The sequence below is a fragment of the Rhizobium sp. BK251 genome (assembly GCF_004345245.1).
Lineage (GTDB): Bacteria > Pseudomonadota > Alphaproteobacteria > Rhizobiales > Rhizobiaceae > Rhizobium.
This window is the reverse complement of record NZ_SLUQ01000003.1, coordinates 343,395-400,139: the sequence shown is the minus strand read 5'-3', so window position 1 is coordinate 400,139 and position 56,745 is coordinate 343,395. Positions and strand designations below refer to the sequence as shown.

The following is a 56,745-nucleotide window of genomic DNA, read 5'->3' as shown; positions in this document are numbered from 1 at the left end:
CGAGCCGCGATGAACTCGGCAAGGCTGCCCGAGAGCCCGCAGAAGAGCGAGGACAGGGTGAAGATTGCAATCGAGCACAGAAAGACGTTACGCGCCCCGAACCGATCGCCGAGCCATCCGGAGAGCGGAATGAACGCGGCAGTCGTCAGCATGTAGACGGTGATGCCGATGCTCATTGCAACCGGCTGCACGCCGAAGCTCTGGGCCATCTGCGGCAGGGAAGTTGCGACGATCGTGCCGTCGAGGATCTGCATGAAGAAGGAGACCGCCACGACCAATGCGACGATACGGGCCTGGCGCCCGCTTTCGACGCCCTCCCGGTTTTCGGTCGTTTGAACTGTAGTCATGCAATTCCCGACAACACAGAAGCTCCGGCACCGACCGCCGGAACAAGGCGGCAGATGCCGTCAAAGAAGGTAACAAATACCGAAAGAGCTACCTCGCATCGAGGACGCGAGCTTACTCGTCCCCGACCTGCATACGCCGGTTGCAAGACACGGGAAAGCCCAACTTCTCGCACTTTCGACCAGTTATCGCGAGAAAACGCGCTGTTCGAACCGGGGCGCCACTCGGGGCTTTTTCTCAGCGATCGAAGAAGTGATCAAAGATCTGCGTCGCCGGATAGGCATAGAAGCCACGATCGACGAATCGATAGCGGTAGAGGCAATTGCGCAGGATCGAGTTGTACTGAAGGCTGTACGGGTTGGTCGATCCCCTGGACCAGTTCACATCGCTCGCCTCAGGCACGCAGCGGCGCAGTGCGCTGTCGAACCTTGGCAAAACATTCGGATTATTGGCGACGGGAACACCGTCATAGGTCACGTAGTTTGACGGGGATTCGGCCGCCGAAATGCAAAACAGGGCAAGAGCGGCACCCAGGGCAGCAAGCACGCGCATCAATCGTCTCCTCTTTGGGACACAGGAACTTTCCAGGAAGAAGTATGTCGACGATCTCCACCCGCCGAGCGGCCGGCAAGGGCGGCGATGTTTCGCCAGCGTTTTCTAGGAGTTTAGCTGACAACGCGATCTTTTCAATCGCCGATTGGCCACACGAATGCTTCGTGGCGTGAAGAGCAAGCGCCATGCCGGGTCGGCAATGAAATATGTGGGCTACATGGCCGGAACCGCGCGTACACGGAGCGGTGTCGAAGCGTCACCAACAGATCCAGCCCGTCTATTTCACCGCGCCAGCCACCCACCATCCACAGGTAGAACCGTGCCGTGAACATAGTCGGACGCCTGCGATGCCAGGAAGACTGCCGCACCACCCAGTTCTGCGGGCGTTCCCCATCGCCCGGCAGGAATGCGGGACAGGATGCCGGCGCTGCGCTCGGGATCCTCGCGGAGTGCTGTCGTGTTGTTGGTGACGAAATAGCCGGGCGCGATGGCGTTGACATTGATGCCCTTTGCCGCCCACTCGCAGGCAAGGAGGCGTGTCAGTCCGGCAAGCCCGCTCTTCGATGCCGTGTAGGACGGAATGCGGATGCCCCCCTGGAAGGATAGCAGCGAGGCAATGTTGATGATCTTGCCGCCTCCCCGCTCCAGCATATGCCGGGCGGCAGCCTGCGAAAGGAAGAACGTCGTCTTCAGGTTGACATCCATGACCGCGTCCCAATCTTCCTCGGTGAAGTCGATCGAGTCGGCGCGGCGAATGATGCCGGCATTGTTGACGAGGATGTCGAGCTTGCCAAACGTGGATATCGTCTCGGCGACGATATTCTTGACCGGCTCAATCGAACCGAGATCGGCTTTGATGACATGAAAGCCGGCGCCCGCTGCGCGAACGGCTGATTCCGTTTCATCCATCGACGAACGCCCGACGGCGACGATGGAGGCGCCGGCATTGGCCAATGCGATGGCTATAGCCTGGCCTATGCCCGTATTCGCGCCGGTAACGACCGCCACGCGCCCGGAAAGATTGAATATGTCGGTCATCGGCCGTTCACTTCAGAAATTCGGCGCGATGCGGCGTGAAGGTATCGATCAGCCGACCTCGCTCGAGAGCCTTGACGCCATGGACGAGGTTGGGCGGAACGATGAAGCTTCCGCCCTGCGGCAGCGTTTCGGTCTTGCCGTCGATTGTCACCTCGAAGCTACCTTCGGCGACATAGCTTGCCTGGATATGGGGATGCGAATGCAGCGCACCGACGGCACCCTTCTCAAAGGCGACTTCGACCATCATCATCTCCGGCAGGTAAGCCATGATGCGGCGGGTCACGCCCGGCTCCGGGCTCACCCACGCCGCTCCCTGCGGCGATACGAAAAGTTCGCTCGATGTCATGTTCCCCTCCTCACTTCAGATCTTCGATCGCGACGAGATCGACGTCGGTATAGTCGATATTGTCACCTGCCATCGCCCAGATGAATGTATAGCTCGACGTGCCGGCTCCGGAATGGATCGACCAGCCCGGCGAAAGGATCGCCTCTTCGTTTTTCACGATGAGGTGCCGCGTCTCATGCGGCTCTCCCATCAGATGAATGACGCGGGCCTTTTCCGGAAGATCAAAATAAAGATACGCCTCCATGCGCCGATCGTGAACGTGGCATGGCATGGTGTTCCAGATGGATCCTGGCGCGAGCGTCGTCATGCCGACGACAAGCTGGCAGGTCTTGGCCCCTTCCGGATGGATGAACTGGAAGATAGAGCGCTCATTGCTCGTTGCCTGTGACCCAAGATCGACACGCTTGGCGTCAGCGATACCGATGCGCTTTGCCGGATGGCGGAAATGCGCCGGCGCGCTCAGAAGATAGAATTTGGCGGGCTCCTCCGCCGAGAGGGATTCGAACATCACAGATGCGCCGAGCCCGGCATAGACCATGTCGCGCGTGCCGGCCGAGAACCGTTCGCCGTCGACGATCACGGTGCCGGCCCCACCGATATTCACCGCGATCAACTCGCGCCGCGCCAGCAGCATGTCGGTGCCGGCTGGCTTGATCGTCTCCAGTTCGACAGCGCGCGACGTCGGCATGGCGCCGCCAACAATCATGCGATCGTAGTTGGTGTAGTGAAGCTGGATGCGCCCCGGCACGAAGAGCGCTGGCAGCAGAAAATTGTCGCGCAGTTCCGTGGTGTTGAAGCTGGCTGCGGTCTTCGGATCGACGGCAAAACGGTTGGTATAATCGGTATGGCTCATCGGCCTCCCCTTAAATTGTGGCCCCTGCCCGGTACGGGTCGTCGAACGGGTCGACGGCGCCGGTGGCGATCGTCATTTGCGGTGCGGCTCGATCAGCCTTTCGAGCATCGCGACTTCCTCGGACGTCAGGTCGGTCAATGGCGGACGCACGGGACCGGTGTCGAATCCCTGGAGGCGCACGCCGGCCTTGACCGCAGAAACAGCATAGCCCTTGCAGCGGTTGCGTATCTCCATGAACGGGAAGAAGAATTCGCGCAAGATGCGGTTCGTCGTCTCTGTTTCACCAGCGCGCAAAGCCTTGTAGAACCTCTGCGCGAGCGCCGGGACGAAGTTGAAAACGGCAGAGGAATAGGTCGTGACGCCGGCGCCGAGATATGCGTCGGCGAAGAGTTCCGCGGTGGGCATGCCGCCAAGATAGGTCAGCCTGTCGCCTATCGTTGCCGTAATCTGGCGGACAAGCCCGATCTCACCCGATCCGTCCTTGAACCCGACAAGGTTGGGGCATGCATCACAGAGCCTTGCAAGGGTCCCGGCGGACAGGATCGCGTTGTCCCGGTTGTATACCATGACGCCGATGCCAACAGCATCGCAAACGGCCTTTACATGCGCATAGAGGCCGTTCTGGCTGGCATCGATCAGATATTGCGGCAGAAGCAGGATGCCGTCTGCGCCGGCCTCTTCGGCCGATTTTGCGATCGCGACCGCCATGTTCGTGCCGTATCCGCATCCCGAAACGATCGGCGTTTTGCCGGCGGCCGCCTTGGCGGCCCGAACCACCTCCGGGATCTCGGCTGGTGTCAGCGAAAAGAATTCGCCTGTGCCGCCGGCAGCAAAGAGGACGCTCGCATCAAAGCCGGCCAGCCAGCCGACATGCTCTTCGTAGACGCGCCGGTTGAAGCGATCGTCAGCGGTAAAGGGAGTGACTGGAAAAGAAAGCAGGCCGGCGCCGAGCGCAGCCTTCAATGCAACAGGGTCCATCGCCATGGGTACTCTCCGGACAAATGAGGTTCGATGACAGAGAACCTACCAGAGATATTATGACTGTCAACAACTCATCATACATTTACCGGAGTCGCGTCAGCCCCGCTTGATAAAATGCCGGTATCGCTGCTGGCTTCCTTTGAGATGGAGTCGCATCGCTTCGCGCGCCGCGCCCTCGTCCTGATCCGATATTGCACGGGCGATCCGGAGGTGCTCGGCCTGGATTTGCAGCAGATACTCCTCCGACGAACGCTCGTTGTCGCCATCGGCCAACAGGCCGCGCGGGATCATCTGCTTGCCGATCAGCTGCAGAAACTCGCGAAAACGCGGATTGCTCGTGGAATCTGCGATCGCGAGATGGAAGGCTCGATCCGCCTCGACCGTAGGCTTGCCATCGCCTTTCAGCCGATCGATTTCGTCATAGGACTCAAGAATCGCCTCCTCCTGTGCCGGAGAACGCCGGATGGCGGCCAGGCCAGCTGCCTCGATTTCGATCGCCGCCCGCAGCTCCAGCATTTCCAGAAGCGATGAAATCTTGTTGGGATCGGCGCTCCTGAAGCCGTCGTAGGGACCAGCCTGCGGCGCCAGGACGAACACCCCGACTCCGTGGCGTGCCTCCACCAGTCCGTCGGCGCGAAGCGAAGCAATCGCCTCGCGGATCACCGTGCGGCTGACATCATATTCCTGCGTCAGTCCGCCCTCTGTCGGAAGCCTGTCCCCGGGCTTCAATGTGCCGGATGAGATCGCCTCGCGCAGCCGGCGCGACACCATTTCAACCAGCGTTTCGCCGCTCTTTCGCTGCTCCGCGCCCACTCGCGCTCCGGACTGCTGAACCACACCACGCGCCATGCTTACCCCCGCTGCCTTGCGACCTAGACACTCTGAACGACGCCTGCCTGTCAAGGCAATTGCAGAAATCCTATTGACGGCAGCGCCTGAGTCATATTATGACATTATTGACGGTGTATTACAAGTCAATGTACGCCGCCCGTGATGAACGATGCCCAAGGGGCTGATGCCGAAGGCGCCGCTGGCGAAATCGACGTGAGGGGCTGCTCTGCGGAAAGCCCGACGGGCGCCGCGACGCCACCGCATTCTACACGACCGTCACGACACGCTACACGCCGGCACAGGGCGTTTGGCGCGGCGATCACACTCGAGATGGCCACGCCGAACGATCAGTGTCGGGCATTGACCGAAGCTGGAGGAGATTCAATTGAAAATTGTCGACGTTCACGTGCGTGTCTTCGCGCATACGACCTTTCGCCACGCCGATAGCGCCGGGCACGCGCATCCTGGTCCGGCACACAAGGTGAACCTCGCCTTGCTGACGATCGTCGCTGACGATGGAAGCGAAGGCTATTGCTTCGCACCGCCCGAGATCGTCCGCCAGCACGTGCTCGACAAGTTTATCAGGAAGGTGCTGATCGGCCAGGACGCGTTCGACCGTGAAAGGCTCTGGCAGGACCTCGCCCATTGGCAGCGCGGAAGTGCCGCGCAGTTGACCGATCGGACGCTTGCCATCGTAGACTGCGCCCTTTGGGATCTTGCCGGGCGGAAACTGAACATGCCCGTCCACAAGCTCATCGGAGGCTATCGCGACAAGGTGCCGGCCTATGGCTCGATCATGTGCGGCGACGAGCTCCAGGGAGGCCTCGCCACGCCCGAGGATTACGGGCGCTTTGCAGAAAAGCTCGTCAGGCGTGGTTACAAGGGGATCAAGCTCCATACATGGATGCCGCCGGTGTCTTGGGCTCCGGATGTGAAGATGGATCTGAAGGCGTGCGCTGCCGTTCGGGAAGCTGTCGGCCCGGACATTCACCTGATGATCGACGCCTTCCATTGGTACAGTCGCACCGAGGCGCTCGAACTCGGCAAAGGTTTGGAAAAGCTCGCTTTCGACTGGATCGAAGAGCCGATGGACGAACAGAGCTCGGCGTCCTACGCCTGGCTCGCCGCCAATCTCGACATTCCGGTTCTGGGGCCTGAAAGTGCCGGTGGCAAACACTTCAGCCGCGCCGAGTGGATCACCTCGGGCGCTTGCGACATCTTGCGGACCGGCGTGCACGACGTCGGCGGCATCAGCCCTGCGATGAAATCGATGCACCTCGCTGAATCATTTGGGATGAATTGCGAGATCCACGGCAACGGCGCCCCCAACCTCATCGTTGCCGCCTGCAGCAAGAATGCCAAATGGTACGAGCGCGGCTTGCTGCACCCCTTCCTGGAATATGACGATGGCTTCGAATACTTGAACGCGCTCGTCGATCCCATGGACGAGCAAGGCTATGTCCATCTCTCCGACAAGCCGGGTCTTGGCGAGGACATCAACTTCGACTTCGTCAACGCGAACCTGATCGCATAATGGATGACGGGGCTGGCGAAGCAAATGCGCTTCGTCAGCCCCGCAGCACCGCGCCGAGCCAGTCGATCGCTGCATCCTGTTCAGCGACCGGAAGACGGTGACCACCCTCCCAAATCCTTGTCGTCAGTTTTTGCTCCGCTCCGGCCGCGGCCCAAAGCTCGCACAGCCGCGCGAACGCATCCGCGACATCGGCCGGCGGGAAATGTGTGTCCTCGGACCCGCTGAGGAAATAGGCCGGCTTGGGCGCGGCAAGGCCGGCGAAATCGGGGTAGTCGAGCTTCCCGGCGATCTGCGGATGCAGCATGTAGAACGCGGATTGTCCGCGCAACTGATTGCCGCCGGTCTGCATAAGGCCCTTGAGCGTGCCCATCCAGCTCGCGGCAAAGAAGGCGCTGACATCACTTGAAAGTGCCGCGACCTGCCAGGCCCGATAGCCCCCGAAGGAAAAGCCGAAGCTCGCCACACGTTTGCTGTCGACCTGCGGAAGACTGGCGAGAAACCGCGCGGCGGCGACATCCTCCATGGCAACGACCGATGCAAGCGATACGCCGAATTGCATCAGGTTGGCGGCAAGTGCCTGCTGCGCCTCGTAGCCGTTACCGCAGCGGCTTCCCCAACCGAGGGCATCGACACACAGGACGACATAACCGAGGCGCGCCAGTTCCTCGCCGGGAAACCGTCCTCCGTAGAACCTCTGAGACCATGCGCGCGCCGCAGCATCCTTCGCATCATCCGCTGGCGGCGGGATCACCTTCTCCTTGCCGATATCGAAGGTTGCGCCGTGGTCGTGCAGGAGCAATACCGCCGGCGCCGGTGCCTGCCCATGCGGCTGGAGAAGGAAGGCCTGCGTGTTTTCGCCGTTTGAAAAACCCACGTCCAGACGGCTGGCATCATGGGAAGGGAGATGCCACCGTTCGACCGTCTTGACGCTATCCACGCTGCAGTTGCCTGCATCGATCAGCCGGGCGACTTGGACCAGCGTGTCTGAACGCCAGGCTTCAAACGACGACAGCGTAGGTTCAAAACCCAGGGAAAAACGTGATGCGTCGCGCAATCGTCTGGCGATGGCGGCCAGGTTGTCATGATCGATCATTGCCGTTCACCTGTCGCCTATCCGCAGCTGAATATTGGTGCGCCTGTCGAAATGGCTCCAGGTGAACCTCAAACCGCCTGATCGTATTCGACACTGGACCGGATCAATTCGCGCGCATAGGGGTCCGATGCCTCGCCAGTCGCCAGCACGGTGCGATCCATGATCTCAACGATGCGCCCATGCTGCATGACTGCAAGCCTCTCGCACATATGGTCGACTACCGCGAGGTCGTGGGAAACGAACAGGTAAGTCAAGCCTTTCCTTACCCTCAATTCGCTGAGGAGGTTCAGCACCTCGGCCTGAACCGAAACGTCCAGCGCCGAGGTCGGTTCGTCCAGCAGCAGTACCGATGGTTCGAGAATGAGAGCGCGCGCGATCGCCACGCGCTGCCGCTGCCCGCCGGACAGTTCGTGCGGATAACGCTGGAGGAAGTCCGGATTGAGCCCGACGTCGATCAACGCCTGCTCCATGCGCTCCTGGTGCATGTCCACGCGCTGGATGCGAAGAGGCTCCTGCAAGGCGGTTCGGATCGATTGACGCGGGTGGAGCGATCCATAGGGATCCTGGAAAACCATCTGTACGGCGCGGCAATATTCATGCGACGGCGTATCGCGCACGTTCCGCCCGTTGATCGCGATATTGCCGTCCCATGCGTTCAGGAGCCGGGCGACGCAGCGCAGGATCGTCGACTTGCCCGACCCGGATTCCCCTACAAGCCCGAAGGACTCGCCCTTTTCCACGCTGAACGTCACGCGATCGAGAATTGGCTTGCTGCGCGCGCCAAGTCCCAGCGATATGGAAACATTCTCAACTTGGATTGCCGTCATGGCGTGGCCTCCGTCGTCGCGACGCTGTTGGTCTGACCGCGGTTCAGCACCGGGAGCGGACCACGATTACCACCGATATGGGGCTGTGCGGCCAGCAATCCCCGTGTGTAAGGGTGCTCGGCGTTCTTGAGATCGCGCGCCTGCCTCTCCTCGACGAACTCCCCGGACCGCATGACGAGAACACGGTCGCAGAAGTTACGCACGAGATTCAGATCGTGGCTGATCATGATCAACCCGATACCCTTGCTGATCACCAGCTCGTCGAGGATCTTCAGGACCTGCATCCGAACGGTGACATCGAGCGCAGAGGTGGGTTCGTCTGCAATGATGATCTCCGGCTCGGGTATCAGCATCATTGCGATCATGATGCGCTGTCCCATCCCGCCCGAAACCTCATGGGGATAGAGGCCGAACACGCGCTCGGGATCACGAATCTGGACTGCCTCCAGCATCTCCAGGGTTCGCTGCTTCGCCGCTTTCGCCGAGGCATCGCTGTGCATGCGATAGGCCTCGGCAACCTGATCTCCGACGCGGTGGACGGGGTTCAATGAAAACTTGGGATCCTGAAGGATCATCGACATGCGGCGCCCACGCACGCGGAGCATGTCCTTCTCCCGACAGGTCAGCAGGTCCGTGCTGCCAAACTGCATCCGGTCCGCCGTGATCTTCGCCGTCGGCAACAGCTTCAGCAGTGCCCGGCCGACCGTCGACTTTCCCGATCCGGATTCACCGACGATACCCAGTCGCTCCCGGCCGAGCGAAAAGGAAATCCCCTTGACCACCGGGTTGTCGCCGCCCCGGCCACGGTAGCTCACATGCAGGTTGCGTATGTCGAGGAGGTTTTCCATCACATTCCTCACTTCTGCTTCGGATCGAGCGCGTCACGCAGACCGTCGCCCAACAGATTGAAGGCAAGGCTGACGAGCAAGATCGCTCCGCCGGGGAATGCCACCAGCCACCAGTTATCCAGCATGTAGCGTCGGCCGGTTGCGATCATCGCCCCCCACTCCGGCAAGGGCGGCTGTGCGCCCAGCCCGAGGAAGCCAAGGCCGGCCGCCGTGAGGATCACCGTTGCCATGCTCAGCGTGATGCGCACCAGCACCGAAGGCAGGCACATGGGCATGATGGACTTCACGATGATGCGCAGCGCCGAGGCGCCCTGCATGCGCGAGGCGGCGATATAGTCGGCTCCACGGAAGGTCAGCGTTTCCGCCCGCGCCAGTCGGGCAATCGGTGGCCAGGCGGTCAGCGCGATCGCGACGATCGCGTTCTCGAGGCCGGCGCCCAGTGCCGCCACGAAAGCAAGCGCCAGGATCAGGCTCGGGAACGACAGGAAAATATCAGTGATCCGCATCATCACCGTGTCGCACCAGCCACCGAAATATCCGGCCGTCGTCCCGACCAGCAGTCCGACCGGACCGACGATGACGGAGACGATCACAATGAAGGTCAGGCTGATCCGGGTTCCGTAGACGATGCGGCTGTAGATATCCCGCCCGAGCTCGTCCGTGCCGAACCAGTGCTGGCTGCTCGGCGGGCTCAGCGCATTGCCGAGGTCTATGACGTTCGGGTCGTGGCTGGCGAGGACCGGCGCAAGCAAGGCCGTCAGCAACAGAGCGACCACGACGATCAGTCCGAAAGCGGCAGTCGGGTTCGAGAGGAGCTCGCTCATGAGGGCGACAATGCGCCTTGCCGTCATGATCAGTGGTCCGGCGCGACGTTTGGTCGAAGCGAGATTGCCCATTTCAAGATGTCCCAGTGCCATGTCAGCGCGTCCTCGGATCGAAGATCTTGTAAAGTGCGTCCGAAAGGAGATTGAGCGCGATGAAGATGGTGCCGACCAGCAGCACGCAGGTCATCACCGCATTCATATCTCCAATGAGCATATTGTTCGTGATGTATTGCCCGAAGCCCGGCCAGGAAAAGACCGTCTCGATGAGGACGGCGCCCTCGAGAAGGCTGCCATAGGCAAGGGCGACGATGGTGATCAGCTGGACACGTATATTGGCGAAGGCATGGTGCCAGATCGTTCTGCTTTTCGAGAGGCCCTTGACCCGCGCCGTCGTGATGTACTCCTGCCCAAGCTGGTCGAGCATGAAGCTTCGAGTCATCCTCGTGATATAGGCCATCGACGAATAGCCGAGAATGCTGGCGGGAAGGATGAGATGGTTGAAGGCGTCGCCGAAAACCTCCCAATCTCCCGCTATCGCTGCGTCGATGAGCATGAACCCGGTGGTTTCCGGCACCATGCCGATATAGTAGTCCGAGATCCGGCCTCCACCGCCGACGAGCCCCAGCATCGCATAGAAAACGATCAGGCCGATCATGCCCGTCCAGAAGATGGGCATGGAGTGGCCGATCAGCGTCAGGAAACGAATGATGTGATCTGCCGGCCGGTTGCGGTTGATCGCGGCGAAGATGCCGAGCGGTATGCCGAATCCTGCACCGCCAAGTATGGCGAAGGTGGCAAGTTCGATCGTTGCCGGCATGACATGGGCGATATCGCTGATCACCGGCTGGCCCGTGCGGATGGAAACCCCGAAGTCGCCGTGCAGCACATCGCCGACATAGCGAATGAACTGGGTGTGGAGAGGCAGGTCGACACCGAGCCGTTGCGCAACCATCTCATATGTCGCGCGGTCAGCCTCCTCGCCCACGATCGCCCTTACAGGGTCCACCGGCATCAGGCGGCCGATGCAAAACGTCAGGACAAGCAGGCCGATCAGGGTCACAAGGATGGTGCCGATCTGCCGCACGAGAGCAAAGATGCGATCATGGCTCATTGCTGGGACTTCCACGTTCATTGAAGGGTCGATGCGACGGGCGTCGCCGTCGCATCGATTGGCTGCATCAGCGGTCCTTGGTGACCGTACGCAGTTGCGTTGACCAGGACGGGTTCAAGGCAAGCCCCTTGATGTCTGCGCGGACGCCGACCGTGTCAATCACTTCGGAAAAGGGCTGAATGGCCGGCACGAGATCCGCATAATAAGCCTGGATATCGCCGTAGAGCTTGGTCTGCACATTCTTGTCGCCCTCGACCTGCGCCGCATCCACCATCCCATTCAGCTTCTCGTCATAGAACGAGGTGCGCCAGCCTTGGAAGTTCGTCAGCTTCGCTTCATCCGAATTGTCGGGATTGTAGACGATGGCGCGCAGATTGGAGTCGGGGTGCGGTAGCTGGCCGCCGCCGCCGCGACCGACGATCAGCTCGAAATTCCGCTCGCGCATCGCACCGTAGATCTGGTCGCCCGACCCGGTTATGACCTCGGCACGGATGCCCGCCTGGGCAAGCGTCGCCTGCATCGCAGTCGCCAGATTGAGGAACGGCGCATCCGAAAGCGCGCGCAGCGTGGTCGAGAACCCGTCAGGATAACCCGCTTCAGCCAGCAGCGCCTTGGCCTTCTCGACGTCGAGATGGTAGCCGGCGTTCGGCAATGCGCCAAAGATGCCGCTTGGGATCGGCCGATCGCGAAGCTTGCCGAAATACGGTAGCACGGTCTTGTCGAGCCCCTCGTAGTCGATCAGATAGCGCAGCGCCTCGCGAACCTTGGGGTTCTTGAATTTCTCATCCTTCATCGACACGGCGAGATAATAGAATCCGCTGCCGCCGATCGTCTCGATGCTGACGTCCTTGTTCGCCTCGAGCGATTTGAGGTCGGCAGCCGACATCGAGAAGGCGATGTCGATGTCGCCCTTCTCCAGCATCAGGCGCTGGCTCTGCGACTCGGCCAGATGGCGCATGATGATGCGACGCATGGCGGGGGCGTCACCCCAGTAGTTGTCGTTTCGGTCGAGCACGACGCGTTCGTTCGAGCGCCACTCGCCCAGAACGAAAGGGCCGGATCCGGCGGAGTTGTTCGTCAGCCAGGCAGCTCCCTGGTCGCCGTCCTTTTCATGTTCCAGCACGGTCTTGCTGTCATAGATCGATCCCGGACCGACGATGCCGAGGGTCATGATGATGAGTTCCGGATCGACCTTCTTTGGAAGAGTGACAACCACGGTCTGCTCGTCCGGCGCGCTGAAGCTTGCCTCTGCATTGTCAGCGGTGAAGCCGTGGGTCTTCAGGAATGACGCCTGCGCAAGGTTGAGCGACATCAAGCGCTTCAGCGACCAGACGACATCGGCCGACGTGATCGGGTTGCCCGAGGCGAACGTCGCCCCTTCCCTGAGTTTGAATGTAATCTTGGACCTGTCATCGCTGATCGTCCAGCTTTCGGCAAGCTGCGGATTGACCTGTGACCTGTTCACGGGGTCGAGAGATACCAGGTTGTCATATATGTTGGCCAGGACCTGCACCGTCTCCTTGCCCGTAATCGCGGCAGGATCCAATGTCAGGATATTGTTCATGGAGAACCCGACAACAAGCATGTTTGGCGGCGTTTCCGCATAGAGAGGTGCGCCCCAACTTGCCGAACCGACAATGGCGGCGGCAACTATTCTTTTCCAGTGATTCATGAAAAATCCTCCTTCACCCGACTCCCGATCGGTTAGTGATATGATGAGACATATTATATCTTGCGTCAAGTCATATTATATTTGTCTCAGGCACGGTCGCTGAGCGCCGCGCGGCCTCTTCACACAGGTTCTTTGGTCCGGTTACTCCACGGCTCCTGCCATTCCCCTCGCCGCGGTGCTGGCTGCCGGCGCCCTTGAGCCATGGAGTTTTGCGGTGACGACCACGTTTATCGGGCTCTCTCTCCCACTCGCGAGCGCGGCTCCGGAGTGCGCCACCGATAGTGGTGGCGGGGCAAGGCGACGGCTGTTGGCGTGGGTTCCCAGCGGGTGTGGCCGATGGTGTTTCAGGGCGTGCAAGGCGCCTGCAGCGATGATCCCGTCCCCTGCCGCGGCGTCAGGCGACTGGGTTGAACACGATCATCTTGTCGCAGGCCATCTCCTCCATCGTATCAGGAATGCCGCCCACACCGTATCCAGACTGTCTTCGTCCGGCAAAGGGCATCCAGTCGGTCCGGAACGCAGTGTGGTCATTCACGAGAACGGCCGATGCATCCAGATGCTTCGCGGCTTTCAGAGCGACGGCTATGTCGGAGGAAAAGACGCTCGCCTGGAAGGCATACGGCAGCGAATTCGCAACGCGAATTGCCTCGTCGAGCTCGCCGTAACCATACACGCAGGTCAGTGGCCCGAAGACCTCAAGCCGCGAAACCTTGGCATCCGCGGAAGGGTTGAGCAGGATCGAAGGAAGAAGAGTGGTCTCCGACATTCGTCCTCCCCCGATCTGCCTGGTTCCGGCGTCCGTCGCTTCCTTGATCCAACTCGCAACACGTTCGGTCTCGCGTGGCAGGATTAGCGGTCCCACCTCTGTCTCTGCGAGCGTGGGATCACCGACATGAAGGGCAGCTACCTTGGCCGCGAGAGCCTCTGTGAGCCTGGACAAAATATCCTGGTGCACGAAGATACGCTGCACGGACACGCAGACCTGTCCGGCGTGATAGTAGCCGCCTTTGACAATAGGGCCGACGATCGCATCGACGTTCGCACTTCGATCAACGATGACGGGTGCCGCGCCGCCATGCTCCAGCGCGCATCGCGTGCCTGGCGGCAGCTTGCTCTTGAGGTACCAGCCTACTTTCGCGGAGCCGATGAAGCTCAGAAAGGCGACGCGCTGATCCGTAGCGAATGTCTCGGCAAGCGCATTGTCGTCCGTAATAAAGGTCTGGCACCACCGCTCGTCCAATCCGGCCTCCCAGAACAGCTTGACGATCTCGATGCAGGAAATGGGCGTGGTCGCCGCTGGCTTGATGATGACCGGGCAGCCGACAGCGACTGCTGGCGCTATCTGGTGGATGATGAGGTTGAGCGGATGGTTGAACGCCGATATCGCCGCCACCACTCCGATCGGCTCCTTGGTGGTGAAGGCCCATCGGTTCATGCTGGCCGCGGTCAGACCCATGGGGATTTCCTTGCCGCTGAAATTGCGGAGTTCGTCGGCGGCATTGACCAGGCCATCTATCGCGCGCGTCACTTCGATGATCGCATCCGTCAGCGGCTTGCCACCCTCGCGGGCGATCATCATGGCAAAACGGTCGCGGTGCTCCTGCAAAAGCTGCGCTACCCTCCTCAGGATAGCTATCCTCTGATGCACTGGCAGCCAAGCGTCGCGCTCGGCGAACGCCTTTGCCGCAACATCAAGCTTGTGATCGAGAGCGGAAGCGTCGTCTGCCGGGATTTCGGCGATGAGTTCGCGATCAAATGCCTGGTAGACCTTCAGGGCAAGTGGCATTTCAGCTCTCCAATATGGCAGGGAGCCGTTCACGCAGCTCCTTCACCAGCACGCGTTCATTTTCCGAGTAGTCGACCGGGACATTCACCAAATGGACACCGCCCCCGGAGAATGCGTCTTCGAGAGCCTGCTTGAATTGGCCAATGTCGTCGACTCTCGTTCCCCTTGCGCCATAGGATTCGGCATATGTTACAAAGTTCGGATTGCCAAACGTCATCCCGAAATCCGGGAAGTCGTCCACGGCCTGCTTCCAGCGGATCATTCCGTAAGCATTGTCCTCAATCACCAGGATGACGAGGTTCAGTTTGAGTCGGACGGCCGTCTCCAATTCCTGGGAGTTCATCATGAAGCCGCCATCGCCACAAATCGCCATTACGCGGCGCTCCGGGTATAGCATCGAGGCAGCCATCGCAGACGGCAGTCCCGCTCCCATCGTTGCAAGAGCGTTGTCGAGCAGCAACGTATTCGCCATCCGCGTCCGGTAATTCCGGGCGAACCATATCTTGTACATGCCGTTGTCGAGCGCAAGAATGCCGTCGCTCGGCACCACCTCCCGGATATCGTGGACCAGCCGCTGTGGCGTAAACCGATCCTCAGTCGCGCGCGCTGCGATACGCTCGAGAATGCGCTCACGCAGGTGAAGAAGAGTCTGTGCGTTCGGCAGCTTGCCTTCAAGGCGGTCTGCCAAGGCCTTGAGCGACGGGCCGATATCGCCGATGACCTCGGCTTGCGGGAAATAGACCTGTTCGACGGTCGCGGGCTGGTATCCGACATGAACCACCCGCGGACCGCCCTTACCCATGATGAAGGGCGGTTTCTCGATGGTATCATGACCGATGGTGATGATGAGGTCCGCCTGTTCGATCGCTTCGTGAACATAGTCCCGTTCGGACAACGCGGCGGTCCCCATATAGAGTTCCGTGCCGCCCGGCACCGTCCCCTTCCCCATTTGGGTCGTGAAGAACGGGATGCGAGTGCGTATCACAAACTGCGCAATGTCGGATGTCGAGCGGGGGCGCGAGGCCGCGGCCCCGAACATCAGAAGCGGACGCTTGGCCGCAATGATGAGCGCTGCGGCACGGTCGATTGCGGCGTCGCTTGCAATCGGCAGTTCGAGCTGATGCGGCGCAATAAGCGCCATTTCATCGCATTCTTCTGCTGCGATGTCTTCCGGCAGCTCGAGATGAACCGGTCCCGGTCTCTCCTCCTGCGCGATCCGGAACGCCTCCCTGACCATCGTGGGTATCATTTGCGGCGACACGATCTGCCGCGCCAGCTTGGTGAGCGGCTTCATCGAGGCGACAACGTCCACCACTTGGAACCGGGCCTGGCGAGACGAAAGGACGCCCTTCTGGCCCGTGATCATCACCATCGGCATCGCACCGAGTAGCGCATATGCCGCGCCCGTTGAAAGATTGAGAGCACCCGGACCGAGTGTCGTCAGACAAACACCCGGCTTTCCGGTCAGGCGACCGTAGGTCGCGGCCATGAACGCGGCCGCCTGTTCGTGCCGGGTAAGGACCAGTTGGATAGACGATTTGCGTATGGACTCCACGACGTCGAGGTTTTCTTCGCCGGGAATTCCGAAGACGCGGTCGACGCCCTCGTTCTCAAGTGCGGCCACTAGAAGATCAGAGCCTTTGGTCATGATGGATGCCCGTGCTGGTTGGCTTGTCGCTCAGGTGAGGCTTCCAGAACCGGAAGCCAGAACCGGAAGAATAGAACCTTGAACATATGTTCGTTGCAGCCTAGTCCAATCGTACCTTGCTGCCAATTCTCGCGGCGTCGTCTGGACAGCCTCGGCATTCAATCCTGGTCGCCGAGCGTTTGGACGAGGGATTTGCCGTACGGATAGAAAAGCTCCTTGCGGCCTTGTTGCCAAGCAGCCCGGAGTTCGGGCCCGGTGATGTCCCAATCCGCCCGGCACTTCATGCAGACTGCGCGCAGATCCTGGCGGAGTTCTTCCACCGTGGGTCGGCCGAAGAACCAGTATCCGTTGTAGACCGTGTGAATGACGAGGCCTGGCTCCAGCACGACCACGTGCGGGATCATGGGATCGTGCGCGGGATCGGTATATTCGGCGATGTCCAGATCCTTCTGGATGATGCGTCGCGGATCGGAAAGGAACGGCCAATGCGCGCCCACACCGGTGCGATATTCGTTCGTCTGGATGAGATTGTCGGTGGTGATTGTGACGAGCCGGCAATAGCCCACTTCCATCTCACGGTGCAATTGCAGCAGGCCCTCGGCTTGACGGCGATCTTTTGGACAGAAGCCGCCACGGCCTAGGACGAGCACCATCGGATCGAGCCCCTGCAGTTCGGAAAGTTTCCTACGCTTGGCCGTGTGGTCGCTCAGCTCATAGTCGGGAAAGACGGCGCCCGGTACGATGTCCGATCTCATTTGTGTCCTCCATTTTCGGCGCGGTTCGTGGCCGCATCCTCGCCCGTTACAAATCAATCACGATGTCGCTTGAGGGCTGCGAGCAGCAGATCAGCAGATTTCCGTCCGCTGCGGCATCGATCGGGCTCGGCTGGTAGGAGACAGATCCCGAAATCAATCCCGCTTCACAGGTGTGACAAACGCCGGTTCGACAGGACCATCGGACGGGAACGTCGCATGCCTCCGCCAATTCGAGCACGCTATGAAACATCGGATCCCATCGTACGGCGAGACCGGTGCGGGCGAACGAGACCAGTGCTCCCGATCCAGGCCGTCCCTCCGGCAAATGCGGCGGGCGGTGTTGGGAAGCGGCGATGCCCGGGGTGATGGACGGAGCGGCACCGAACATTTCGGTGTGAATTCGGTCTGGCGCGACGCCGAGGCCGGCAACCGCGGCAGTCAGGTCATTCATGAAGGCCGAAGGCCCGCAGACATAGAAATCGCCATTGCGTGGGAAGTCGAGGTGTTCGAGGGCCCGCCCATCCAAGCGACCGCGACTGTCGAAATCTATGCCTGGCCGATCCTCGGGATCAGGCGAGCTGTAGCAGATGTGGCTGTGTGCGTGGGCAAGCGCCTTGAGCAGTTCACTCGCCTCGCCGGCGAACGGATGTTCACGACCGTTGCGGGCTCCGTACAGCCACCAGATCTCCCTGGTGGATGCTTCGGCTGCCAATGCATGGAGCATTGCAAGCACCGGCGTCACACCGATCCCTGCACTCATCAAGATAACGGGCGTATCTCCCGGCCGCAGCGTAAAACTCCCGCGTGCGGCGCTTACCTGCACAACGTCGCCGACCTTCAGGTCCTCGTTGATATAGCCGCTCGCAGCGCCCTTCGCCTCACGCTTGACGCTCACGCGGTAGTGCATCGTGCTGGGCTCCCCCGACAGCGAATAGCTCCGCAATAGCGTTGGGACAGATGCGGACTCGAGCCGTAGCACCACGAACTGGCCAGGGAGAAAAGCGGCGACCGGCTGCCCGTCCGTCGGCTCGAGCACCAGAGAGGTCACATTATCGCTCTCACGCACCTTGCGCGAGACGCGAAGCGGACGGAAGCCACGCCAAGCCGGTGGCGAACCGATGGACCCAGTCAACCCGGCGTTTCCTGTCACCGCACCGCTATTTCCCGCCTGTGCCAGCAGCGTCTCAAAGGAGTTGCGCCAGCCGTCGCTTAACGCCGGGATCCGCAGAGCGCGCTCCAGCCGATCGCGCGGATGACCGGGCTTGTACAGCAGCGCATCGATCTCGGAGACGGTCATCCCCTCGGGGCCTGATGCCACCTGCGTGATTTCGTCGCCCGCCTGAACTTCTCCCTCCTCCAGCACGCGGAAATAGAAACCAGGTCTCCCATGCGCGACCACAAGTGACGCCATCTCCGGTTCGTTCATGCGTATTCCGAGGCGATAGCAGGTGACCCGCGGCTGCGTCACCTCAAACAGGGCGTTGCCAATTCGGTAGCGGTCTCCAATACACACTTCGGAGTCCGACAGCCCATCGACCGTGAAATTCTCTCCGAACTGACCGTAGACGAAGTCGTCTCGGCTCAACTGCTTCTGCCAATACAAGTAGGAATCGATCTGATAGACAAATACAGCGCGACGTTCGCCGCCGTGGCCCGCCAAGTCTCCTTGTCCATCGCCGCCTATGTTCAGCCGGCGGACCATGCGCGGGCCATTCACCGGCGCCTTCCAGATGGCGGTACTAACGGTCTTGCCCTGCCAAAGGACATCGCGCGGCAGGCCAACATTGACCGAAAGCAGGCGCCCCATCGTTTTACCGTCCATGATGATCACCGCGATTTGGAGGGCGACTGGTCCAGGTTTCGGTTGCCCTCGGAAATAGATCGCATTCCCCTCAAGGCAACCCTGAACGCGTCAAGCGCGCTTCCCTCGCCGGCTCCCGCTCGGTGCCGGCGATTTCAGATGGATGGGCGACCGAGCCTGTGCAGAAGGCTTGATCGCCCGCAGGATCAAGCTGCCGTCAAAGCAACGCCAGTAGCGCCTGTGCTGCGGCAGTCGAGGACGCCGGGTTCTGGCCGGTTATCAGCCGGCCATCGGTGATAGCGAAGCTCTCCCAGTCAGGGGCTTTTTCGAATTTTCCTCCAAGCCGCTTCAATTCATCCTCCACGAGGAAAGGAACCACGGTCGTCAAGTGGACCGCTTCCTCCTCGCTGTTTGCAAAGCCCGTGACACGCTTACCTTTGACGATAGGTTGGCCCTGATATTGCACATGATGAAGGACACCCGGCGCGTGGCAGACGGCGGCGACGGGCTTACCCGAATTGTAGAAATCTTCGATCAATGAGATCGACTTTTTGTCTTCCGCCAGGTCCCACATCGGGCCATGACCGCCGGAGTAGAAGACCGTATCGAAGTCGGCCGCATTGACGGTCGAGAGCTTGACCGTGCTAGCCAGCACTGCCTGGGCAGCCTTGTCGGATTTGAAGCGCGTCATTGCTGGCGTTTGGTTGCCGGGCTCATCGCTTTTGGGATCGATTGGCGGCTGTCCGCCTTTTGGCGAAGCTACCGTGATCTTGGCTCCGGCGTCCTGAAAGACGTAATAGGGCGCAGCAAATTCCTCGAGCCAGAATCCGGTCTTTCTCCCGGTGTTGCCCAGCTGGTCATGAGAGGTGACCACCATCAAGATATTTCTCATCGCTCTTCCTCCTAAGTTGGATTGCACACGTCCTGACTTGGACGACGCAATGCGCGCAAGGCAGTGGTTCTGGACATCGACGGATGGGAGCTCAAAGGCATATCGCTCTGCTTGCCAACGATCTTCCGCAGTCGATGGGATCAGCATGACCAAAGCTGAGGGGGGATTCTATTATACAATGGTGTCGCCAATCCTCGAACCTGCCGGCCTCCGACGCCGATACCATGGTACGATTAGGCACATGTGGCGGCCGCAGCATCGTGTCGGCATCGTGTCCCTCGGCGAAACATGATTCAGCAATCTTCAGATTCATGCCAAGGACTCTTCGGCGAGAAGCGAGCAGCATCGACGTCGTGAAGGGAGAGCGGGAAGGACGAATACGGCGCCACGCGCGCCTCTCCTTTCTGCCCAACAGGAGGACGACATGGAAAGCGCTCGTATGCACGTGATGAATGTCGGACATTCGGGAAAAATAGCGCCCGTCCAAACAGACAATCCTTCGGTTGTCGTCGTGGATGACCATGCAGACGATTGGACCTGCCTGGGGGCAATGCTCGAAGCATCCGGCGTCAGCATAAATGTTACGAGCGAGATGCCGGAGCATCTCCTGCTTGGGAGGTCGGAAGCCCTTCTCTGCCTTATCCTGGACGCCAAACCTGGTCGCGACGGCCTCGATTTCCAACGGCGTCTTAAGGCAGCCAAGGTGTTCGTTCCCATCATCTTCGTGACCGAGTTCGGGAATGTGCCGATGTCGGTGACGGCGATGAAGAATGGCGCGATCGACTTCCTCGACAGACCATGCCGCGACGAGGAACTGCTCGAGTCGATCGGGATCGGCTTGGCCAGAGACCATGCCTGGAATGAGGAGAGCCGGCGGCTGTCTTCCCTGATGGACCGGTATGACACCCTTACGCGGCGCGAGCGCCAGGTGATGGAGATGGTTGCGGCGGGCCGCCTGAACAAGCAGATAGCAGGCGATCTAGGTGTAAGCGAGATCACCGTGAAGGTTCACCGCGGTCAGGTGATGCGCAAGATGGAGGCCAGATCTTTGCCGGAGTTGGCCCGGATGGCCGACAAAGTCGCGCAAATCGTTCAACATCCGAGCATGCACATCGTCACTGCGTTCGACGCCCTCTCGTATCGAGCGTCAACGACGAGCGAGCTCTCCCCAGAACATGCCCAATTCGAGACCTGGAGCATCGTGAGGCCGTCTCACGGCCGAGGCCGACCGGACCTCGGAAAACGGCTCCTTGCTTCCTAAGCGTCATTACAGCAGCAGTCGCTTCATGGAAGACCGGACGTCCCCGGGCCTTCGGTAAACGGCCTTACAAGTTCCAGAGCAATGTTTGTCATCTTCGTTTTCGTAATGTGCATCTTGATAGAACGATACGTATCGTTTATATAAGCGACACAAACCTCCAACTGGCTAGGTGGATTCTGCGGCGCAAATCCTGAACGCACGCGCAGCCCTATCGCCGGTATCTCGGAAGCAGTGAGCGGAGTGAGCCGCAGGAACGATTTGTGGAACAGCGGACCTCGGGTCCTATGAAACGGATGAAGAAAATGGCCTGGTTGCGAAGCAAGAACCAAGTAAATGAACGATCTGGGACCAATGTTACGGCTCTGGTGCCGGGCGCCCAGGAAAACGCGGCTGCGCCTGCCCCCTCCGCCACGGCCTTGCCTAACAAGGCGTCGGCCTCCTCGTTCGTCGTGCCGGTAACCGCGATCGTAGTCGCGCTTTCGGCCGTCATCGGAGCCGGAGCGAATTGGGATTGGTGGGTCGCAGGCCGGCCGGTGCAGACGACCGACGATGCCGCAGTCTATGCGGACGTCTCCTCTGTCAGTACCCGCGTCAGCGGCACCATCGAAACGATCTCGGTTCGCGACTACGCTCACGTCAAGGCTGGCGACCTGTTGTTCTCGATCGACCGCAAGCCGTTTGAAGTAGCACTCCGAGCCGCGAAGGCAAAGCTTGACGCGGCTCGCGCGCAGCTGGAGGACAACGACACCCAGCGCACGTTCCAGCTTACCCAGATCGATGTGGCGGTCGCCCAACAGCAGGCCTCCGCAGCGGACGAAACCCAGGCGAGCAAAGAATTGGATCGCCAGACCAGGCTCGGCCTCGACGGCAGGGCAAGCTCGATTCAGACACTCGAAAGGGCCGCCGCCGCTCACGAACGGGCTCTCGCGAATTCGAAGATGACGCAGGCGTCCGTCGTTGCCCAGCGGGTCAAACTGGACGTGATCGCGAAACAGCGTGAGGTACTGAAGGCGAATGTCGACACGGCTGCTGCCGATGTCGCCGCGCGGGAACTCGAGCTCGGCTATGCAGATGTGCGCGCGCCGGTCGACGGCGTCGTCGCCAAAAGGAGCGCGCAGCTCGGAAACTACGTCGGTACCGGCACCAGCCTGATCTCCATCGTCCCCCTTCCTCGGGTCTATATCCTTGCAAACTACAAGGAAAACCAGTTGGCGCTCGTCCGCGAAGGACAGCCGGTCGACATATCAGTCGATCTGCTGCCGGGCGAAAACCTCCACGGCACCGTTTCGAATATATCGCCGGCGAGCGGATCGACTTTCGCGCTGCTGCCCCCCGACAATGCGACCGGCAACTTCACCAAGGTCGCTCAACGTCTGACGGTACGCATCGAGCTCGATCCGGACCAGCCGAACTTCGACCGCCTCCGTCCCGGCATGTCGGTCATAACCCGAATATCCACAAAGGCAGAGCGTCATGTCTAGGAGTGCTCATCCGAGCGACCTCCCCCGCCAGGGATATGTCGCGGTCGCCATGGTCATGGCGTCCATATTGACCGCCTTCGACGTCCGTACCGCAAGCATTGGCCTGGCGGATTTGCGCGGGGCCTTCGGCTTGAGCTTCGACGAGGGTGCCTGGCTGAGCACCTTCGCCACGGCACCACAGATTCTCGTGGCACCCAGTATCGGATGGTTGATCGCCGTGTTTGGCGTGAAGAGGGTGATGATCGCCCCGACCATCCTCTATTCGGGCATATCCATCGTCATTCCGTTCCTTCACGGTTTCGAGGCCTTGGCCGCGTTGCATGCGATCAGAGCGATGTTGCTGGGGATGTTTGTCGGGGCGACGCTCCTGACGGCCTTTCGCAACCTCGATCGGAAGTACTGGATCTTCGCTCTGGCCTTCTATGTCCTGAGAATTCCGTTCGCGCAGAATCTTGGCCTCTACACCGCCGGGAGCTACACCCAGACGCTCGGGTAGCAATGGCTGTATTGGCAGGGAGCGATCGTCGCCCCCGTGATCGGCATTCTCTTCTGGTACGGCGGCAAGCCGACACCAATCGACCGGGAACTTCTACGGCGTGGCGACTGCGGCGGGATGGCCATCTTCGGCGTGGCTTTGACAACGCTCTATTTTGCATTGGATCAGGGCAATCGTCTGGACTGGTTTCGATCCGGCCTCGTCGTGACGCTCCTTGCCGCGACTGGATTCCTCGTCTGCGTATTCCTGTGGCATGAGGCCCGCGTCAAAGAGCCGTGGGCGCACATCTCGATCCTGGCCTCGAGGAATATCGCATTGGGCTTCGCCGCGATTGCCTGTTTCATGACCGCAAGTCTGGGCAGCTCGCTTCTGGAGCCGAACTTCCTGGTGTCGGTCGCCCGGCTGCGCCCCGAGCAGATCGGCGACTTCACTGCACCGTACGCCATCCTCCTGCTTCTGGGTGCGACGGTCACTGCGGTTGCACTCGTCCGGACGGTCAAGCAGCGGGCCACGTTGACGATAGGTTTCACCTGTTTCGCTCTGTCGGCCTGGCTTGGCACGCAGTTGACCAACCTGTGGTCGCTGCCGGAGTTCCGGCTGATCGTGATCCTGCAGACGTTCGGAGAGGAAATCGTGTTCCTCGCCGCTGTCGCGACCTTATTCAGCAACGTAAATCCGGCCCGCGCGATATCCCTTACGGCCTACGTGCAGGTCATGCGCCTGATATGTTCGGAAACCGTCGCGACCTCGATGGCTACATGGGTACGTCAGCGCGAACAGTTGCACTCCTACCTCATCGGCCTTCATGTCACCGGCGCAACGCCGGGGTGGAATTCGATTCTGGCCCAACTTGGCTCGGTTCGACGCCTGGCGGGTCGCAGGCGGATGCCGTGAAGCGGGGTGTCGGCGTGCTGGCGACCATCGTGCAAAGGGAAGCCAATGTTCAGGCCTATATCGACGGCTTCTGGATCACCTTCATCGCGGCCATTGCCGGACTGATCGTCGTCTCCCTGATGAAACCCTCCCCGCCGCATCCGCTGACGACGCGATAAAGGCGAACACAAATGCCGCTGAGCTTTCGCCGAAATAGCCCACGAACCAGGAGAACTGCGGTGGATGACCACCAGGTCAAGGATATTGCCGCCCGGCTGCTGCAGACTGAACTACAGGGCCCGCCGGTGGCGGACCTCATCGCCGCCATCGTCCCGCCCTCGCAATCCGACGACCTGTGCTCGATCGGCGTGCACGTCCTTAGGGGGCGTCAATCGGTCTCAGGAGCTCTTTGCCATGTCTCCGGCGAGGCCCTTGCCAGGTGCCCCGGGAACGCCAATTGAATCGAGTGATCTTCGATGCATTGGTTCGGATATTTCGGCGCGGTGACGCCAACGTAGAAAAGGCCGCGGCAGCGTCCCGTTCTTACGACGTCGCCGCAGTTGGTTTGGCTCGTGCGCGCCGAGGAACGGTCGCGCCCGTGCAAGTCTTTGCTCTAAATCGAAGGAATTCGCACATGGAAGCCCCCGATATGCTTCGCTACAGAACGATCCCTCTCGCAAACGGCGCCGGCGCGATCCCCGCCGTCGGCTTCGGCACGCTCATTCCCGATCCGGGCGCGACCAGGCAGGCCGTGAAGACAGCGCTCTCGGTCGGATTCCGACATCTGGATTGCGCCGAACGATATCGCAACGAGGAAGCGGTAGGCGATGCGATGCAGGAAGCGATGGCGGCGGGAACTGTGAGCCGGGATCAGCTCTTCGTCACCACGAAGCTGTGGAATACGAATCATCGTCCGGAACGGGTGAAGCCTGCGTTCGAGGCGAGTTGCCGACGCCTGCAGGTCGAGTACGTCGACTGCTATCTCATCCATACTCCCTTCGCGTTTCTGCCCGGTGACGAGCAGGATCCGAGAGATGACCGTGGTCAGGTCCTCTACGATGCCGGCGTTAAGTTGGTCGACACGTGGCGCGCGCTCGAGCAGCTTGTGGATGGCGGCCGGTGTAGATCGATCGGGCTGTCGGACGTCACGCTGGAAAAGCTCAAGGAGATTGTCGAGGCTGCGCGGATCAAGCCGGCGGTGGTCCAAGTGGAGTCGCATCCATACCTCCCCGAGTGGGAACTGCTGGACTATTGCCGGGAGCAAGGAATTGTCCTCCTGGCATTTGCAGCCCTGGGGCATGGAATGGAGCCGAACCTCCTGGAGGACCCGGTCATCACCGCAATCGCGAATCGCCTGAACAAGACGCCGGCGCAGGTTGCGTTGGCATGGGCCGCACAGCGCGGCACCGCCTTCCTGACCACATCCGTTACAGCTCGCCGGATCGAGCAGAACTTCGATATTTCAGCCTTGCCTGAAGACGCGATGCAGCAGATTCGAGACCACATAGGGACGAACATACGGTTTAACAGCGTCGTCGAGACTGGTGTGCCGGGTTTCATTCCTCGGATAAGTCCACCACAAGGCGGCCGGTAAGATGAAGGACGCGCGCAGTGGATGGACGCGATCAAACAGGCCGAGACGCTCGGCGCGGCCGCGGCCTCAGAGGGGCTCCGTCTCATTCGCTGTTGATCGGCAGCGTCGAGTTGAGATACGCCTGATCCATGACCACGAAGACGAAGCCCGTCCCCGCCAAGAAACGAACGTCCATCGGATCGCGTCGCAGTCCGGAAGCCGAGGCCGCAGTCCTTGCTGCCGCAAGGGATCTGATTTCGGAGAAGGGCTACGCCGGATTCTCCGTCGATGAAGTCGCCCGTCGGGCCGGCGCGGGAAAGACGACCATCTATCGATGGTATCCCACCAAGGCCGACCTGTTCATCGCGATCTACACCGCCGAGCGGTCGGCTTTCGTGCCGGTTCCGGACACAGGGAACCTTGTCGATGAGCTCGTTCAGTACACGACGAGCCTATGGCGGTTTTGGGCGTCGCATCCAGCCGGAGCTGCGCTGAGGGGGCTGATTGCCGAAGCGCAGGGAACAACGGAAGCGTTGAATGCACTGCGAGACAGGTTTCTTCCCGACCGCACCGCGGATGTGAGACGAATGCTGACGAGTGCAGCGGCTCGCGGCGAATTGCGCCCTGAGGAGGTCGACGACAAGGTATCGCTCTGGGTGGGATTCAGCTGGTTCAAACTTCTGGTCGGCGAACTGCATCGAGAAAACGTCATTCAATCCGTGATGATGCAGATTGCAGGCGTTTCGAACGACGCTCGGTCCTGAAGCGGGAAGTCCGCGATCCGACGGCGAGTTCATCGCTCCCCGACAAGGTAGTGGACATGGGCGCGGTCATCGCTGCCGAGTGCCATGTCCTGATCTGAAAGAACTCATGGAGCGAGAGATGCCAATGTCGGCGGATGCCGGTCGCAGTGACGAACCAATGACGCAGGCTAAGGGGCTGTCCGACGTTCTCGCGCCCGGTCTTTCGGTTGTCTTCTGCGGACTGAACCCGGCCCTCTCGGCAGTTCGAGACGGGCACAATTTCTCGGCGCCGAGCAATCGCTTCTGGCGGGTATTGCATCTGGCTGGATTTACTCCGCGGTTGCTGCGGGCGGAGGAGGAACGCGAGCTGTTGCGGTACGGATGCGGCATCACGGCCGCGGTGTCGCGCGCAACCAGGAGCGCGGACGAGCTGATGCTGAATGACTATGTGGAGGCCGCGCCCGCATTGGAAGTCAAAATGCGAAAGATTGCACCAGCCAACCTGGCATTTCTGGGCAAGGCAGCATTCGCGGCCATCAGTGCTCGCGATTGCGACTGGGGCAAGCAGAGCGAAGTGTTTGCGGGGGCGACGACGTGGGTGCTGCCGAACCCGAGCGGACTCAACAGGGCGTTCAGCCTGGATCGTTTGACCGCGCACTACCGCGACCTGAAATCAACACTGTAGCTGGCGCAGAGCCCGGACGCACAAGCGCCCCGATCGATGCGTGGGCCGACTTCGCGGACAATAATCCGGGCCGAACAAAGATCGAGATAAGGCCTGGTGTCCGGGGCACCAGAACAGCCAGTGGTGCACGATCCCCGTCGGCTTTTCTGCCGCTCGCCAATCTGTCCCCGAATACGCCTTCCGGGATGTCACTTGGCGGCTTTTTTGAAGGATCGGCTTCTGTCATAATTGCACCTAGAGTTGTCCCTAGCCAGATGACAGCCTCAATGCCCACAGCGGATCCGCGACAAGACCGATGTCGCTGAGCAAAGCGCTGTACTTGACTTAATTTGACATCGGTAAAGCCGAAAATTGCACGAAATCGTATCGAAAAGCGAGCTTGGCCGATGTGGCCGATACTATCGGGGGTTTATTTCTCTGAGCGTATATAAATAGCGTCTACGCTAGTATAAAACTCTGAAATTCACCCGACACGAGATCTTGCGCGGGAGGGGCGATTGACGACGGCACTTGAGAATGTCGCGCAACGGCAGGCGGCACTGTCTGCAACAGCCAACGCGCTTAAAGCGACGCTGGACAGGACGCGCTGGACGACACTCGCGCTTTCCATCATTGGTGCGCTTCTAGCCACCATCGCTGCCCAGAGCGACGGGGACGTACGATGGTGGCTCGCCATGGTGGGCACGGTTGCACTAGCCACAGGTACCTTTCTGACAGCACGCCTGATGGGCAGTTCGCATACCGCCGAATGGGTACGCGTTCGCGCCGCTTCCGAGGCGCTGAAACGCGAAGGCTACAAATTCGTCGCACGCGCCGCGCCCTATGACGACGATGCCACTCGTGTCAGCCTTCTCAATGCCGAGCATATCAAGATCGAAGAGACCGTGCTTGATCTGATCAGCAAGGAGGTACAGCCGAGTGCTCCGGGTAGCATGCCGACAGCAGACATAACGCCTGATGAATATATCGATCGCCGTATCACAAGGCAGTGCGCCGGTTTCTTCGAACTCAAGGCCGAGAAATACCGACGCCTTGCTCAACAGCTCGGTTGGGCGGAATTCACGCTGGCGCTCGGAGCGACGGTAATCACAGCCGTTATCGGTGCGGCCGACAAGAATACACTACCGTTTCATTTCGACTTCGTTGCTCTGGCGGCTGTGCTGACGACAATCGGCGGAGCCATCGTCGCCCATGTCGAAGCTGCGCGCTACCAATTTCTAGTGACAAGCTACAGGGCAACCGCACGGCGGCTAAGGAACGAGTCGGCAATGATAACGCAGCCATTTGTAGCGCCGTCCCCCGAATGGTCGGCGTTTGTGACGCGTTGCGAGTCAATCCTCGCCGACGAGAACGGTGCCTGGCTGGCGAAATGGACGAAATAGCGGTCTGACGGATGTAGCGATACGGTGGAATCATAGTGCAACGTTAGCTCCCGCAAGCCGGATGCGCCGTATACCGCGCATCCTCCTCTCTCATTCGGGCCGCGATGACGAGGCGACCTTGCGGATGAAGGCCTGGTCCTCAGGGATGGCGAGTAGTTCACACAATCAGCATCTAGTGACGTGCACTCTTTTGAATGGGCTCTCCAGTCCATCCTCGATAATCGAGTTTGAGTCGGTACTGTCAAGAATCGGGGAAATTCAGATTCAGCGTATACTTGAGCGGGGTCGGTCCCAGATTGCCGAAACATGCGGTGGTGATCGACCAGTCGCCTTCCTTGGCGAACTGTTGCTCGGTCACGACGAATTCGAGCGACAGCGGCGATACGCCGTCCTCTCTGGCAAAATAGCCGACCTGGCCGGGTCCGTTCAGGATCAGGCTGAGTGGACAGTCCGTGGAAGTCCAAGTGAGAGTGGCTTCGATCGACCCCGGCTTCTTGATGGCAAAGCGCCGAACGTTCTTCGGCACCTGACCGTTCAAGATGCCGGTTGTGACGCCCGGCGATATGCGCTCAAGGTTGCGGCGCGCCTCCGACGCCTCGTACACTTGTGAAAGGGGTGTCCAAGGCTGTGCCTTGTGATCGGCGATCACATTGACGATCAGCGCCTTGCCGCTGTCACTCATCTGGTCGGTTGTCGTTTCAAAGCCCCAGAACAGGAAATTGCCCTGCCGGGCGACGGGCCAATGATTCTTGGAGCTTTGCCACCGCGCCAATCCATCGAAGCCGGCGATATCGGGAGAGCCCCCATCGTAGATGCCAACGACTTCTCCTGCCGCCCCAGCCTTGAAGACGTCGACCGAACGATCCGGTGCGCTTATCGCCAGGGGGCGTTCCAAAAGCGCAGCATCTTCGACAATCAGGTTGCCTTGATCATCATGCGCGATACCGGAGAGCTGCAGCCCCAGCACGCGGAAAAGCTCGTCGCCGGCGCTGCCGACGCCGATGACCTTGTAGCCTTCGAATATCTGTCTGAGTGCAGTTGGATCGTTGCTGGACCAGTGGGTGTCCGCGCCGACAATCACCATGTCGGGCTTTGCCTGCTGCAGCTTGGCCAACTCCGTCGTTCCGACGAAAGACAGCACCGCTCCCTGCTGCTCAAGGTAAGCGTAGTCGGGACGGGCAAGCTCCAGCCTGTCATCGACGACGGCAAGGCGCGTCGCAGCCAGTTGTCCGCGGGTCGGCCAGACCGGAAAATACCAAAGCGCCAATCCGAGAAGGGCGATCGCGACGACGAAGGCCACCAACGCCGTTGCGAAACCAAGTCTCAGGCGCTTCAATGACGACCGGGCGACATCCAGGAAGGCGGCCCCGAAGTGGCCCGACCCGGCCGGTCGCATGCGCAGGATGAGCTGCCGCACATCATAATCCCAACGGCGATCACTCAGTTCGCAGGCGTTGCGTCGCAAAAGTCCCTTGAGATCGTCCGGTAGGTCTTCGGCAGTAGGCAGTACCGCGCCGCCGACCAGCACAGGCACGACGCGGATGCCACGCCGCAACGCCGTCGCGATTTCCGTGCGCACCAGATCGTCTGGATCGTCCAGACGACGCGCGCCCGTCTTCTTGTCGGCAGCTGCCAGCCACCGCGGTCCGATCACGGCGAGCAGGACATCGACGCTGGCAAGCTTATTTTCGATGGCCTCTGTGAAGTCGATACCGGGCTCGATATCCGAGATGTCCTCGAACACCTCGTCCGCCCCCAGGCTTGCGCTGAGGTCGCGCGACAACCGGCCAGCCCATCCCGAGCTGTCGTCTCGGCGGTAGTTGACGAAGATGCCCGCCATCCCCTTCAGCCCTGCAACGGAGGTGTCGCCCGACTGCCTCTGCCCGAAGCGCGGTGATCCGAGAGAGACGCCGCGGCAATCTGCATGAGATTTCTAAGTCGCGCCCAGGTTGAGATTATCACGCTGGCTAGCGCTGGCAAGGGTTTCGTAATTGCTGATTGTCGCTCCGCGGCACTGATCAGCCTTACGCGCGGTGCGCCAAAGGCGATTGAGGATGGTGCGCCGTGAAGGTGGCAAAGCCTTGGGTGCATCGGTCTACCGCGCTCGTCCTCGTGGTGTCGGAATGTATTGCCCTCCGCGGAGCGTGGTTTCCGGCGCCTATCGCGCCGACGTCCCTCCCCGAGTTGCCGGTCGCACCTGCCGCCCACGTCCCGATGGCTGAGCGATGCGGCTTGTTAGGCTTGTCCACCTCAATCTTGTTGTCGAGCTATTTAGACAAGCAGCGCGCTTTCGGCTATGTTTTCTCTGTCTGGGAGCGACTCTGGGATCGCGATGTCTTCACTAGAAATCGACAGACCGCCGAACAACGTGGCGCTTTTCAGCGGCCACATGATAGACGCTCCCGATCGAAAAGTACCACGATTTCCTCCGCACAAGGAGGCTGCCGCCGCCGCTGCAATTGCAGGCGTGCTTTCTGATATTGGTGCCACCCGCGGTGATCTAGCCATTTGCGGAGGGGCATGCGGCGGCGACTTGCTGTTTGCCGAAGCATGCCTCGCGCGAGGCATGGTGGTCGAACTCTACATTCCATTCGCCGAGAAAACCTTCTTGGCAAACTCGGTCGATTTCGCCAACGCCGATTGGCGCGAACGCTTTCTTGCGGTCAAATCGAGGGCCATGCTGCATGTGATGCCCGAAGAGCTGGGGCCGCTTCCTGCCGGCGAAAATCCCTACGAGCGAAATAATCTATGGATGCTTCAATCCGCCGCTCGCTTTGGCGGCGAGAAGATTGCGTTTCTCGCCCTGTGGAATGGCGAGGGTGGCGATGGTCCCGGCGGAACGAAGCATTTCATGGACGAGGCGCGTCGCAAGACCGAGCGGATTTATTGGCTGGATACCCGAAAATTGTAAAATTGAAGGATCATCGACATGCCGCTGTGCTTCATGATCATGCCCTATGGCCGCAAGCCGACCCAGGCCGAAGCCGGCCACGGACCGGCTGAGATTGATTTTAACGCGCTGTGGGATCGAGGTTACGTTCCGGCTATCAAAGCGCTCGGTTATGAGCCGGTTCGCGCCGACCAGGACAATGGCGGACTGATCATCAGCCAGATGCTGGAACGGCTTTACTTCGCCGACCTCGTCCTGGCGGACATGACGATTGCGAACAGCAATGTCTACTATGAGGTTGGTATCCGCCACGCAGCACAAAGCACTGGCTGTGTTCTGCTCGCGGCCGACTGGTCGAAGCAGCTATTCGATGTCGCCCAGATGCGGACTGTCCGCTATCCGCTGCCCGAAGGGAACATCACCGACGACACCGCCGCCGGCTTGCAAACCAAGGTCAGGGATGGGATCGTGTCGCTACGAGACGGGATTTCGCCCATGCACCAATCGCTTCCCGGCTATCCAGCCAATGTCGATGCAAGCAAGGCGACAACGACCAGGGACCAACTGACGGAACAAGCGGCATTTCAGAGTCGCGTGCGTGCGGTGCGTTTGGCACCTGTGAAGGCACGAATGCCACTCGCACAAAAGCTGGTTGCGAGCGAGGGGGCTCCGCCCGCGACCTACCCGACAGCGCTCGCATTACTGCTACTGCTGCGTGATAGCGCCAATACGCCTGCCGACTGGAACATCGTGCTCGAGTTCGTACGCAGCCTTCCGGATAAGTTCGCGGACGAGCCTCAGATCCAGGAAAATCGTGCATTCGCCGCCGCCCAGGCCGGCGACGACGTTCAGGCCATTGCCGAGCTTGAAACGCTGATCCAGATGATGGGACCAACATCCGAACGCCTTGGCCTGATGGGTGGCCGCTACAAACGCATCGCCAAGGCCGCCGCGTCCGACTCGGAAAGGCGGCAAGCACTCTCCAAGGCGATCGACTATTATGAAGAGGGCATGGAGATCGATCTCAACGCCTATTACTGCTCCAGCAACCTGCCCCGCCTCTACCGAATGCGCGCGAGAGCGGGCGACGAGGAGCGCGCGCAAACAGCCTTGCGCCTCGCGATCGCGGCCTGTGAACGCGCGAGACGGCTTAATGTGGCGGATGAATGGCTCCGCCCAACTCTGCTCGCAGCAGCCTTCGATCTTGGCGATGCCGACAAGGCCGACGAACTGGCCGACGATGTGATGGCCGACGGCCCACCAGCCTGGAAGGTGACTACCGTGCTTGGCGACCTCGAGGCCAGCGTTTCGCAGGTAAGCGACGTCGCACAGCGCGCGCGGCTCTCTTCCGTCATCGATAGGATAAAGGTAGGTTGACGAACGGTGCGAGCGACAAGCTCGCCATTGGGCGAATGAAGCTGGCAACCCTGGAATTGCTCGGTGGGTTGCATGTCAAATCCACCATTTTTTCTCATATCAACGCGTTGACCAACCGACCGGAAGACAACTGTTGGCGGAATTATACTCTGCCGGAGCAGATGTTTGGTGAGCGTTTGTTCGATCTATTTTTTAGTCCAAATAGTTCCGCCAAAATTTCCCGTCTGAGATACAGCAATCAGACGAACGTTACTTTCAATCTTCAATCTAAGCTTGCCGCTGCTGTAGACAGCGTATCCGGGGAGGTCATGCCAATCCCCTTCGATATAACCCCGATCGGTTATCTGGCCATCGAACACATTTTCGAACAGAGGAGGATTGCCTCCTGTCCACGAGATCATGCGGCCATTTTGTTGGATAACATAGGTTGCCCCGTCGTTACCACTCCAGGTTCCATTCAACTTGCTGACTGTCGTTGCGGGCATGCCAACAAAAAGTGCGACCGACACCGCTAGAACCAATGCCAAGAGTGCGGCCATGAAACGTGGGCGACGCAAGACCTGCCACTTTGCGCCACTAGTTTCCCGCTGTTCACGCGACACCCCTTCTCTTTTCGGAGCGTTCGAAGGCAAGGCAACTTCGGCTACTTCCTCGCGACTGAGTGAATCAACGCTCAAGATTGCCTTTACTCTTTCAGCAATCGCTTCGAGGTGCCTCTCCAGCGGAGGCGTTAGCGCGTCCATCCAGTGAATATTCCCAAGGAAGTACTTGAAGGATTCCGTCGGAAGAATGTTCTCAATACGGAGCGGGACAATGGTCACGCCGCCGTCGGCTGCGATTTCAACTTCGCGTTTAATTTGCTTGGACTTGTTTGCGTTGGTCGAAAAGACCAACAGCATCACTCGCGACGCACGGATCGCCTTTACGATCGACTCGCCCCAATCCGCGCCAGGCATGATATCCCGCGGCGCGACCCAACAACGCACGCCATGGCTCTCCAGTATCGCGCACACCGCATCTGCCGCAGGCTTATCTTCCGTCGAATAACTGATAAATACGTCATGCGCCATAGTTGTTCCCCACCAAATTTCGCGCATACCGGGCAGTCGTAAGGATAGGAATTTTAAACTGCACGCCTTTTGAGGATTGAACGTTTGGCTCTGCAGGTCAACTGTAGCGGTGGCCGTGGGTGGCACATCTAGAACTGCCCACAGCCACCCCCAGCGATGTATGTCGGTCGCGTCACCTGCAACGAGGGTGTGCATGCAGCGCGGTGAGCATGGTTTCGCGCGTTGACCGCAGCTCAATCGACTCTTGCATCGAATAATTCACCAGTTGCGTTAGCCCCGACTGCAGGCTCAGACCCCCGCGCTCAACAGACACTGAACTGATGTGATGGATGCCCTCTTCCGCGGGCTACGCATGACGCCTGCCTAGCTCCAATACAACAACGCTTCAGTTGAGCCTTGGTGTCACAGTTGATGAAGGGCAGGACGACGGTTTCACATTCGACCTGATGTTCGAGAACTTCAACGAGGCCATATTCATGAAGGCTGTCGGCACAATCGGCCTTCTCACCACGTCAGCTGCGCTTTCCGTTATCTCAGCATTCTTCCGCAGCAACGATGCGACTGCTCGAAACGCCTTTCGCATAGCCCCCCGGATCAGGGACGCTTTCGGGTTACATCACCGTAGAAGGTTGGAGGGGCCGACATGAAGAAGCTCCTTGATAGCGTCGAGGTCGAAATGACCGACGAGGAAATTGCAGAGCTCGAGGCGCAGCGCGCGATATTCATCGAAACTGGTTCCCGAGAGCGTGTCAGTTCGCCAGTTCGGACTTCAGCTTCTTGCAGCAGGCTTGCTCGATGAGGTGGACGCGTGGGTGTCGGAGCAGGACCGGGCTACGCAGATCGCCTACGAATACAGTGGCACCTTCGTGAAGGACTCCCCGATGATGGCCGCTGGGTTTGCAGCCATGGGATTCACGGAAGAACACATCGACGCGTTCTTCACGGCGGTGTCTCTCTTGTAGACTTGGCGCAATCAGAACCGAAAACCTCTGGGTACTGGCAACCGATCCGGAATGCCCTGCACTTCTTGCGGCAATCCGGATCCTTGGTTCACGCCTGGCACCTCGTGCTGCGTCGGCGCCGTAGGCACCAAGTCGTACCGGACGGCGACAACAACTACCAAGGATAGTGTACCCAGAAGAACCAAAACCTTCAGAAAAAAGCCAAACAGGTTCCTAATCATCGTCGAATCCTGCCGTTAAAGGGGCAATTCTGCGCTCGCGATGTGTGAGTGGCGCTAACGCCCGTCAATTCTCAGATAGCGTCAACAAAGACCGTCTCAAGGGAAATCATGTGGACCAGTCGAAATTTTTCGACGCTGTTCGCCAATCGGTGTTCAGCCATCGCCTCTCTCGCCATCGGCGCCCGCAGACGATCCACTTATCGAAACCATTTAAGGACATCGGCAGGGAATGCGCGAGTTTGCGTAGTTGCGCGAACTATCGAGAATTGGAAAGCCGCTTATGACGTGATGAACGATGTCGAGCTTCGGCGACTGGCCCAGGAACCGAAGGTGGCGTGGGAATTCGAGCGCTCGCTAGTTTCGCAAGACGCAGAGGAACAAGCTTATGAGGCCGCCTACGAAGCCTGCAGCAAGCTCGTATCGCCGATCAAGGAAATTCAAGATCACACACTCGACGGTCTCAAGGCGAAAGCTGGCTATCTTCTGGTGCCATTCTGCCGACAAGATCGACTTCGAGACGGGAACGATAGACCTGCTACTGGCGGCGGATGTGATCAATGATCTGCTGGCAGCTTAAAGCGCAGAACATCCAGCCCGCCTCACGAGTGGAGCGGGCTTTTTTGTGCCGCCGTTACTCCAGGCGTTACCCAGGAAGGAAATATTAGCTCCGCGCCTAAAGAGGCGCTTCGCAAGCATTTGTCTTTTAAGGAAAAAATGGTGGGTGATGTAGGGCTCGAACCTACGACCCGCTGATTAAGAGTCAGCTGCTCTACCAACTGAGCTAATCACCCGTCCGCGCCGTCTTGCGCGGTGTGACGGGGCGTATAAACAGGATATTCCTGCTTGTCCAGCGGCCCAGGCCAAATTTCTTTGGCTAAGCGTCGAAAAAATTCTGGCGGGCCAAAGCGCAATGAAATCAGATGTCCAGAAAGCCGGTGGCGACACGCACGGCCTGGCCGCCGATACGCGCGTTCGAGATGTCGCCGCCGTCCACATCGATGTGAAGGTGGATGAAGGAGGGCCGCCCCATCTCTACGCCCTGCTCGATGACCATCGGATAGTGCCCGTCCGGCAGCGCGTCGAAATGGCGGATAGCCCCCGAGAGAGCGGCAACCGCAGAGCCGGTCGCAGGGTCTTCGACGATCCCCATGCCGGTCGCAAACATGCGGGCATGGAACTTCGCCGTATGATTGATCGCGCCGCGGCAATAGATATAGGCCGAGGCCAGGGCGCCGTCGACGAAGGGGACGGTCTTTTCCCAGAGCTGTGGGTCGAACTCGAGGCGCTCCGCGCAGCCGACATCATGGACCGGCACCAGTAGGAACGGCACGCCGGCGCTCCAGATCGACGGGACATGATTCTCGAAGCCGATTTCAGTGGCATTCAGGCTAAGCGCATCGGCAATGGCTGCTCGGTCGAGCGGCATGGCGATCTGCGCCGACTTCCGCGGCAGGTCGAATTCGGCAAAACTCGCCCGCCCTTCCCTAAGCCGCACGGCGCAGCGTACCGGGCCGACGGCCTCTTCCAGCACCGAGACGATATCCATCTCGCGGCTGCGGTCGCCATTGGCGCGCTCGGCAAGGGCGATCGCCGCGCCAACGGTCGGATGGCCGGCAAAAGGCAGCTCCCGTCCCGGCGTGAAGATACGCAGCCGCGCCGCGTGGGCAGGGTTTTCCGCAGGTTGGACGAACACCGTCTCAGAGAGGTTCAGCTCCTTGGCGATGTCCTGCATGGCCGCATCGCCCAGACCGTCGCCATCGAAGACGACGGCGAGCGGGTTGCCCGCGAGCTTGCTGTCGGTGAACACATCGTAGACGCTGTAGCTGCGAGCCACTTCTGCCTCCCTGAATCGGTCATCGAAGCGCAAAACTGCCCGAGCCAGCCCGCGAGTGCAAGGCGATAAAATCAGGCCCGCCTGTTGAAATACCAGTCGATGACCAGCTGCATCTCCGGGATATACGGATGGGCGTCTGGATCTGCGGACCAGATCGCAACTGCGCCGTCGATCTCCTTCTCCTCGTCGACCAGCATATGGGCGTGAATCCGCTCGATGAGCTCGTCCGCCGAGAGATCGAACCGGAAGACGCGCATGAGCGTTATTGCGCGTCGCATATGCAGGCCGAAGTAGTTCGGCTCCGCTGTTGCCTCCTCGAGGTCGAGGCCCGTCTCCTCCAGGACTTCACGCCGCATGTTGCCTGCGATGTCGCAGCGCCCGTCGACGATGTCGTGGGCGTCGAGCGATCCTGCCGCGCAATAGACCCGCCCGGCATTGGCCGTATGCTTCCCCATGCGGATCGCGACAATGGCGCCGTCGGAAGAAACGACCAGCGCGAACGCAAAGAGGTGAAAGGCAGTATTGGGCAATCTGCTCTTTCGCCACCAGAGAAACGTCGAGAACGGGACAAGATAGGCCTCGCCGCGAACGTGGCCGTCCCTCAGGGAAAGCCGGTGTTGAAGAACCATCTCCCCGTCGTAGAGCGCAGGCGTTGTCTGAAGCTCCTGCTGCCAGTTCCTGCGCGCAGCTTCTTGCTCGCGAAGATGATAGGGATGCTCTCCTTCCAGGACCCGCAGGTCGATGCTGCGGACCTGGAAAGCCACCTTCTTCGGCGGCCAGCTGGCCTCGTCGTCTTGAGAGATCGCATTCATGGGAGATCCAATGTCATGACGACCGGGCAGTGGTCGGAGGCCTTCGGCCGATCCCAGCCGATGCGCGGATAGCGTTCGACCTCCTGGCCCGGCGGGAAGACGGTGCGGAAGGGCTGGCCGGCGCGTATCACCTCCGGCACGCGCCCGGCATTGGCTTCGGCGAGTGCCGGTGAAAGCCAGAGATAGTCAAGCTGGCAGAGCCATTGCTCCGCCGGTCCGCGTGCGTGATAGAGCGTCCAGCGATCCAGCGGATCGCGCCTCAGCATCACATTCTCCGCGAAGCCGTCGCGGCTGAAGACGTCGAGTGCGCTTTCCGATTCCTGACGGTATTCGAACCGGTAGCCGCTGCGGCGGTCGCCGATCACGTTCACCTTCTCTTGATAGTCGTTCATGTCACCACAGATGACGAAATTGCTGGCAGAAGTACGCTCCATGCCGAAGCGTGTCTCGATGATATGACGCGCGGCAAGCGCCTCGGCCCTGCGAATCGGCAGCGTGCCCAGCCTTCCGTCGGCCCCTTCGCGACCATTTCCCATGGACTTGAAATGAACCACGAAAAGCGAAAGCGGCACTCCACCAATCTTGAGATCGAGCTCGATGCAGTCACGCTTGAATATCTTGTCCTCCCGGCGCAGCGTCGAACCCAATTCATCGTTGAAGAGGCCAAGATCGCCGTATGTGAGGGCCGCATGGCTGCGGATGTCGACCAGTTCGATCTTTTGGCCATCGCGCGTTTCCTCGCGCATCATCACCCCGACATCGATGCCTCTGCTGTCGTTGCCTTCCACGAGATATTTCTGCCGGTATCCGCTTCCGACCATACGGAAGAGATAGCCATACTCGAAGGCGTGCATGGCCGCGAGATTGTCGACCTCCTGCAGACAGATGATGTCCGCATCGGTGTCAGCGACGGCTAGCGCCGTCATCTGGCGGGTATCGTCCGTAAGCGAAATGACACGCGCCTGCTCCAGCTGCTGGTAGATGCCTTCGCTTCGGACGTCGAAAAGGCGGAGCACCCGGTCCTGTCGCAGCTGATTGCGGAATCCGGTGAAATCGAACCGCGTCAGCAGGTTTTCGATATTGAAGGTGGCGAGGCGAAATGACATGAGGCATTTCCGATTGGGCTGGACCATATCTAACCCGCAGCCGCGCAAATGCAAAATCCGGGCAGGCAAGGAAATATAACCTCCGCTAGAGCCTCCAGGCCGAGCGGATGATGACGGCCAGTTGGGCGCCGGGCGGCACGCTTTCGCGGCTATAGGCCCGCAGCACCTGCCCGTCGCGCAATGCAAGTCGCAGGGCGTAGCGCTCCCCCTCGAAAAGGACCGCCTCCACCCGGCAGGTGATCCCCGATGGATCGGCGATGACATCCTCCGGGCGCACCAGGACTTCGGCCTCCTCGCCGTCCAATCCCTCTGCCCTCAGCATGGGCTCGATCCCTGCCCAGTCGAACAAACGCGGCTCTCTGCGGGCGGACCGCAGCTTCAGGACCGTCCCACGCCCGATAAGGCCGCCGACCACCCGTCCCTCCGGGCGCGCGTAGATATCGGCCGGGGCTGCGATCTGCAAAAGGCGGCCATCAGCCATCACCGCGACATCGCTTGCGAGCGCCATGGCCTCGCTCTGGTCGTGAGTGACATAGATCATCGTGGCGCCGGAACGCTGGTGGAATTCGCGGAACGTTTCCTCCATCTCCTGCTTCAGGTGGCGGTCGAGATTGGCAAGCGGCTCGTCCAGAAGGACGACATCAGGCGATGTCACGAGACACCTCGCCAGTGCGACGCGCTGCCTCTGGCCTCCGGAAAGCTCCGCCGGACGCCGTTCGGCGTAGGCATCGAGCCTGACTGCCGCCAGCGCGTGCCGGACTTTTTCTTTGTAGGGTCTGCCAGTTACGCCGCGAACCTTCAGTGGATAGCCCACATTGTCTGCGACGCTCATATGCGGCCAAAGCGCATAGGACTGGAAGACCATCGCCATGTTGCGCCGCTCCGGCGGCAGGGACCGCGAGGCATCGGCAAGCAGGCGCTCGCCGAGATGGATGGAGCCGTCCGTCGGCTGCTCGAAACCGGCAATCATCCTGAGCACCGTCGTCTTGCCGCAGCCCGAGGGCCCGAGCAGAGCAAGGAAACCACCCTCCCGGACATCAAGCGAGAGCGAATTTACCGCTGGTCGGCCTGTGCCGAAATCCTTCGTCACTTGATTGAGCGTCAGTTTCGCCAAGGCACGACTCCTCTCGGCAGGCGCTTTGCGAGGAGTTCCAGCAGGACCATCATGAAGACGACCATGACGACCACCAGCACGGACATGGCGGAGGCAAGATCAGAGCTGCCGCTATCGTCGAGATTGTAGATCACCACACCGAGCGTTTGCGTCCCGGCTGACCAGAGCAGCGCCGAGATCGTGAGCTCGTTGCAGGCGATGAGAAACACGAGAATGACCGACGCACCCGCTGCGGGCGCGATGAGCGGCACCAGGATATCGCAAAGCCGGCGAAGAAAACCGGCACCCGAAAGCCTGGCTGCTTCCTCGAGCGCCGGATCGAGTTGCTGGAAGGCGCTGACGACCGGCTTGAGACTGACGGCAAAGAAACTCGAGAGATAAGCCAGGAGGATGAGCCAGATCGTGCCGTAGAGAGTCAGATTGAGTAGCGGAATCGGAGCCGCGAAGACGAGAATGAAGGAGACCGCGATCACGATCCCCGGCAACGAGTATGGAATTTCGATCAGCCCGGCGATCAGTCTTGCCACCACATTCTTGCGTAACGTGATGAGATACGCAGCGAGCACGGTCACGAAGATGAGGCAAACAGCAGTGGTTACTGAAAGAAAAAGAGAATTTGAAAATGCTGTCCGCGTGATCGGCTGTCGGAACAGGATCTCTTCAAAGGCATGGAAGGACATCGTGCGGAGCGTCAGCGGCACGCCGAAGGCAGGCACCAGCGCCCCGGCAAGCAGGGCCAGAAAGGGTGCGACGAGCATAACAAACAGAATTGCCCAGAGAAATATCTCGGCAGGCAAGCGCAATCGGCCGAGCGTGAGGACTGCGGAAGCTCCGGTCAGGCCGATCACGCGATAATCCCGACCCTTCAGGGCGCGTTCCTGTATCGCCAGACCTGCGACAGCAATCATGGCGATGATGGCCGAAATCAAAGCGACGTCTCCGAAGGTGCGGCTGCTGAAGGCGGCAAACTTCGTAAAGATCAGGGTCGGCAGCGTGTAGATGCCCGCCGGAATGCCGAGGATCGCCGGAATGCCGAAATTGCCGGTGGAGGAGACGAAGGCGATGGCGGCGCCCGCAATGATGCCGGGCATGGAAAGAGGCAGGATGATGTCGCGAAAGACCATCGAGCCAGAGGCGCCGGATAGCCTTGCCGCCTCCACGCCCTCGCGCGGCAGCGCCATCAGCCCTGCCCTCAACGCGAGATAGACAAGCGGCGCATGTTGGACGCCATAGAGAAGCGCGATGCCGCCGGCAGAATAGAGCGGTTGGGGGGAGCCGAGCGGCGGAGCCAGATGCAGCGCCTTGAGAAGCGGGCTCGATGGTCCAGACATCTGCACCCAGGCGAGTGCCGTCACCTGCGGCGGGATCATCATCGGCAGCACGAAGAGAAAGCTCAGCATCCCCTTGCCCCGCATGTCGGCGAGCGTCAGCAGGAAAGCGAAGATAGATCCAAGGATAACGGAGGCGATCGTACCCAGGACAGCGGTCGATATCGTGTACCAGGCCGCCTGCCAAAGCGAGGGATCAGTGAGGAGTGAGTAGGCACCATCCCGCGACAACGCCGCGATTCCGACCTGCGCCAATCGCCCGAGCGGCAGGACGCAGAGGAACAGCACCACGGTGACGACAAAAGGAAGCAGCCAGCTTGGCTGGCTGATTCCTGGGCGGGCATATCCGTTCATCGCGTATCAGTTCGATCCGTAGATGCCTGAGAAGGTCTTCAAGTCCTCATCCGTGTTCTTCAGGGCAGCCGCCGCGTTGATCGGCAGTACCTTGATGCTGTCGCGCGAGGGGAAGCCTTCCGGCAGCTTCATCCCGTTGCGTGCCGGGATGTAGCCGAGCTTGACGAAGCCCTCCTGACCTTGCTCGGAAAGCACATAGTCCACGAATTTCTCAGCGGCTTCGGCATTCTTGCTGCTGGCAAGGATGCCGACCGGCTCGGTGACGGCCGACACGCCCTCGGCCGGGAAGACGAACTCCACCGGAGCGCCCTTGGCTTTCTCACGGATCGGCATGTAGTCGACCACCATGCCATAGGCCTTCTCGCCTGACGCCACCGACTTCAGCACGGCGCCATTGCCGCCGGCAGCGGTCGCACCGTTTTCAGAAAGATGGCGATAGTAATCCCAGCCCAGACCATCGACGCCCGCAAGCGTCTGAGCATGGATGAGCGCAGCGCCGGACGTCAGCGGGCTCGGCATGGTAACGAGACCCTTGGCTTCCGGCTTTGCAAGGTCCTGCCAGCTCGTCGGCTTCAGCGATGCAGCGGTGTTGTAGACGATCCCGGTCGTGATCAGTTTCGTCGAATAATAGTAGCCGTCCGCATCATAGAGGGCGGCATCGTAGTTCGCAGCCTCGGGCGACTTGTAGGCAAGCAGCCTGCCCTCCTGCTTCAGGCGCTCCAGCGTCACCGTGTCTGCGATCAGCAGCACGTCGGCAACAGGGTTCCCGGCGGCGATTTCCGCCTGCAGCTTGGCGATGATTTTCGGCGTGCCATCGCGGACCCAATCGACCTTGATGTCAGGATTGGCGGCCATGAAACCGTCCACGGTCGCCTGCGCATCCTCGTTCGGCTGGCTGGTGTAGAGAACGAGATTGGCAGCATCGGCGGATGTGGCAAGCAGGCCGGCGGCGATAAGGGCGGTAAAGGCTGAGAGCAGCGTCTTCATAAGGTGATCCTTCCTCGCATGTGCGCGTCGGGATCGATGCATAGTGACGCCACTTAACATGAATGTGACAGGCTGCTTTTCGTCGGAAGGCTCCGTCGCGCACCTCAATAATGGGGTGGTCTGGTCACCGCAGGCGCTTCGAGCGACCGTTCCTCAAGTGTGAGGAAACGCTCGGTGAGCCGGTCAAGCTTGGCGCGCAACTGTTCGATCGTCTTCCATTGATCGGCGATCTGGTCGGATAGCTCCTCGATGGTCTTGGCCTGATGGGCGGCAAGCTCCTCAAGTTGCGTCATACGGTCCTGTTCGTTGGCCATTGTGCCGACCCCTTCTCTGTTCTAGCTTCACGTCGCATCATCCGCTTTTACGACTGGCTCACCGTCGGGCAAGAGCAAATTCCTCATCCTGCCCCTACCTTGGTGCGTCCCTCAAGCAATTTCATGGAGCAAAGTCATGGAGTATCGCCTGCTCGGCCGTTCGGGCCTGAAGATATCAACAATCACGATGGGCACGATGACGTTCGGCGGCGTCGGCTGGGCAAGGACTGTCGGGGACCTTGGTGTGTCGGAGGCACGCCGAATGATCGATCTCTGCCTCGACGCCGGGGTCAATCTGATCGACACGGCCAATGCCTATTCGGGTGGCGAGTCCGAGCGGATCATAGGCGAAGTGCTGAACGGCAAGCGGCCGAACGGCGTGCTGCTCGCCACCAAGGCTCGCTATGCCATGGGCGACGGACCGAACGACCGCGGCCTTTCGCGCTATCACCTGATCCGCGAATGCGAAGCAAGCCTCAAGCGAATGAAGACTGACGTCATCGACCTCTATCAGGTCCACGAATGGGACGCACAGACGCCGCTCGAAGAGACGATGGAAGCGCTCGACACGCTGATCAAGCAAGGCAAGGTGCGCTACGTCGGTTGCTCGAACTATTCAGGCTGGCACATCATGAAGGCGCTCGGCATTGCCAACGAACACAAGTACCAGCGCTTCGTGAGCCAGCAGATCCACTATACGCTCGAAGCCCGCGATGCCGAATACGAGCTTCTGCCGATCTCCGTGGACCAGGGTCTCGGCGTCCTCGTCTGGAGCCCGCTTGCGGGAGGCCTGCTCTCCGGCAAGCACCAGCGGAACAAGGCAGCGCCGGAAGGAACTCGACAGTTTGCCGGCTGGACGGAACCGCCGATTCGCGATGAGAACCGGCTCTGGGACATCGTCGAGACGCTGGTCGCGATCGGAAACGAGCGTGGCGTCTCGGCGGCGCAGGTCGCGCTCGCCTGGCTCATCGGCCGCAGTGCGGTGACCTCGGTCATCATCGGCGGGCGCACCGAAGCCCAGTTCAAGGACAATCTTGCCGCCGTGGAACTGAAGCTCTCCGACGAGGAACGCAAGCGGCTGGACGAAGTCAGCGCTCCGCCGGTCATCTATCCCTATTGGCACCAGCTGAACACGGCAAGCGATCGCCTCGGTGAGGCCGATATGCAGCTCTTTGGCCAATATCTTCGGGAGGGTTGATGGCCCAGCGCCGCGGCACCACGAAACGTTGAGCCGCGGCGCCTCCATGCCACAAAAGATGCATCTTTGAAGCTCATTCTGACACTTCCTAGCGCAACTGGGGGAGGATCGAAGATGCTCAGGAACTACAAGGTGCTGAAGGGGACGGCCTCGGATCTGGCTCTGGACGACGACAACGATCCGCACATCGAAATCCGCATCGAAGCCGCCGGCGTCAGCTATCGTATTGCGGTCAACGTTCGTTCCAAGGAGACACCGCACGACTTGCTCTACGCGAACGTGACGGACTTCCAGCATCCCATGATCGCAGCACTGGAAGCGCTGCCCATGGGCCTCACCGACATCCGCAGGGACCGGCCCGAACTCGCAATCGACTACGTCCGCGGCGGCATGATCGAGCGCGACGACATGGATGTTGCGCCTTTTCAGCTCTCGGGTCCGCGAAACGACCTGCGCGATTTTATCGAGCCGATCGTCCAGGAGGCCATATCCGACGATGCCATCCATTTCTACGCCTTCGGCGAAGCATGGGGACCGGAGCAAAACAAGCCGGACCAGTATTTCAACTTCAAGCCGGGAAACGGCATCCACGACATCCACATGAACCAGGGCGATGGCGGGAGTTTCAAGGCGACCAACGGGCCGAACCAGGATGGAGCACTGCTGATCCATTTCACCGACACGAACGAGTGGGTCGCAATCTTCCTCGGTTTTCAGACGCAGAACTGGAATACCGACCCCGTCACCGGCGACCCCGTATCCGCAGAGCGCGGTGGCCAGGGGCGTGGCGAAGGAACGCGTCGTCCGCAGCCCGTCGTCGCATCCTCCATCAGGATTGTCGCTGCCCTCATCAATCCTGTGAACGGACCGGGAGGCACGGAGGCTGAAACGGTCACCATCGCCAATCGCTCGGACATGGCCGCAGCGCTGGACGGTTGGCGCATCAGGGATGGTTCGGGCAAGAGCCAGACGTTGAACGGGACACTTGCCGCGGGCGAGTTTCGCACCATACCGCTCAATGGCGCTGCCGGCGGCCCGCAACTCGGCAACAAGGGCGGTGACATCATTCTCGTCAACGCCGAGGGTGCCGTGGCCGACCGGGTCGGCTACGGCAAGAGCGAAACGGCCAATGAAGGCTGGACGACGATCTTCTGATCGATCATCGAGGCCGGCGGCGCGTCAGCCGCCGATCTCGTCAGCGATCAGTCGGCCGAGGCGGCCGATGCCCTCTTCGATCATCTCGTCGTTCGCGCAGGAGAAACTGACGCGGAAGGTATTGGCGCCGCTACCATCGGCGAAGAATGCCTGGCCCGGCACGAATGCGACCTTCGCGGTCTCAAGCGATCGTGCCAGGAGCTTTGCCCCGTCCATCCCCTCGGGCAAGGTGATCCAGATGAACATGCCGCCTTCCGGCTTCGTCCAGGTCACGCCCTTCGGCATGTGCCTGGCAAGCGCGGCAAGCATACAGTCGCGGCGCTGGCTGTAGACTTCCTTGATCTTTGCGACCTGCGCATCGAATCCGCGTTCGGCAACGAGGTGGATCGCCATCTGATTGATGGTCGAGGAATGCAGGTCAGCCGCCTGCTTCATCAACACCAGCTTGCGGATTATCGGTGCATTGGCAACGATGAAGCCGACGCGCAGCCCCGGCGCGAGTGTCTTGGAGAAGCTGCCACAGTAAATGGTGCGGGTAGCCTCGATGTCGCCCTTGTGCGCGATCTCCAGCGCCAGGATCGGCGGGATTGCCTCGCCGTTGTAACGCAGCGACTGGTAGGCGGCGTCCTCGATGATCGCAATGTCCAGCTCGTCGGCAAGTTCGATCACCTTCTCGCGGCCTTCGCGATCGACGGTCTCGCCGGTCGGATTGGCGAAATCCACGGAAAGATAGGCAAACTTCACCTTGCCGCCCGCCTCCTCTGCCGTCGCGCGATAGGCTTCAGGGGTGCGGTTGCCGTTCGGCGACAACTGGTCATAGGTCGGCTCGTAGGCGTTGAATGCCTGCAGCGCCCCCAGATAGGTAGGCCAGGTAACGAGCGCGGTGTCCTTCGGCGACAGGAACAGCTTGCCGAGATAGTCGAGCCCCTGCTGCGAACCGGAAACGATGAAGACGTTGTCGACGGTGCAGGGGATGCCGAGTGCCGCCATCTGGCCCACCAGCCATTCACGGAGGGGCTTGTAACCTTCGCTCACCGAATATTGCAGCGCCGATCGTACTGCCGGCCCTGTAAAGATATCGGCATAGGCCGCCTTGAATTCGTCGTCGGGAAAAAGTGCGGGGTCCGGAATTCCGCCGGCGAAGGAGATGATCTCCGGCCGGTCGAGCAGTTTCAAGAGCTCGCGGATTTCCGAAGCGCGCATCCGGGACGAACGCGTCGCGAAAATATTCTCCCAGTTCAGCATGGGTTTCCTCGTTTCTTATGGTGTCCGCCAACACACCATGCGGCGGCATTTATGTCAACAATACTGACCTATTTTCCTGTCGCGGTGACAAGTTTCAGGTCTTGTATTCCAAAGGACCGTGATCGGCGACAGAAAAGGTTGAAAATCGCGGGAATTCCAACGAGGCGCCCGCCCAGCACCGCACATGTAGTCCAGAACGACGGAAGCCGGGGCTTGCACCCCGGCTTCCGCGTTCGTCGGTCTGGGGAGGACTTAGTTGACTGCCTTGTCGACGAGCTTGTTCTTGCCGATCCAGGGCATCATGCCGCGCAGCTTTGCGCCGACTTCCTCGATCTGGTGGCTGTCGTTCAAGCGACGGATGCCCTTGAAGCGTGCGAGGCCGGAACGGTATTCCTGCATCCATTCCGACGTGAACTTGCCCGTCTGGATGTCCTTCAGGACGCGCTTCATCTCGGCCTTCGTCTCGGCGGTGATGATGCGCGGACCGGAGACGTATTCGCCCCACTCGGCCGTGTTGGAGATCGAGTAGTTCATGTTGGCAATGCCGCCTTCATAGATCAGGTCGACGATCAGCTTCACTTCATGCAGGCACTCGAAGTAGGCCATCTCGGGCGCGTAGCCTGCTTCGACCAGCGTTTCAAAGCCGGCGCGGATAAGCTCGACAAGACCGCCGCAGAGAACGACCTGTTCGCCGAAGAGGTCGGTTTCGCACTCTTCGCGGAAGTTGGTTTCGATGATGCCGGAACGTCCGCCGCCGACGCCGCAGGCATAGGAGAGAGCGAGCTCAAGGGCATTGCCCGACGGATTCTGGTTGACGGCGACGAGGCAGGGAACGCCGCCGCCCTTCTGGTATTCGCCGCGAACCGTGTGGCCCGGGCCCTTCGGCGCGATCATGACGACGTCGACGGTCGCCTTCGGCTCGATAAGGCCGAAATGAACGTTGAGGCCGTGGGCGAAGGCGATTGCAGCGCCGTCACGGATGTTCGGAGCGATCTCGTTCTTGTAGATGTCGGCCTGCAGTTCGTCGGGCGTCGCCATCATCATGAGGTCCGCCCAGGCGGCAGCTTCGGCAACCGTCATGACCTTGAAGCCATCGGCTTCTGCCTTCTTGGCGGTGGCTGAACCGCTCTTGAGCGCGATCGCAACGTTCTGCGCGCCGCTGTCCTTGAGATTCAGCGCATGGGCACGGCCCTGCGACCCGTAGCCGATGATGGCGACCTTCTTGGCCTTGATCAGGTTGATGTCGGCATCACGATCGTAATAGACGCGCATAGTTTTTCCTTCCCTTTGCTTGTCTGTTGTCAGTTAAGAACCATCAGACGGCCGCTACTGCGTCCGTCGAAACCTTTTCCGTGCCATAAAGCCGGAGGAATGCCGTAACGGCCTTCTCTGCCTGCCGGCCGGTATCCTTGGGTCCGGCGTCTCCAAGCAGCATGCGCACATGCAGATCCGAAACGACGAGCCCGTAAAGCGTATGATACGCCTCGTCGGCATCCGCAAAGCGCAGCAGCCCGGCGCGTCTGCCGGCATCGATCAGGGCCATCGCCCGCCGGTCGATCTGACGTCGGCCGCGCTCTAGGAGCAGCTTGCCGAGCTTCGAGCCGTCCCGGTTGGACTGGCCAATCGCTAGCCTGTTGAGCGCCAGCGAGACATCCCCCGCCAACACCTCGAGAAGATCGCGTGCGAAGATTGCCAGGTGATCATGAAGGCTGGTTGCGGTCAGGCGTTCGCCATTGCGTTCGAAGGTGCGCACCTTGCTCGCCTGATAGGCGATCATCGCAGAAAGCAGGCCGTCGCGATCACCGAACCACTTGTAGAGGCTTTCCTTCGAGCAATTGGCGGCCCGCGCGACACCGGAGGTCGTCAGCGCCTTCTCGCCGCCATCGACGAGCAGCCTGAGAGCCTGCTCCAGAACCGCGTTCTGGCGGGGCGAAAACTCGCCTTGCTCTCCTGCAATATTCGGCATGACCGCCGCTCCTCGTTGTGCGTACCGTACCGTACGGTTCGTGAGCCTTATGGCGGATATTGATTCCGCCGTCAAGCGTGAATGACGAGGTTGGCATTGATGGGCAACGGTCGGGATCGGTCCCTGCCCCGCCCGATGTATCGCCGCCGAGAGCGATGTTCGCACTCATATGCTCCGGATCGCTTGAGGTCGCACGAAAAGACTGGCCGAAGGCCCTAGCCTTCGGCGGCGGAAAATTGTCCGCCTTTCGTTGCACGAAAATTGCCGACCGGGCGAACTCGTCTACATTTGTAGTCAAGCGAGGCGGACAAGGCTCGGTATCACGTCGCGAGAATCTTGGCCTGCCTCAGGCCTTGACGTTGGTGCGCTCGCGCTCGGAAGCGGCCTCGTCCCGCATGGTTTCCTTCTGGGTTATCAGCCGCGCGCTGTGCTGCCGGCTCAGAAAAATCCACAGCCAACTCCAGGCAACGGCAAGACGCCAGCGTGTTCCGATGAGGAAGTAGATATGGGCAAGGCCCCATATCCACCATGCGGTCGCGCCCCTGAGCTTGATCCACCCAAAGTCGATGATCGCCTCTCTATTTCCGATTGTCGCAAGGCTTCCCTGGTGACGGTAGCGGAAGGGTCCGGGAGATGTCTTTCCCGAGAGCCGCGCGCGGATGATCTTCGCGACATGGGCGCCCTGTTGCTTGGCGGCCGGCGCAATCCCTGGAACCGGCTTTCCATCCAAGGTCTGGACGGCGGCCGTATCGCCGATGACGAAGACATCGGGATTGCCGGGTGCGCTGAGATCCTTTTCGACGATGACGCGGCCCGCACGGTCGGCAGGTGCTTCGAGCCAACGGGCAGCGGGCGAGGCCTGCACGCCGGCGGCCCAGACGATGGTTCGGCATGGCAGGAAGCTGTCACCGATCGTCACGCCCTCGGCTGTGCAAGATGTTACGGGCGCACCGGTCACGACCTCGACACCGAGCTTCTTCAGCGCATCGCGGGCATATGCCGAAAGATCCTCGACGAAGCCCGGGAGGATGCGTGGCCCGGCTTCAATAAGCATGACCCGCGCGGCGTGCGTATCGATGCGGCGGAACTCCCTGGGAAGCGTCTCGTGCGCCAGTTCCGCGATGATGCCGGCAAGCTCGACGCCCGTTGGTCCCGCGCCGACGATCGCAAAGGTCAGCAGCGCCTCGCGAGCGGCCGGATCTTGCTCCAGTTCCGCCTGTTCAAATGCAAGCAGTGCCCGGCGGCGGATGGTCGTCGCATCTTCGAGGGTCTTCAGCCCCGGCGCCACCGGCTCCCATTCGTCATGGCCGAAATAGGCGTGGGTCGCGCCCGTCGCCAAAACCAGGGTGTCGTATTCGATGGCCTGCCCGTTGCGGAGCGATATCGTCTTTGCCTTGCTGTCGACGCCGTTGACCTCGGCAAGAAGCGTCGTGACCTCCCGCCGGTCGCGAAAGAGGTGGCGGATCGGCCATGCGATCTCGGATGTGGCAAGCAACGTCGTTGCGACCTGATAGAGAAGCGGCTGGAACAAGTGATGGTTTCGCCGGTCGATCAGCGTGACACGCACGGGCGCCCCCTTCAGCTTATGTATCAGCTCTATCCCCCCAAAGCCTCCTCCGACGACGACGACGTGATGATCTGGCATTGCCGTTCCTTCAGCCTTGATCCTGCGCGACGAGCCGACTGCCCGAACACTGGGTCTGCCGGGTCACGTTGCAGTGTAGATTTCCTTGTCCGCGCGCTATGCGGCTAATCCGCGTAGTTCACCGGAACACCGAGACCGCTTTTCAGCTCTTCCATGGAAATGGAGGCCGTCACGTCAAACAGCTCGACGCGGCGGACGATCTTCTTGTAGACGACGTCGTATTGCTCGACACGAGGCAGCACGATCTTTAGTATATAATCATGATTGCCCGTCAGCCGATGGGCCTCCACGATTTCCGGCACGTCGCCGATCGCCTTCCGGAAGACCTCCATCCAGTCGTCCGAATGATGCACGGTTTTGATGAGCGCGTAGACGGTGGTCGGCACGCCCATCTTGTTTCGGTCCAGGACGACGATCCGGCGGGCGATATGGCCGCTTTCCTCGAGGCGTTGGATGCGGCGCGAACAGGCGGATACCGAAAGCGCCACCTTGTCGGCCAGCTCGGTGACGGATATCCCCGCGTCAGTTTGTAACAGGTCTAGGATCTTGCGATCGCGTTCATCAAGCACGGTTGGCCTCACTGCATAGTCGCGCAAAAACTCAGCGCGTATTCTTATAATCACGCGACGCCTTGTGCGTATTGTAGAATATAGCGCAAAAAATGCAAAGAAGCGGCGTCGGTTTCTGGCATAATCACCGCAGATCCGGCACGGCATGGGAGAGAGGAACTGATATGCGCGTTATCGGCCTTATCGGCGGCATGAGTTTTGAAAGTTCGGCAGTCTATTATCGGCTTGTCAATGAAATGGTGCGTGAACGACGCGGCGGCCTCGCCTCGGCGGAGGTGCTGCTTCGTTCGGTGAACTTCGAGGAAATCGTCGCCCTGCAGAAGGCCGGACGATGGGACGACGCCGCGGCGCGGCTTGGCGATGCGGCGCTCAATCTGCAGATCGGCGGTGCAGGTTGCGTCCTCATCTGCACCAACACGATGCATCTCGTGGCGGAAGAGGTTGCTGCACGCATATCCGTGCTGTTGATCGACATCATCGACGAGACCGCTCGCGCCCTGAAGGCGGCTGGCCGCCATCGTCCCCTCCTGCTTGCCACGCGCTACACGATGGAGCACGGCTTCTATACCGACCGCATGGCAGAGCTTGGTATCGAGGTCATGGTTCCGGGCTCGGATGACCGGACAGTCGTCCACGATGTCATCTTCGAGGAACTCTGCGCCGGCCGAATTCTGGACACTTCGCGCGAAAAGCTGGTTGCGATTGTTGAGAGAGCCAAGGCTGCCGGCGCAGACAGCGTCATACTGGGCTGCACCGAGATCTGCCTTATACTCGACCCTGCGCGACTGCCCCTTCCCGGCTTCGATACCACCGCGATCCACGCCCGCGCGGCGGTGGACTTTTCGCTCGGCAAACAATCCGTTCGCGAAATGTGCGGTGTTTGATTTGTAATCGCTATTTAGTTGACGGAAGCAACTAAATAGCGGCATCGTCTTCCTATCCAAGGAGACGATATCCATGAGTTCCGTTTCAAGAGAAGCCCTCATCGACGCGGTGCGCGACTTCAACCGCTTCTATACGAATTGGCTGGGTGTGTTGGACAGGGCCTACCTCGCCTCGCCCTACACGCTGACCGAGGCACGCGCGCTCTTTGAGATCGGCACGCACGACACGACTGCCGCGGTCGATCTCGCCCGCGAGCTTCACGTCGATCCGGCCTATCTGAGCCGGATCCTGAAGCGCTTCCGCGGTGAAGGGTTGATCGACACGCGCCAGGACCAGGCCGACCGGCGCAGCCAGGTCATCAGCATCACCCAGAAGGGGCACACACTGCTCGACGAACTCGCCCGGCGCTCACGCGAGCGCATTGCCGAGCAATTTGCCGATCTCCCCCCAGGAGCGCCTGCGCGGATCGTCGATGCCATGGACAATATCCGCCTGGCGATCGATCCCGGGCGAGACGCCCTGCGCCCCGCGATTCTGCGCCCGCATCGCGCCGGCGATATTGGCTGGATCATAAGCAGCCAGTCGGAATTCTACACCTCTGAATTTGGCTGGGATCTGCGCTTCGAGGGGCTGATCGCTGAAGTGGCCGGGCATTTCCTCGCCAATTTCGATCGTGACCGCGAGTATTGCTGGATCGCTGAGCGTGACGGTATCAATGTCGGGTCTGCTCTGGTTGCCAATGGCGGCGGCGGCGTTGCCAGGCTGCGGCTTCTCTATGTCGACAAGGCCGCGGGCGGTCTCGGTATCGGCACGCTTCTTGTCAATGAGTGCATAGGGTTCGCCCGGCGCGCCGGCTACAGCCAGTTGTCGCTTTGGACAGACGAGGCTCTGACAACGGCGCGGAATATATACGCCAGAGCGGGATTCCGCCTTGTCTCGAGGGAGACTCAAGTCCTCTTCGGAGCGCCGATGAACGGTGAGACCTGGGTCCTCGATCTTTGATTTGACTGCAAGTGCGATGCGGTAGATTCTTCGCGGTGCAAAATTCCAATTGATTTGGAAACGATTATTCCCTAAATGGGAGGCATGACAAATGACCTCCCTTCTTCGACTGTAGCTTCCCGCCCCCGTGGGCGACCTCGCGAATTCGATCCGGACCAAGCCCTCGACAAGGCGCTGCTCGTCTTTTCAGAGCGCGGCTACCATGCTGCGTCAATCAGCGAGTTGACCGAGGCCATGGGGCTGACGCCCGGCAGCGTCTACAAGGCCTTCAAGGACAAGCGCGCCGTCTTCCTCGCGGCCTTCGACCGTTATCGGCGCGTGCGGCGGCGCGAGCTCGAGGAGCAGGTTGCCGCGGAGCCGAACGGCTGGGAAAAGATCCTTCGCACCCTTCTCTTCTACGCCGATTCCTCATGTGGCGCCGTCGGACGGCGGGGCTGCCTTGTGGTCGGTAGCGCGACGGAACTCGCGCTTTTCGACGAAGAGGTGTCGGATCGAGTGAATACCGCATTCGATGCCGATGAGCGGCTTCTTCGCGAGCTTATCCGGCTCGGCCAGTCCGACGGATCGATCCCGGCTCATGTCGACGTGGAGGCGGCCGCCCGTGCCCTGCTCTGCCTCACGAAGGGTATGCGCGTAGTTGGCAAGACCGGACGCAGTCCGGAGGAAATGGTTGCCGTCGCGAAGGCCGCGATGCGGCTAATTGTATGACATCGCTAATTTTTCCGAAATCATTGATAACTCCTACCCCCCTTTGGAGCCAGATATGACTGTATCGACCGCGACGCGGGAGACGACCATCGATCACGGGATTTCGCCGTGGATGACCTTTCTGCTTGCGGCGGCCTGCGGGCTCGTCGCTGCGAACCTCTACTACAGCCAGCCACTGGCCGGTCCAATCAGCACGACGCTCGGATTTTCCCCGGCCGCCACTGGCCTTATCGTGACGCTGACGCAGATCGGCTATGGCCTTGGCCTGCTTCTCATTGTGCCGCTCGGCGATCTTCTGGAGAATCGCCGTCTCGTGTTGACGCTCATCGTCATCTCGGCCGTTGCGCTTCTCGCAGCACCCGCCTCCGGCACTCCCGGCCTCTTTCTGCTCGCATCCCTCTGCATCGGCCTTGCATCGGTTGCGGTCCAGGTGCTTGTGCCCTACGCCGCTCACATGGCGCCTGACGCCCGCCGCGGCCAGGTGGTCGGCAATGTCATGAGTGGTCTGCTCTGCGGAATCATGCTCGCCCGACCCTTCGCGAGCTTCATCGCCGAGGCTTCGTCATGGCACGTCGTATACGTCGTTTCGGCCGCGATCATGGTCCTCCTTGCGGTCGTGTTGCGCATCACTTTGCCAAAGCGTGTGCCTCATACGAGGCTGAGCTACGCGGAGCTGCTCGCTTCGATGGGACGCCTTGCCCTCTACACGCCGATCCTTCAGCGCCGAGCGATCTATCAGGCCTGCATGTTCGGCGCCTTCAGCCTGTTCTGGACCACGACGCCACTGCTGCTTGCTGGGCCGCAGTTCAACATGAGCCAGAACGGCATTGCCCTTTTTGCCCTTGCCGGCGCGGCGGGTGCAATTGCCTCACCGATTGCCGGGAGGCTTGCTGATCGCGGCCTTACGAAGCGCGCAACCGCGCTCGCGATGACGCTCGGCGTCATTTCCTTTCTGATGGGTCATCTCGTGAATGACGGCTCGGCTCTCTCACTTGGCCTGCTCACCCTGTCGGCGATCCTGCTCGACTTCGGCGTGACGACCAACCTCGTCTGCGGCCAGCGTGCCATCTATGCGTTGAGCGCCGAGCATCGCAGCAGGTTGAACGGCCTCTACATGGCGACGTTCTTCGCCGGTGGGGCATTCGGCTCGGCGATTGGCGGCTGGGCCTATGCATCAGGCGGTTGGTCGTTTACTGCCTGGATCGGCTTCTGCTTTCCGGCCGTTGCCCTTCTGATCTTTGCGACCGAGCGCAGGCACTAAGCCGCAGCTCGCAGAAAAGACCGGCACGCCTCCTCAGGGAGGCGTCTGGTCGAACCGCGCTCGCGCCGCCCGCACGGCGTCATGATTGGCCTCGGCCCAGTCCAGAAGACGCGACAACGGCTCGAAGAGCGAGCGACCGAGATCGGTCATCCGATATTCCACGCTGGGCGGCTTCGTCGGAAACACCTCCCTTTCAATGTAGCCATCTCGCTGCAGATCCCTCAGGGTCTGTGTCAGCATGCGCTGGGAGATGTCCGGCACCATGCGTCTCAACGCGCCGAATCGATAGGGCTGCTGCGACAGAGCTTCCAGCAGCAGCGTCGACCACTTGCCGCCGATCTGCTGCATGACGTCGCGTACCGGGCAATTGCTGAAGTCCAGCTTGCTGATGTCTATCGCGCGCGCTGCACCTTCGGCCTTGTTCCGGAAGTTGACGACGGATCCCCGCATGGTGGTTTCCTTTCTGTGAGCTAGGCACGAAAAACTGCCTGCTTTACACGGCTTAGTCAATTCCTATTCTAGCGCTAGTCTCTTTTAGAGACCGACAAAGTTGCTAAGGAAGGAAAAAACCATGGGCCAGAAAATCCTTGTTACAGGCGCCGCGGGCCAGCTCGGCCGTCGCGTGATCCACCATCTGCTGGAGACCTACAAGGTACCCGCAGGCGACATCATTGGCGCGACCCGCAATCCGGAACAACTCGCCGAACTCGCAGCGCGCGGCATCACCACGCGCAGGGCCGACTTCGACGACGCCGCGTCGCTGGCCGCGGCCTTTGCCGGTGCCGATCGCCTTCTCATCATCAGCACGGATGCGCTGGCTCAGAAGGGACACCGCCTCGCCCAGCACAAGGCAGCGGTCGACGCTGCGGCAAAGGCCGGTGCCAAGCATCTTTTCTACACCTCGATGCCGGCACCGGATAACTCGCTCGTATCGTTCGCGCCCGACCACCTCGGCACGGAACAGGCGATCAAGGCGAGCGGTGTCGACTATACGATCTTCCGCAACGCCTGGTACTGGGACAATTTCCTGCACTCCCTCCCGCATAGCCTTCAGGAAGGAAAATGGTATTCCTCGAGCGGCGATGGCCGGTCCGCCAATATCTCCCGTGAGGACTGCGCGCTCGCCATCGCGGCCGGCCTTGCTTCGGCGACGGTAGAGCGCGGCATCCTCACCCTGACAGGACCGCAGTTGCTGACCACGGAGGAAATTGCAGCGCTCGCGGCCGAGATTGCCGGCAAGCAGCTTCAGGTCGTGCACATTGATGACAAGCAACTGGCGGGAGGCCTTGCATCCGCCGGCCTGCCCGGCTTCTTCGTGGATGTCCTCGTTTCCGCTGATGCCAACATCCGCGCAGGAAATTTTGCCTTCCTGACGGATGATTTCCGGAAGCTCACCGGCAAGGACCCGCAATCGGCACGCAGCTTCTTCGAAGCGCACAAGGCGGCACTAACCTCCTGATGAGGTTGCCGGCTGCCACGCGGCGGGCGCGGCAGCCGGTTTTCAGACTCTCTGGCCGCAGGCGCGGCGGAAGCGGCGCACTGTTTCCGCCATGCCGTATTCCAGCGCGTCCGCGGTCAATCCATGCCCGATGGAGACCTCGGCAAGTGCCGGGATGCGCTTCACGAGCGGTGGCAGGTTGCCGACGGTCAGGTCGTGCCCGGCGTTGACGGCAAGGCCCTGTGCGGCGGCTGCATCCGCCGTCTTGCCAAGAGCTTCGAGGATCGGCGCCGCCCGCTCCGGGGCTTCGTAGCAGCCGCCATATGGGCCTGTGTAAAGCTCGATCCGGTCTGCGCCAGTCGCCTTTGCGATCTCAATGGCGTCCGCGTTGCCATCGCCGTCGGCAAACAGTGAAACGCGGCAACCCAGTTTCTTGAGACGCCCGACCATCTCCGTCAGAAACGCCTGGTGCTTGCGGAAGTCCCAGCCGTGATCGGACGTCGCCTGCGACGGATCATCGGGCACGAGCGTGACCTGTTCGGGCTGTGCCGAAGCGCAGAGCGCCAGAAAGTCTTCGGTCGGATAACCTTCGATGTTGAATTCGGCTTGCGGAAACTCGTCGTCGATCAGGGCTCGAATCACCGGCAGGTCCGAAAAGCGGATATGTCGCTGGTCGGGCCGAGGGTGAACGGTAAGGCCGCTCGCCCCTGCCTGAAGCGCGATCCGGCCCAGTCCCTCCACGCTCGGCCACGGCAGGTCGCGGCGGTTCCGGAGCATCGCGATGGCGTTGAGATTGACGGAAAGCTTGGCTGGCATCTTGGCAGGTCCATTGGTGTTGGCGGGCAATACTTGCTTTTATGCCAGCCCCGGCGGCAAGGCCAATGAGTTTCGAGCATCGACGCATGCAAAAGATTGATGCTGGCGCGACGGTCTCCGCCTATGGGATTACGCCAAGTCTAGCAACCTGGAATAGTGCGTCGGCAGCGACCCTCGGCGAAGGGGAATTCTATGCCCGCTGTCCACAGGCATGAGCTTTTCCGCCACCAGGCGGCGTTGCTATCCCTTTCAAATGC

The 56,745-nt window shown here is 60.5% G+C and carries 56 protein-coding genes, 1 tRNA gene and 1 pseudogene (1 of these 58 cut by a window edge); 23 read left to right on the top strand and 35 right to left on the bottom strand.

Annotated features, from left to right (window positions below; translation table 11 throughout):
• The 7 genes from EV286_RS08955 to EV286_RS08925 form a co-directional block, all read right to left on the bottom strand.
• Positions 1 to 347: the 5' end (the start) of an MFS transporter gene (locus EV286_RS08955; protein WP_132956671.1), read on the bottom strand. Its footprint begins 1,108 nt before the window's first position; only the first 347 of its 1,455 coding nucleotides appear in the window; it begins with the start codon at positions 345 to 347; its stop codon lies off the left edge, out of view.
• A 235-nt stretch (positions 348 to 582) separates the two neighbouring features.
• A complete protein-coding gene (locus EV286_RS08950; protein WP_132956670.1) occupies positions 583 to 897 on the bottom strand; it encodes a hypothetical protein in 315 nt (104 codons plus the stop codon).
• Between the two features lie 282 nt (positions 898 to 1,179).
• On the bottom strand, positions 1,180 to 1,935 hold the full coding sequence (kduD, locus tag EV286_RS08945) for a 2-dehydro-3-deoxy-D-gluconate 5-dehydrogenase KduD (protein WP_132956669.1): 756 nt from the start codon (positions 1,933 to 1,935) through the stop codon (positions 1,180 to 1,182).
• Between the two features lie 7 nt (positions 1,936 to 1,942).
• Positions 1,943 to 2,281, bottom strand: coding sequence for a cupin domain-containing protein (locus EV286_RS08940; RefSeq protein ID WP_132956668.1), 339 nt, complete (start codon positions 2,279 to 2,281; stop codon positions 1,943 to 1,945).
• A gap of 10 nt (positions 2,282 to 2,291) precedes the next feature.
• The gene (gene kduI / locus EV286_RS08935; protein WP_132956667.1) at positions 2,292 to 3,134 is read right to left on the bottom strand and encodes a 5-dehydro-4-deoxy-D-glucuronate isomerase; all 843 of its coding nucleotides are present in this window, start codon (positions 3,132 to 3,134) and stop codon (positions 2,292 to 2,294) included.
• 72 nt (positions 3,135 to 3,206) lie between these two features.
• Entirely contained in the window at positions 3,207 to 4,112 is a 906-nt protein-coding gene (kdgD, locus tag EV286_RS08930) for a 5-dehydro-4-deoxyglucarate dehydratase (RefSeq protein ID WP_132956894.1), read from the bottom strand.
• Between the two features lie 99 nt (positions 4,113 to 4,211).
• Positions 4,212 to 4,964 carry a FadR/GntR family transcriptional regulator gene (locus EV286_RS08925; RefSeq protein ID WP_165932809.1) on the bottom strand — a complete coding sequence of 251 codons (753 nt, stop codon included), beginning with the start codon at positions 4,962 to 4,964 and terminating at the stop codon, positions 4,212 to 4,214.
• A 367-nt stretch (positions 4,965 to 5,331) separates the two neighbouring features.
• Between EV286_RS08925 and EV286_RS08920 the strand changes: the two genes are divergently transcribed.
• Positions 5,332 to 6,480, top strand: coding sequence for a mandelate racemase family protein (locus EV286_RS08920; protein WP_132956666.1), 1,149 nt, complete (start codon positions 5,332 to 5,334; stop codon positions 6,478 to 6,480).
• A 34-nt stretch (positions 6,481 to 6,514) separates the two neighbouring features.
• On the opposite strand, the gene EV286_RS08915 is transcribed toward EV286_RS08920, so the two are convergent.
• The 11 genes from EV286_RS08915 to EV286_RS08865 form a co-directional block, all read right to left on the bottom strand.
• Positions 6,515 to 7,573 (bottom strand): dienelactone hydrolase family protein, encoded by a 1,059-nt coding sequence (locus EV286_RS08915; RefSeq protein WP_132956665.1) that lies wholly within the window; start codon positions 7,571 to 7,573, stop codon positions 6,515 to 6,517.
• A 68-nt stretch (positions 7,574 to 7,641) separates the two neighbouring features.
• Positions 7,642 to 8,400 (bottom strand): ABC transporter ATP-binding protein, encoded by a 759-nt coding sequence (locus EV286_RS08910; RefSeq protein WP_132956664.1) that lies wholly within the window; start codon positions 8,398 to 8,400, stop codon positions 7,642 to 7,644.
• The gene (locus tag EV286_RS08905) at positions 8,397 to 9,248 is read right to left on the bottom strand and encodes an ABC transporter ATP-binding protein (protein ID WP_132956663.1); all 852 of its coding nucleotides are present in this window, start codon (positions 9,246 to 9,248) and stop codon (positions 8,397 to 8,399) included. The genes EV286_RS08910 and EV286_RS08905 overlap by 4 nt, the downstream gene beginning before the upstream one ends.
• An 8-nt stretch (positions 9,249 to 9,256) precedes the next feature.
• Complete coding sequence (locus EV286_RS08900) at positions 9,257 to 10,072, bottom strand: ABC transporter permease (protein ID WP_245500662.1); 816 nt, start codon at positions 10,070 to 10,072, stop codon at positions 9,257 to 9,259.
• Positions 10,073 to 10,166: 94 nt separating this feature from the next.
• Positions 10,167 to 11,183: an ABC transporter permease gene (locus tag EV286_RS08895; protein ID WP_132956662.1), complete on the bottom strand. Its 1,017-nt coding sequence runs from the start codon at positions 11,181 to 11,183 to the stop codon at positions 10,167 to 10,169.
• Positions 11,184 to 11,250: 67 nt separating this feature from the next.
• A complete protein-coding gene (locus EV286_RS08890; RefSeq protein ID WP_132956661.1) occupies positions 11,251 to 12,855 on the bottom strand; it encodes an ABC transporter substrate-binding protein in 1,605 nt (534 codons plus the stop codon).
• Positions 12,856 to 13,249: 394 nt separating this feature from the next.
• Positions 13,250 to 14,641: an aldehyde dehydrogenase family protein gene (locus tag EV286_RS08885; RefSeq protein ID WP_132956660.1), complete on the bottom strand. Its 1,392-nt coding sequence runs from the start codon at positions 14,639 to 14,641 to the stop codon at positions 13,250 to 13,252.
• Position 14,642: 1 nt separating this feature from the next.
• Positions 14,643 to 16,289: an acetolactate synthase large subunit gene (locus EV286_RS08880; protein ID WP_132956659.1), complete on the bottom strand. Its 1,647-nt coding sequence runs from the start codon at positions 16,287 to 16,289 to the stop codon at positions 14,643 to 14,645.
• A 158-nt stretch (positions 16,290 to 16,447) separates the two neighbouring features.
• Complete coding sequence (locus EV286_RS08875; RefSeq protein ID WP_132956658.1) at positions 16,448 to 17,044, bottom strand: redoxin domain-containing protein; 597 nt, start codon at positions 17,042 to 17,044, stop codon at positions 16,448 to 16,450.
• A gap of 46 nt (positions 17,045 to 17,090) precedes the next feature.
• Complete coding sequence (locus tag EV286_RS08870; protein WP_132956891.1) at positions 17,091 to 18,851, bottom strand: MOSC and FAD-binding oxidoreductase domain-containing protein; 1,761 nt, start codon at positions 18,849 to 18,851, stop codon at positions 17,091 to 17,093.
• A 211-nt stretch (positions 18,852 to 19,062) separates the two neighbouring features.
• Complete coding sequence (locus EV286_RS08865) at positions 19,063 to 19,737, bottom strand: type 1 glutamine amidotransferase domain-containing protein (RefSeq protein WP_132956890.1); 675 nt, start codon at positions 19,735 to 19,737, stop codon at positions 19,063 to 19,065.
• Positions 19,738 to 20,161: 424 nt separating this feature from the next.
• On the opposite strand from EV286_RS08865, the gene EV286_RS08860 reads away from it, so the two are divergent.
• From EV286_RS08860 to EV286_RS08825, 10 genes are all read left to right on the top strand, one after another.
• A complete protein-coding gene (locus EV286_RS08860) occupies positions 20,162 to 20,998 on the top strand; it encodes a LuxR C-terminal-related transcriptional regulator (RefSeq protein WP_348633528.1) in 837 nt (278 codons plus the stop codon).
• A gap of 302 nt (positions 20,999 to 21,300) precedes the next feature.
• The gene (locus tag EV286_RS08855; protein ID WP_132956657.1) at positions 21,301 to 22,479 is read left to right on the top strand and encodes an HlyD family secretion protein; all 1,179 of its coding nucleotides are present in this window, start codon (positions 21,301 to 21,303) and stop codon (positions 22,477 to 22,479) included.
• Positions 22,472 to 22,975: a hypothetical protein gene (locus EV286_RS32455; RefSeq protein ID WP_245500652.1), complete on the top strand. Its 504-nt coding sequence runs from the start codon at positions 22,472 to 22,474 to the stop codon at positions 22,973 to 22,975. The genes EV286_RS08855 and EV286_RS32455 overlap by 8 nt, the downstream gene beginning before the upstream one ends.
• Positions 22,976 to 23,011: 36 nt before the next feature.
• Entirely contained in the window at positions 23,012 to 23,869 is an 858-nt protein-coding gene (locus tag EV286_RS32450) for a hypothetical protein (protein WP_245500651.1), read from the top strand.
• Positions 23,866 to 24,027: a hypothetical protein gene (locus EV286_RS32445; protein ID WP_245500650.1), complete on the top strand. Its 162-nt coding sequence runs from the start codon at positions 23,866 to 23,868 to the stop codon at positions 24,025 to 24,027. The genes EV286_RS32450 and EV286_RS32445 overlap by 4 nt, the downstream gene beginning before the upstream one ends.
• 60 nt (positions 24,028 to 24,087) lie before the next feature.
• Positions 24,088 to 24,309, top strand: a complete 222-nt coding sequence (locus EV286_RS08845; RefSeq protein ID WP_132956656.1) for a hypothetical protein — start codon at positions 24,088 to 24,090, stop codon at positions 24,307 to 24,309.
• Between the two features lie 173 nt (positions 24,310 to 24,482).
• Positions 24,483 to 25,442, top strand: coding sequence for an aldo/keto reductase (locus EV286_RS08840; RefSeq protein WP_165932816.1), 960 nt, complete (start codon positions 24,483 to 24,485; stop codon positions 25,440 to 25,442).
• A 128-nt stretch (positions 25,443 to 25,570) separates the two neighbouring features.
• Positions 25,571 to 26,185 carry a TetR/AcrR family transcriptional regulator gene (locus EV286_RS08835; protein ID WP_132956655.1) on the top strand — a complete coding sequence of 205 codons (615 nt, stop codon included), beginning with the start codon at positions 25,571 to 25,573 and terminating at the stop codon, positions 26,183 to 26,185.
• A gap of 157 nt (positions 26,186 to 26,342) precedes the next feature.
• Positions 26,343 to 26,849: a G/U mismatch-specific DNA glycosylase gene (gene mug / locus EV286_RS08830; protein WP_132956887.1), complete on the top strand. Its 507-nt coding sequence runs from the start codon at positions 26,343 to 26,345 to the stop codon at positions 26,847 to 26,849.
• A gap of 497 nt (positions 26,850 to 27,346) precedes the next feature.
• Positions 27,347 to 28,231: a DUF4231 domain-containing protein gene (locus EV286_RS08825; protein WP_132956654.1), complete on the top strand. Its 885-nt coding sequence runs from the start codon at positions 27,347 to 27,349 to the stop codon at positions 28,229 to 28,231.
• A gap of 241 nt (positions 28,232 to 28,472) precedes the next feature.
• On the opposite strand, the gene EV286_RS08820 is transcribed toward EV286_RS08825, so the two are convergent.
• The gene (locus tag EV286_RS08820) at positions 28,473 to 30,071 is read right to left on the bottom strand and encodes a toll/interleukin-1 receptor domain-containing protein (protein ID WP_132956653.1); all 1,599 of its coding nucleotides are present in this window, start codon (positions 30,069 to 30,071) and stop codon (positions 28,473 to 28,475) included.
• 456 nt (positions 30,072 to 30,527) lie between these two features.
• Between EV286_RS08820 and EV286_RS08815 the strand changes: the two genes are divergently transcribed.
• Both EV286_RS08815 and EV286_RS08810 read left to right on the top strand, forming a co-directional pair.
• A complete protein-coding gene (locus EV286_RS08815; RefSeq protein ID WP_245500649.1) occupies positions 30,528 to 31,142 on the top strand; it encodes a hypothetical protein in 615 nt (204 codons plus the stop codon).
• A gap of 18 nt (positions 31,143 to 31,160) precedes the next feature.
• Positions 31,161 to 32,498, top strand: coding sequence for a TRAFs-binding domain-containing protein (locus EV286_RS08810; protein ID WP_132956652.1), 1,338 nt, complete (start codon positions 31,161 to 31,163; stop codon positions 32,496 to 32,498).
• 185 nt (positions 32,499 to 32,683) lie between these two features.
• Here the strand turns inward: EV286_RS08810 and EV286_RS08805 are convergent, their stop codons facing one another.
• Entirely contained in the window at positions 32,684 to 33,568 is an 885-nt protein-coding gene (locus EV286_RS08805) for a toll/interleukin-1 receptor domain-containing protein (protein ID WP_165932808.1), read from the bottom strand.
• A gap of 643 nt (positions 33,569 to 34,211) precedes the next feature.
• On the opposite strand from EV286_RS08805, the gene EV286_RS32440 reads away from it, so the two are divergent.
• The 3 genes and pseudogenes from EV286_RS32440 (at position 34,212) to EV286_RS08795 (ending at position 35,312) form a co-directional block, all read left to right on the top strand.
• On the top strand, positions 34,212 to 34,367 hold the full coding sequence (locus EV286_RS32440) for a hypothetical protein (RefSeq protein WP_245500667.1): 156 nt from the start codon (positions 34,212 to 34,214) through the stop codon (positions 34,365 to 34,367).
• Positions 34,312 to 34,530, top strand: a pseudogene (locus EV286_RS08800) (hypothetical protein); the annotation flags it as partial. The gene EV286_RS32440 and the pseudogene EV286_RS08800, both read left to right, overlap by 56 nt.
• A 506-nt stretch (positions 34,531 to 35,036) precedes the next feature.
• A complete protein-coding gene (locus EV286_RS08795) occupies positions 35,037 to 35,312 on the top strand; it encodes a hypothetical protein (RefSeq protein WP_132956649.1) in 276 nt (91 codons plus the stop codon).
• A gap of 154 nt (positions 35,313 to 35,466) precedes the next feature.
• On the opposite strand, the gene EV286_RS08790 is transcribed toward EV286_RS08795, so the two are convergent.
• The 8 genes from EV286_RS08790 to EV286_RS08755 form a co-directional block, all read right to left on the bottom strand.
• Positions 35,467 to 35,542: transfer RNA gene (locus EV286_RS08790), tRNA-Lys, on the bottom strand.
• 125 nt (positions 35,543 to 35,667) lie between these two features.
• Complete coding sequence (locus EV286_RS08785) at positions 35,668 to 36,585, bottom strand: PhzF family phenazine biosynthesis protein (RefSeq protein WP_132956648.1); 918 nt, start codon at positions 36,583 to 36,585, stop codon at positions 35,668 to 35,670.
• 71 nt (positions 36,586 to 36,656) lie between these two features.
• Positions 36,657 to 37,397, bottom strand: coding sequence for an NUDIX hydrolase (locus EV286_RS08780; protein ID WP_132956647.1), 741 nt, complete (start codon positions 37,395 to 37,397; stop codon positions 36,657 to 36,659).
• Complete coding sequence (locus tag EV286_RS08775; protein WP_132956646.1) at positions 37,394 to 38,503, bottom strand: endonuclease/exonuclease/phosphatase family protein; 1,110 nt, start codon at positions 38,501 to 38,503, stop codon at positions 37,394 to 37,396. Before EV286_RS08775 ends, EV286_RS08780 begins: the two co-directional genes overlap by 4 nt.
• Positions 38,504 to 38,588: 85 nt before the next feature.
• Positions 38,589 to 39,617 (bottom strand): ABC transporter ATP-binding protein, encoded by a 1,029-nt coding sequence (locus tag EV286_RS08770; protein ID WP_132956645.1) that lies wholly within the window; start codon positions 39,615 to 39,617, stop codon positions 38,589 to 38,591.
• Positions 39,605 to 41,299 (bottom strand): iron ABC transporter permease, encoded by a 1,695-nt coding sequence (locus EV286_RS08765; RefSeq protein WP_132956644.1) that lies wholly within the window; start codon positions 41,297 to 41,299, stop codon positions 39,605 to 39,607. The genes EV286_RS08770 and EV286_RS08765 overlap by 13 nt, the downstream gene beginning before the upstream one ends.
• Before the next feature lie 6 nt (positions 41,300 to 41,305).
• Positions 41,306 to 42,286, bottom strand: a complete 981-nt coding sequence (locus EV286_RS08760; protein ID WP_132956643.1) for an ABC transporter substrate-binding protein — start codon at positions 42,284 to 42,286, stop codon at positions 41,306 to 41,308.
• 104 nt (positions 42,287 to 42,390) lie between these two features.
• Entirely contained in the window at positions 42,391 to 42,600 is a 210-nt protein-coding gene (locus tag EV286_RS08755; protein ID WP_132956642.1) for a SlyX family protein, read from the bottom strand.
• Positions 42,601 to 42,736: 136 nt separating this feature from the next.
• Between EV286_RS08755 and EV286_RS08750 the strand changes: the two genes are divergently transcribed.
• A complete protein-coding gene (locus EV286_RS08750) occupies positions 42,737 to 43,798 on the top strand; it encodes an aldo/keto reductase (RefSeq protein ID WP_132956641.1) in 1,062 nt (353 codons plus the stop codon).
• 114 nt (positions 43,799 to 43,912) lie between these two features.
• Positions 43,913 to 44,953 carry a DUF2278 family protein gene (locus EV286_RS08745; RefSeq protein ID WP_132956640.1) on the top strand — a complete coding sequence of 347 codons (1,041 nt, stop codon included), beginning with the start codon at positions 43,913 to 43,915 and terminating at the stop codon, positions 44,951 to 44,953.
• 24 nt (positions 44,954 to 44,977) lie between these two features.
• Here the strand turns inward: EV286_RS08745 and EV286_RS08740 are convergent, their stop codons facing one another.
• From EV286_RS08740 to EV286_RS08720, 5 genes are all read right to left on the bottom strand, one after another.
• The gene (locus EV286_RS08740; RefSeq protein WP_132956639.1) at positions 44,978 to 46,198 is read right to left on the bottom strand and encodes a PLP-dependent aminotransferase family protein; all 1,221 of its coding nucleotides are present in this window, start codon (positions 46,196 to 46,198) and stop codon (positions 44,978 to 44,980) included.
• A gap of 252 nt (positions 46,199 to 46,450) precedes the next feature.
• Positions 46,451 to 47,503 carry a ketol-acid reductoisomerase gene (gene ilvC, locus EV286_RS08735; protein ID WP_281041082.1) on the bottom strand — a complete coding sequence of 351 codons (1,053 nt, stop codon included), beginning with the start codon at positions 47,501 to 47,503 and terminating at the stop codon, positions 46,451 to 46,453.
• Positions 47,504 to 47,513: 10 nt separating this feature from the next.
• Positions 47,514 to 48,164: a TetR/AcrR family transcriptional regulator gene (locus EV286_RS08730; RefSeq protein WP_132956637.1), complete on the bottom strand. Its 651-nt coding sequence runs from the start codon at positions 48,162 to 48,164 to the stop codon at positions 47,514 to 47,516.
• 346 nt (positions 48,165 to 48,510) lie between these two features.
• The gene (locus EV286_RS08725) at positions 48,511 to 49,809 is read right to left on the bottom strand and encodes an NAD(P)/FAD-dependent oxidoreductase (protein WP_132956636.1); all 1,299 of its coding nucleotides are present in this window, start codon (positions 49,807 to 49,809) and stop codon (positions 48,511 to 48,513) included.
• A 104-nt stretch (positions 49,810 to 49,913) separates the two neighbouring features.
• Entirely contained in the window at positions 49,914 to 50,378 is a 465-nt protein-coding gene (locus tag EV286_RS08720) for an Lrp/AsnC family transcriptional regulator (RefSeq protein ID WP_132956635.1), read from the bottom strand.
• A 164-nt stretch (positions 50,379 to 50,542) separates the two neighbouring features.
• Here EV286_RS08720 and EV286_RS08715 point away from each other — a divergent pair, with 164 nt between their 5' ends.
• From EV286_RS08715 to EV286_RS08700, 4 genes are all read left to right on the top strand, one after another.
• Positions 50,543 to 51,262: an aspartate/glutamate racemase family protein gene (locus EV286_RS08715; protein ID WP_132956634.1), complete on the top strand. Its 720-nt coding sequence runs from the start codon at positions 50,543 to 50,545 to the stop codon at positions 51,260 to 51,262.
• Positions 51,263 to 51,335: 73 nt separating this feature from the next.
• Positions 51,336 to 52,265, top strand: coding sequence for a helix-turn-helix domain-containing GNAT family N-acetyltransferase (locus EV286_RS08710; RefSeq protein ID WP_132956633.1), 930 nt, complete (start codon positions 51,336 to 51,338; stop codon positions 52,263 to 52,265).
• Positions 52,266 to 52,349: 84 nt separating this feature from the next.
• Entirely contained in the window at positions 52,350 to 52,973 is a 624-nt protein-coding gene (locus tag EV286_RS08705; protein ID WP_132956632.1) for a TetR/AcrR family transcriptional regulator, read from the top strand.
• A 55-nt stretch (positions 52,974 to 53,028) separates the two neighbouring features.
• On the top strand, positions 53,029 to 54,234 hold the full coding sequence (locus EV286_RS08700; protein ID WP_132956631.1) for an MFS transporter: 1,206 nt from the start codon (positions 53,029 to 53,031) through the stop codon (positions 54,232 to 54,234).
• 33 nt (positions 54,235 to 54,267) lie between these two features.
• Here EV286_RS08700 and EV286_RS08695 read toward each other — a convergent pair whose 3' ends face one another.
• A complete protein-coding gene (locus EV286_RS08695) occupies positions 54,268 to 54,684 on the bottom strand; it encodes a helix-turn-helix domain-containing protein (RefSeq protein ID WP_132956630.1) in 417 nt (138 codons plus the stop codon).
• Between the two features lie 121 nt (positions 54,685 to 54,805).
• On the opposite strand from EV286_RS08695, the gene EV286_RS08690 reads away from it, so the two are divergent.
• Positions 54,806 to 55,693 carry an NmrA family NAD(P)-binding protein gene (locus EV286_RS08690; protein WP_132956629.1) on the top strand — a complete coding sequence of 296 codons (888 nt, stop codon included), beginning with the start codon at positions 54,806 to 54,808 and terminating at the stop codon, positions 55,691 to 55,693.
• Between the two features lie 42 nt (positions 55,694 to 55,735).
• On the opposite strand, the gene EV286_RS08685 is transcribed toward EV286_RS08690, so the two are convergent.
• Entirely contained in the window at positions 55,736 to 56,488 is a 753-nt protein-coding gene (locus tag EV286_RS08685) for a pyridoxine 5'-phosphate synthase (RefSeq protein WP_132956628.1), read from the bottom strand.
• Positions 56,489 to 56,745: the final 257 nt, after the last annotated feature.

Bases quoted from the DNA above. Each gene is read 5' to 3' on its own strand.
- EV286_RS08950 (WP_132956670.1), bottom strand. From the start codon at position 897: ATGCGCGTGCTTGCTGCCCTGGGTGCCGCTCTTGCCCTGTTTTGCATT.
- kduD (WP_132956669.1), bottom strand. From the start codon at position 1,935: ATGACCGACATATTCAATCTTTCCGGGCGCGTGGCGGTCGTTACCGGC.
- EV286_RS08940 (WP_132956668.1), bottom strand. From the start codon at position 2,281: ATGACATCGAGCGAACTTTTCGTATCGCCGCAGGGAGCGGCGTGGGTG.
- kduI (WP_132956667.1), bottom strand. From the start codon at position 3,134: ATGAGCCATACCGATTATACCAACCGTTTTGCCGTCGATCCGAAGACC.
- kdgD (WP_132956894.1), bottom strand. From the start codon at position 4,112: ATGGACCCTGTTGCATTGAAGGCTGCGCTCGGCGCCGGCCTGCTTTCT.
- EV286_RS08925 (WP_165932809.1), bottom strand. From the start codon at position 4,964: ATGGCGCGTGGTGTGGTTCAGCAGTCCGGAGCGCGAGTGGGCGCGGAG.
- EV286_RS08915 (WP_132956665.1), bottom strand. From the start codon at position 7,573: ATGATCGATCATGACAACCTGGCCGCCATCGCCAGACGATTGCGCGAC.
- EV286_RS08910 (WP_132956664.1), bottom strand. From the start codon at position 8,400: ATGACGGCAATCCAAGTTGAGAATGTTTCCATATCGCTGGGACTTGGC.
- EV286_RS08905 (WP_132956663.1), bottom strand. From the start codon at position 9,248: ATGGAAAACCTCCTCGACATACGCAACCTGCATGTGAGCTACCGTGGC.
- EV286_RS08900 (WP_245500662.1), bottom strand. From the start codon at position 10,072: ATGAGCGAGCTCCTCTCGAACCCGACTGCCGCTTTCGGACTGATCGTC.
- EV286_RS08895 (WP_132956662.1), bottom strand. From the start codon at position 11,183: ATGAGCCATGATCGCATCTTTGCTCTCGTGCGGCAGATCGGCACCATC.
- EV286_RS08890 (WP_132956661.1), bottom strand. From the start codon at position 12,855: ATGAATCACTGGAAAAGAATAGTTGCCGCCGCCATTGTCGGTTCGGCA.
- EV286_RS08885 (WP_132956660.1), bottom strand. From the start codon at position 14,641: ATGCCACTTGCCCTGAAGGTCTACCAGGCATTTGATCGCGAACTCATC.
- EV286_RS08880 (WP_132956659.1), bottom strand. From the start codon at position 16,289: ATGACCAAAGGCTCTGATCTTCTAGTGGCCGCACTTGAGAACGAGGGC.
- EV286_RS08875 (WP_132956658.1), bottom strand. From the start codon at position 17,044: ATGAGATCGGACATCGTACCGGGCGCCGTCTTTCCCGACTATGAGCTG.
- EV286_RS08870 (WP_132956891.1), bottom strand. From the start codon at position 18,851: ATGGGGCGCCTGCTTTCGGTCAATGTTGGCCTGCCGCGCGATGTCCTT.
- EV286_RS08865 (WP_132956890.1), bottom strand. From the start codon at position 19,737: ATGAGAAATATCTTGATGGTGGTCACCTCTCATGACCAGCTGGGCAAC.
- EV286_RS08860 (WP_348633528.1), top strand. From the start codon at position 20,162: ATGGAAAGCGCTCGTATGCACGTGATGAATGTCGGACATTCGGGAAAA.
- EV286_RS08855 (WP_132956657.1), top strand. From the start codon at position 21,301: ATGGCCTGGTTGCGAAGCAAGAACCAAGTAAATGAACGATCTGGGACC.
- EV286_RS32455 (WP_245500652.1), top strand. From the start codon at position 22,472: ATGTCTAGGAGTGCTCATCCGAGCGACCTCCCCCGCCAGGGATATGTC.
- EV286_RS08840 (WP_165932816.1), top strand. From the start codon at position 24,483: ATGGAAGCCCCCGATATGCTTCGCTACAGAACGATCCCTCTCGCAAAC.
- EV286_RS08835 (WP_132956655.1), top strand. From the start codon at position 25,571: ATGACCACGAAGACGAAGCCCGTCCCCGCCAAGAAACGAACGTCCATC.
- mug (WP_132956887.1), top strand. From the start codon at position 26,343: ATGACGCAGGCTAAGGGGCTGTCCGACGTTCTCGCGCCCGGTCTTTCG.
- EV286_RS08820 (WP_132956653.1), bottom strand. From the start codon at position 30,071: ATGGCGGGCATCTTCGTCAACTACCGCCGAGACGACAGCTCGGGATGG.
- EV286_RS08815 (WP_245500649.1), top strand. From the start codon at position 30,528: ATGTTTTCTCTGTCTGGGAGCGACTCTGGGATCGCGATGTCTTCACTA.
- EV286_RS08810 (WP_132956652.1), top strand. From the start codon at position 31,161: ATGCCGCTGTGCTTCATGATCATGCCCTATGGCCGCAAGCCGACCCAG.
- EV286_RS08805 (WP_165932808.1), bottom strand. From the start codon at position 33,568: ATGGCGCATGACGTATTTATCAGTTATTCGACGGAAGATAAGCCTGCG.
- EV286_RS32440 (WP_245500667.1), top strand. From the start codon at position 34,212: ATGAAGAAGCTCCTTGATAGCGTCGAGGTCGAAATGACCGACGAGGAA.
- EV286_RS08780 (WP_132956647.1), bottom strand. From the start codon at position 37,397: ATGAATGCGATCTCTCAAGACGACGAGGCCAGCTGGCCGCCGAAGAAG.
- EV286_RS08775 (WP_132956646.1), bottom strand. From the start codon at position 38,503: ATGTCATTTCGCCTCGCCACCTTCAATATCGAAAACCTGCTGACGCGG.
- EV286_RS08765 (WP_132956644.1), bottom strand. From the start codon at position 41,299: ATGAACGGATATGCCCGCCCAGGAATCAGCCAGCCAAGCTGGCTGCTT.
- EV286_RS08760 (WP_132956643.1), bottom strand. From the start codon at position 42,286: ATGAAGACGCTGCTCTCAGCCTTTACCGCCCTTATCGCCGCCGGCCTG.
- EV286_RS08755 (WP_132956642.1), bottom strand. From the start codon at position 42,600: ATGGCCAACGAACAGGACCGTATGACGCAACTTGAGGAGCTTGCCGCC.
- EV286_RS08750 (WP_132956641.1), top strand. From the start codon at position 42,737: ATGGAGTATCGCCTGCTCGGCCGTTCGGGCCTGAAGATATCAACAATC.
- EV286_RS08745 (WP_132956640.1), top strand. From the start codon at position 43,913: ATGCTCAGGAACTACAAGGTGCTGAAGGGGACGGCCTCGGATCTGGCT.
- EV286_RS08740 (WP_132956639.1), bottom strand. From the start codon at position 46,198: ATGCTGAACTGGGAGAATATTTTCGCGACGCGTTCGTCCCGGATGCGC.
- EV286_RS08730 (WP_132956637.1), bottom strand. From the start codon at position 48,164: ATGCCGAATATTGCAGGAGAGCAAGGCGAGTTTTCGCCCCGCCAGAAC.
- EV286_RS08725 (WP_132956636.1), bottom strand. From the start codon at position 49,809: ATGCCAGATCATCACGTCGTCGTCGTCGGAGGAGGCTTTGGGGGGATA.
- EV286_RS08715 (WP_132956634.1), top strand. From the start codon at position 50,543: ATGCGCGTTATCGGCCTTATCGGCGGCATGAGTTTTGAAAGTTCGGCA.
- EV286_RS08710 (WP_132956633.1), top strand. From the start codon at position 51,336: ATGAGTTCCGTTTCAAGAGAAGCCCTCATCGACGCGGTGCGCGACTTC.
- EV286_RS08705 (WP_132956632.1), top strand. From the start codon at position 52,350: ATGACAAATGACCTCCCTTCTTCGACTGTAGCTTCCCGCCCCCGTGGG.
- EV286_RS08700 (WP_132956631.1), top strand. From the start codon at position 53,029: ATGACTGTATCGACCGCGACGCGGGAGACGACCATCGATCACGGGATT.
- EV286_RS08695 (WP_132956630.1), bottom strand. From the start codon at position 54,684: ATGCGGGGATCCGTCGTCAACTTCCGGAACAAGGCCGAAGGTGCAGCG.
- EV286_RS08690 (WP_132956629.1), top strand. From the start codon at position 54,806: ATGGGCCAGAAAATCCTTGTTACAGGCGCCGCGGGCCAGCTCGGCCGT.
- EV286_RS08685 (WP_132956628.1), bottom strand. From the start codon at position 56,488: ATGCCAGCCAAGCTTTCCGTCAATCTCAACGCCATCGCGATGCTCCGG.